Consider the following 57671-nt stretch of genomic DNA (forward strand, 5'->3'; position numbering starts at 1 on the left):
GGCACGTTGCCCAGAAACCACTCCAAGAATTCGCAGGACCGTCCGATCGGCACCTCGACGTCCTGGACCACGCGTTCCCGTGCGGGGCGGCCGTTGCGGGTCTCGATCCGGTCGGACACACCGAAGCGGCGATCCACGGCGACCAGCTTGGAGTAAACGCTGCTGCGTCGGTAGCGGCGCGGCCACCAGCGTCGCAGCCGGGGATTTTGCGCGCCGAATGCCCGTGAGCACCAAAACCAATCGGTGTCCCAGCGCCAGAAGTAGTCGTGCATCGTCAGCCGGTCGTCTTTGGTGTTTTCCCCGCCGGCGTGGTCGTGCTGCATCGACTGGTAGTAGATCTTTTTGCCGGTGTAGTCGCTGACCGGCCCCGATGTGGTGGTGCGTCTGCCCACGCACAAATAACTTTCGTCGGTGCTGAAGACCACGCCGTCGAGATAGTCGACCGGGGTGCCGCCCTGCCCGCCGGTGTCGATGATGCGCTCCATCGCGGCGAACAGCTCGGGCAACGAGTGGAATCGGATGTGCCGCAACGCCACAAACGGGGCAGCGGGTTCCAGCTCGATCCGCAGTCGCGTCGAATAGCCCAGTGTCCCATAGGAATTAGGGAAGGTACGGAACAAGTCGGAGTGCCGGGTACGCGATGCGGTGACCAATTCGCCAGCGCCGGTGAGGATATCCATCTCCAGCACTGACTCGTGTGGCAGACCATTGCGGAACGATGCCGACTCGATGCCCAGCCCACTGACCGCGCCGCCGAGGGTAATGGTCTTGAGCTGTGGCACTACCAGCGGCGACAGGCCATAGGGAAGGGTCGCCGCCACCAGGTCTTCATATGTGCACATGCCGGCGACCTCGGCGGTGTTGGCTCCGGGATCGACGCGCAGCACACCGGTCAGTCCGGAGGTGTCCAGGCCGCGCCCATCGCGTTTGGTGCGGGCGCGGAACAGATTTGACGTCGGTTTGGCGAGCCGCACCGCGGACGTTACGGGGATGGAGCGATAACTCGCCACCAACCGATCGACGCCCGACGTATGAGCCGAGAGTGCAGATCCTGAACCTGGCACCACATATACCCTAGTCTTCGACAACACCCCGTGCATCCGCGTGCGGGCGGCATCACAACAGAGGAGTCGCGCCTGATGGCACAGGTCAGCGCAGCCAGCACCATCTTGCTCAACGTCGATCCCGCGGCCACGCTCGCCGCGGTGGCGGACTACCAGAACGTCCGCCCGAAAATCCTGTCCCCGCAGTACAGCGAATACCAGGTGCTCCAGGGCGGACAGGGCCAGGGCACTGTCGTCAAGTGGAAGTTGCAGGCCACCAAATCACGTAGCCGCAATGTGCAGGCCAACGTCGACGTCGCTGGTCACAGTGTCATCGAGAAGGACGCGAACTCGTCGATGGTCATCAATTGGACAGTGGCCCCGGCGGGCCCCGGCTCCAGCGTGACCATCAAGACCAGCTGGACGGGCGCGGGCGGCGTCAAGGGCTTCTTCGAAAAGACGTTTGCGCCGTTGGGGCTGAAGAAAATTCAGGGCGAGGTGCTGGCCAACCTGAAGAAAGAACTCGAAAGCTAGGCCTCAGCCCGGCGTCACCCTGGTTTCCAGCATCAGCTTGAGTTGTTTGCCGTACGCGCTCAGCGAATCGGCGGTCAACATCTCAAGATGCGTGCTGTCGACCGAGTACGTGACGATCTCCCCGGCGACATAAGGCCGCCAAACCCGTTGCTGGGACCGGGCTGCCCGCCCGGTTCGCTGTCCCCGCCACCGCGACCTTCCTCGGGGGCCGCTGCCGTTCTCGCTTCGCCCTCGGGCCGCGGAGAAGATGACCATGTCGCCGTCGAATACGCCGGGTTGGTGCTCGGCCAGATGCAGCTGGTTCGTCGTGACGCTTTGCGCCATGAACTGCAGCAACTGCTGGGGCGGAAGCGGGAAGACGGCCCCCGGCTGCTGAGCCAGTTCCTCGGCTTGCCGATAGGTGAGGGGCCCGGACCGCTCTGGAATGTCGATACGGTTGGTCCGCAGAATGTGTTCCAGGACTTGGCTTTCGTCGAGCCTATGATTCTTTGCCACCGCCCGGTTGGCACTCAGCTTCGCGATGAACTTGTGAGCGCTGAATACCGGGTCGAGCAGGACCAGGCTTTGGACCACACATCCGCGCCGCTGAAGCTCAACGGCGAGTTCGTGCGCGACGACGCCGCCGAACGACCAGCCGAGAATCTTGTACGGTCCGTCGGGATAGCGGGCTTGGATCCGGTCTGCGTAGGTCGCCGCCATGGTGCGAATCGAGGCAGCCTCGGGTTCGTCGTCTTGCGGGATTTGGTTGATCCCGATAATCGGGCAATCCAGATAGTTACCCAGGGCCCGATACGCCCAGCTCAGTCCGAGGCCGTCGTGAATGCAGCACAGCGGAGCGCCGGTGCCCTCCTGGAAGACCTCGACCGGGACCACCTCCGACGCGCCGTCATGGGCGCCCAACTGCTCGCTCAGGCTGCGGACAGTCGCGGCGTAGAACATGGTGCGCACCGCGAGGCGAACGTCGAGCGCCGCGTTGATCGCCGCGATCACCCGCATCGCGGAGAGCGAATCGCCGCCGAGGTCGAAGAACGAGTCGTCGACCCCGACCCGCTCGATGCCCAGCACCTGTGCGTAGATGCCGGCGATCACCTGCTCGGTCTCGCTTTGCGGGGCCTGGAACGGCGTGGCGGCGAACAGCGGTGCCGGCAGCGCCTTGCTGTCGATCTTGCCGGAGGAGGTCAACGGGAACTCCTCGAGCACCACGATCTGCGCCGGCACCATGTACTCGGGCAATCGCGCGCCCAACTGCTGGCGGACCGCGCTGATCTCCATATTGGTGTTCGGGTTGTTGGCGTGGACCTCGCGGTGGCGCGCTCCGGCGCTGGGCAAGTAGAGGTCGGTCAGCCCGGGGCCGGGCTCGGCGGGGGTGAGGAAGACGGCGTCGAGGGTGCCGGGGGCGGAGCCCCAGGTGACGGCGACGTGGTAACCGGCGTTCTCGCCGAGCCGGTGCAGCTGTTCGGGCGTGACGGTCTCGGGCGCCGCCGCGGGCGGGGTGAGCGCGTCGGCCAGCGGCAGCCCTTCGGCCAGCGCCTGTTCGATGCGGACGTCGGTGGCCAGTCCGGCGCGCGGGATCTCGGTGATGCGTATCGCTGCGGGCCGACGCGAGGCCAAGCGGGCGTGCAGTCCGAGCAGGCCCGCGCACTCCGTCCACGTCCATGTGGGTGCGGTAGCGACGGAACGCACCGACGCGGGGGCTTTGCGGATGACGACGTCGTAGCGGTAGCGGTTGAGTTCGTTGTCGGCCAACCCGCGTTTGACCTGGATGTCGAGTCCGGCCGCGGACCCGTGGCCGGCCGCCCAGGCCGTGAAAAAGTCTGGCGCCAGCATTAATTCGGGTTCGCTGACCACGGCTCGGTGCACCCGTTGTCGGATCTCGGCGGCGTCGGCAGTGGTGGTGCGCGCGAGCGCAACTCCGGTTTGGAAGGCGTCCTGCAGGGTGTGGTTACGGACATCGCCGATGAACAGTGCGCCACCGGGGACCAGCAGCTCCATGGCGCTGTCGATCAGGTCGGCCAGGTATCCGCCGTTGGGGAAGTACTGGACGACCGAGTTCACGATGATCGTGTCGAAGTAGCCCAGCGGCAGTCCCTCGGTGACGTGGGCGGGCCGGGCGAGCAGCTGGACCCGATCACGCCACGAAATCTGCAACCGCTCCAGCGAGCGGGCGAGATTGTCGACGGCCACCGCCGACATGTCGGTCGCGACATAGTGCTCACAGTGCGGGGCGATCTGCGATAGCAGCAGCCCCGAGCCCGCGCCGATCTCCAGCACCCGGATCGGGCCCAGGGCCATGATCCGATCCACCGTGGCCGCGCGCCACTCGAACATCTCCTCTAGCGGGATCGGTTCACCGGTGTAGCTGCTGTTCCAGCCCCGGAAGTCCACACCGAACTGCGGCACCGCGTCGCGGCCGTCGTACAGCTCGTCGTACACGCCTTGCCACTGTCCGACGATTTCGGCGGCGTGGTCGGCTGTGGTCTCGTGCTCGACGGTGATGTAGGCGATCAGGTGGTCGCCGGCGTCGCTGTGGTGCACGGTGGTGACGGCCTGGGTAACCTGCGGGCAGGCTAGCAGGGCGCTTTCGATTTCACCGAGTTCGATGCGGTAGCCGCGGATCTTGACCTGCTCGTCGGCACGCCCGACGTACCGGAGCTGCCCGTCGGCACCCCAGGAGACCAGATCCCCGGTGCGATACATCCTTTGTCCAGGCGCTCCCGCATCGGCGAACGGGCATGCGAGGAACCTCGATGCGGTCAGGTCCGGCCGGCGCACGTAGCCGCCCGCCAGCCCGGCGCCGGCCACATACAACTCGCCGACCACGCCGGTCGGCACCTGGCGCAACCACTTGTCCAGCACGAAGAACGCGAGATGCGCCAGCGGCCCACCGATCGGGCTGACACTGCTGTCGACGTCGCCGTCGACGAGCTCCCGGAACGAGGCGTGCACCGTCGTCTCGGTGATGCCGTACATGTTGATCAGCCGTGGCGATCCCGGATGATTCTGCAGCCAAGTCCGAAGGCGTTGTGGCTCAAGGGCTTCGCCGCCGAACACCACCGTTTGAAGTTTCAGCTCTCGCGCCAGCTCGGGCTGTAGCGCATCGGCGGTTTGCAGCGCGTAAAACGCCGTGGGGGTTCGGCTCAGCACGCCGACGTGTTCGGCGGCGAGCAGCGCGTGGAAGTCCTCGGGCGAGCGGGCCACCGATTCGGGCACCACCACCAGCCGGCCGCCGTACAGCAGCGCCCCCCAGATCTCCCAGACCGAGAAGTCGAACGCCAACGAATGGCACTGTGTCCAAACCTGTTCCATCTGCAGCTCACCATCCAGCGATCCCAGTAGCTGGGTGACGTTGCGGTGCGGGACGGCTACACCCTTGGGAGTGCCGGTGGTGCCCGAGGTGTAGATCAGGTAAGCGATGTCATCGGGGGCCGGTATCGACACTGGGGTGCACGGGTAGCCGGGGATGCGGGGATCGTCGACGGTGATGACCGCCAGGCCGTACCCGTCCAGCCGGTCGGCCAGTGCCGCGGTGGTGATCGCGGCGACCGGCTTGGCGTCGGCCACCATGAATCCGATCCGCGCGTCGGGGTGAGTCGGGTCGATCGCCAGATAGGCCGCCCCGGTTTTCAGCACCGCCAGGATTGCGATGACCGCCTCGGTGGAACGGGTAAACAGCAGGGCCACAGACTGTCCGGGGCTTGCTCCGTGCGCGGCCAGCAGGTGCGCCAACCGGTTCGCGTCGTCCTCGAGTTCCCGGTAGGTCACCGACAGGCCCGCGAAGGTCACGGCCAGAGCCCGCGGGGTAAGGGCGACTTGCTCGGCCCACCGCGCCGGAATCGACGCCGCAGGCAATGCGTTCTGGCTCAACACTTCCCGGTTGCCCCAGCGATCGAGCTGCGCGTACTCGTCGGCATCGAGGAGATCCGTCGACGACAGTCGACGGGTGGGGTTGCTGGTGACGGCGACCAACACCCGGTGCAGCCGCTCGATCAGGGCGCTGATGGTGGCCGCCTCGAACACGTCGGTGCGATATTCGACCGTCCCGCCGATCCCGGCGGGCTCACCGGTGTCGCCCCAATGTTCGGCGAGGTGGAACACCAAATCCATTCGGGCGGTGTTGGTGTCCATCGGCAGCGGGGTGACCTGCACGTCATCCAAGGCCAACCCGGAAGCGGGATCAATTTTGTGTCCCAGGACGCTCTGCCAGGCCAGCATCACCTGGACCAGCGGGTGATGGGTCAGGGAGCGAGCGGGGTTGATCCGCTCGACGAGGACCTCGAAGGGCACGTCCTGGTTTTCGTAGGCGGCGAGACTGCGCTGCCGGACCTGGCCCAGTAGCTCGGCGAAGGTGGGATCCCCGGCCACCTCAACGCGCAGCACCAGGGTGTTGACGAAGAAGCCCACCAGCTCATCGAGTGCGGGGTCGCGCCGCCCAGCGATCGGGAAGCCAACTGCCACATCGGAACTGGCGCTGACCGCTGACAGCAGCACCGCCAGAGCGGCCTGGATCACCATGAAGCTGGTTGCGTTGTGCTCGCGGGCCACCTCGCGGATGCGCTGTTGCAATTCGGCGGGCCACTGAAGCGGCACGTTGTAGCCGCGGTAGTCGGCAACCAACGGGTAAGGCCGATCGGTGGGCAGCTGTAGCCGCTCGGGCATTCCGGCCAGAGCGTGTTCCCAGTAGGCCAGCTGGGCTGCAATCGGGCTGTCGACGTCCGCCAGATCACCGAACTGGGCGCGCTGCCACAGCGTGTAGTCGACATACTGCACCGCCAACGGCGCCTGTTGTGGGTCTTGGCGCTGCCGTCGAATCCGATAGGCCGCACTGATATCGGAGACCATCGGCGCCAGGGACCAACCGTCAAAAGCAATGTGGTGCACCACAATCCCAACGACATGATCCTCGGGACCCACCGAATAGATCTGCGCACGAATCGGAATCTCAGCCGACAAATCGAAGCGGTATTCCGCCAGCGCCACCAGGTCGGGCACCATTTGGTGCGGCGCCAGCGACAGCACCGCGTCGCCGCCGCGCCGCCACAATCCGGGCCCGGCCGGTAGCACTTCCTGGTATGGCACACCGTCGATGTCGACGAAGATCGTGCGCAACGATTCATGGCGGGCGATGACATCGTCGAGGGCCGCGCCCAACGCCTCGGCATCCAGCGCCCCGCTGATCCGGAACGCGGTCGGCATGTTGTAGGTCGCCACCCCACCCTCGAAGCGGTAGAGGAACCATAACCGGGATTGAGCGAAGGACAGCGGAACCAGCGCGGGCCGCGGACCGGCTACCAACGGCTTGCGCCGGCCGGCTTCGTCCGTGCCGATGCGCGGCGCCAGCTGGGCGATTGTGGGTGCGTCGAAGAGGGTGTGCACTTCGAGGTCGGCATCCAGTGCGGAGTTGATGGCGGTGATCAGGCGCATCGCTGAGAGGGAGTCGCCACCGAGGTCGAAGAAGGAGTCGTCGGTACCGACGTGTTCGATACCCAGGACGCGGGCGTAGACCCCGGCCAGGATCTCTTCGACGGCATTGGCGGGGGCGCGGTAGTGGTCGGCGTCGCGATAATCCGGTGCCGGCAGGGCGCGAGTGTCGAGTTTGCCGTTGGTTGTCAACGGCAGGGTCTCGAGCGTCACGATGGCGGCGGGAATCATGTAGGCGGGGAGCTTGTCGGCCAACGCATTTCGTAGCGCGGCGGGGTCGGCGGTTCCGGTGACATATCCGATCACCCGGGTGGTGCCGACCCCGTCTTCGCGGGTGATCACAGCGGCTTGTTCGACGCCGTCCAAACTGGCTAGTGCCGTTTGGATTTCGCCGAGTTCGATGCGGTGGCCGCGGATCTTGACCTGCTCGTCGGCGCGCCCGACATAGTCCAGCTGCCCGTCGGGATGCCAGCGGACCAGGTCGCCGGTGCGGTACATCCGGGCACCACGTTCGCCATAGGGGCAGGCCACAAACCGTGATGCCGTCAATCCCGACCGGCCCAGATACCCGCATGCCACGCCTTCGCCGGCGACGTACAACTCACCTACCACGCCGATGGGCACCGGGCGTAGCCAGCCGTCGAGCACGAACAGCGCTGCGGTCGAAACCGGCGCGCCGATGGGTGCCGCCCCCGACCCTGCGCTCAGCGGCGCGCTCATCGAGGCGTACACGGTGACTTCGGTGGGGCCGTAGGCGTTGATTACCACCCTGCCGTCCGCCCACTGGTCAACGACGTCGGCGGGGCAGGCCTCCCCGCCCAGCAGCACCGTCACCGAATCCAACTTTTGTGGCACCAATGCCGATGCGGCCGATGGAGTTTGGGTCAACACGTTGACGCCTTCGTCGACCAGCAGGTTGTGGAATTCGTCGGGTGAGGCAGTCACCGACTCCGGCACCACCACGAGTCGCCCGCCGCCGAGCAGAGCGGCCCAGATCTCCCACACCGAGAAGTCGAAGCCGTACGAGTGGCATTGCGTCCACACTTGAGCCAGCGGCAGGTGTGCGGGTGTGGAACTGGCCAGGTGGGCCAGGTTGTGATGAGTGACCGCTACACCTTTCGGAATACCGGTGGTGCCCGAGGTGTAAATCAGGTACGCGACGTCGTCGGGCGACGGTGGTGGTGGCGCGGTGGCGGGCTGGGTGTGCACGGCGGGGTCGTTGATGTCGATGACCGCAATGTTGTGTTCGTGCAGCCGTGGGCGCAGGTCGGTGGTGGTGAGCGCGGCGATCGGGGCGGCGTCGGCAAGCATGAAGCCGATCCGCGTGTCGGGCAGGGCCGGGTCGATCGCCAAGTACGCTGCCCCCGTCTTCAACACCGCGAGCATCGCGACGATGGCCTCGGCCGAGCGCGAAAACAACAGTGCCACAGCATGTCCTGTGCCAGCGCCGTGGCCGGCGAGCAGGTGAGCCAACCGGTTGGCGGCCTCATCGAGCTCCCGGTAGCTGTGCGAGCGCCCTTCGAAGCTCACCGCCACCGCGTCCGGGTCGCGCTGCACATGTTCGGCGAACAACTCCGGGATAGACACCGCCGAAGCCGCGCGTCGGGTCAGCACCGCGCGGTTACCCACCACATCCATCAGGGCCTGCTCGTCGGCGTCCAACAGCTGAATCGACGACAACCTGCGGGTGGGGTCGGTGACCATGGCCAGGAGCACGTCCTGCAGCTGATCGAGCAGTGTGTCGATACTGTCGGCGGCGAAGACGTCGGTGCTGTATTCGACCCGCAGGCCGAGCTCACTGCCGGGCATGGCTTGCAGGGTCAGCGGGTAGTGGTTGTACTCGCGGGCGGTCATCTCGCCGATGGCCAACCCGTCGACCCCGACCAGGTTGGCGGCGTCGACGGGGTAGTTCTCGAAAACGAACAGCGTGTCGAAGAGTTGGTCGTGGCCCGTGACACGGTGGATCTCGGATAGCGCCAGATGCTGGTGGTCGAGGGTGTAGTTGTTGGCGCGGTGCAGTTGGTCTAGTAGGTCGGCGGTCGTGGTCAGTGGTGCGCAGTTGGCTCGCACCGGCACGGTGTTGATCAGCAGGCCCACCATCGCATCCGCGCCGGGAACCTCGGTGGGCCGGCCGGAGACCGCAGTGCCGAAGGCGACGTCATGCTGGCCGGTCAGCCACATCAGCAGCTGCGCCCAGCCGACCTGCAACACGGTATTGACGGTGGTGTGGTGTGCGCGAGCCAGCTCGCTGAGCGCCCGCGTTGTCTGCTCGCTGACACGAGATGTTTGCACTGCTCTGCGTCCCAACACAATCCGGGCCGGTGGGCCAACCAGGGTGGGAGTTTCAAAGCCCGCAAACGCGTCTCGCCAAGCCGCGTGGGCGGCATCGAGGTCTCGTTCGGCCAGCCAGCCGATAAATCGGCGATAGGGCGTGGGCGCGGGGAGCCGCTGCCCGAAGTAGCTGGCGAAGATTTCCTGCGCCAGGATCGGCAGCGACCAGCCGTCGAGCACGATGTGGTGGTTGGTCAGCACCAGCCGGTGGCGCTCTTTGGCGGTGCGGAGCAACGCGACCCGGAACGCCGGCGGCTCAGTCAGATCGCAGACCGCTGCACGTTCGTCGGCGGACACCCCCTCGACCCGTTGAGCATCCTCACCGAGCTCGATGTATTGCCATGCCGGCTCGGGATCGGCCGGAATGACCTGGATCGGCTGGTCGAACTGCCGGCAGAATCGGGCGGCCAGGTTGGGATGGCGGCTCACCACGGTGTGCACGGCGCTGCGCAGCCTGTCGGGGTCCAGCGGTCCGGTGATGGTGATGTCCAGCTGCATCGCGTAGACGTCGTCGGTGTTGCCGTGGATTGTGTTGGCGTGGAACAACAGTCCCTGTTGCAGCGGAGTGAGCGGCAGGATATCGGCGATGCGGTCACCCTGGCACAGCTCATCGATCTGCTGCTGGTTCAGCTGGGCCGGCACGATATCCGACGGGGTGAGACCGCCGCCGCCCCGCTGGACGTGAGCGCAGATTCCCGCGAGGGCGTCAAACCACAGTTCGCCGAGCCGGCTGATCGCGGTGCCGTCGATTATCGAGGACGCCCAGGTCCACGTGGCGTGCAGCTGCGGACCGGCGTCGGTTTCCAGTGTGCTGGCGTTGAGTTCGACAGTGTGTCCCAGCGGCATTGGAATCGCGGAGGATTCCGTCGCCAACGCGAGACCGTCCTGGCTGATCTGCCACAGCTCGTCGGAGAGCTCTGCCGCGCCACCGACTCGTCCGAGGTAGTTGAACCCGATCGCCGGGTCGGCCCCGGTCAGATCCACCTCGGGGTTGAGGTAACGCAGCAGCCCGTAGCCGAGGCCGTCGGGCAGCGCGCGCAGTTGCTCTTTGGCGTCTTTCACCGCTGCGCCAAGAGCGGAGTCGCCGGCGACCACCAGGGCCCAGTTCAGTCCGGTAACACTCAGGGCCACCGGGTATTTGGTGGTGAACCACCCCACGGTGCGCGACAGGTCGACGTGGGGAGCCAGCTCGTCATGGCGGCCGTGGCCTTCGACGTCGATGCCGATCGGTGAGCCGGTGCCCAAGAATTCTGCCCAGGCCAATCCGAACGCGATCAACAGAATGTCTTGCACGCCGGCATGAAACGCCGCGGGCACCTCGCCCAGCAGCATCCGGGTGGTTTCGGCGTTCAGCTGCACCGACAGCTGCCCGGCACTGGCGTAAGTGTCGAGATCGGGTTGGGGCGCGGGCAGCGCGCTCGGCACGCACGCCACCTGCCGCCACGCGTCGGCGTCGCCGACGACCTCCGCGGCGCGGGCGTGGTCGGCCAACAGTGACGACCACCGGGCAAACGACGTGCCGCCCGCGGGCAGCGCGACGGGCTGCCCGTTGTGATGCTGACCCCAGGCGATGTTGAGGTCTTCGAACAGGATTCGCCACGAAACCGCGTCGACAGCCAGGTGGTGGATGATCAACATGAGCTGACGGGTGGAGGTAGCCCACACCGCGCTCAGCATCGTCCCGTTCGCCGGGTTCAACCGCGCCCGCGCCTGCTTCAGTGTTTCGTCGGTCAGGTTGTCGACGGTGTTCAGGCACTCGCGGGCATCCGTCGTGCCGACCTCGGGCACCCGTAGCGACCAATCGTCGTCGAGACGCAGCCGCAGCATGGCATGCCGATCCAGCAATGCCTGCAGAACCACCACCACGTCGTCCTCGGTCACACCGAGGGGCGCCTGGACCACCATTGTCTGGTTGAACTGCTCGACCGGGCCCTCGATGTTCTGTAGCCAGCCCATGATCGGGGTGGCTGTGACCGGGCCGATGCCCTCGTCTACAACGTCGATGTCACCCGAGGCGACGGTCACTACCAGAGCCAGCCGGGCCACGGTCTGCTCGACGAAAATGTCACGCGGACGGCACAACACGCCGACCGCCCGCGCTCGGGCCACGACTTGCATCGACAAAATGCTGTCCCCGCCCAAATCGAAGAAGGAGTCGTCGACCCCGACTCGCTCTAGGCCGAGAACGTCGGCGTAGATCCCGGCCAGGATCCCCTCGGCCGCAGTACCCGGGGCGCGGTACCGGTCGACGTCGCGGTATTCGGGCGCGGGCAAGGCACGGGTGTCGAGCTTCCCGTTGACCGTCAGCGGAAGCGCGTCGATCCGCATCACCGTCGACGGAACCATGTACGGGGGCAGCCGGTCGGCCAGCGCCGCGCGTGCCCGTGCGGGATCGGCGGTTCCGGTGATGTAGCCGACCAGGCGAGTAGCGCCGGGGCGGTCCTCGCGGGTGACCACCACGGCTTGATCCACGCCATCCAAACCGGCTAAAGCCGAGCGGATTTCGCCGAGCTCGATGCGGTAGCCGCGAATTTTGACCTGCTCGTCGGCACGTCCGAGGTAGTCGAGTTGCCCGTCGGCCCGCCAGCGCACCAGGTCCCCGGTGCGATACATCCGCGATCCTGGCGCGCCGGCCGGGCAGGCGACAAATCGCGACGCCGTCAGTTCGGCCCGGCCGAGGTATCCGTACGCGACTCCGGCACCGGCGATATACAGCTCACCGACCACGCCGGTGGGCACCGGGCGCAACCACGCATCGAGGACAAACAGCGCCGTGGTCGGCACCGGCGCACCGATCGGCACCACGGCCGTGCCCGGTGTCAACGGTGCGCTCATCGACGCATACACGGTGGCCTCGCTGGGGCCGTAGGCGTTGATCACCACGCGGCCTTGCGCCCATTGCTCCACCACCTCGGCCGGGCAGGGCTCCCCACCGAGCAGCAGCGCGGTCGACTCCAATTGCTGCGGAGCCAATACCGCTACGGCGGTGGGGGTTTGGGTGAGAACGTTGACTTGTTCGGCGACCAGCAGGGCGTGGAAGTCGTCGGGTGAGGTCGCCACCGACTCGGGCACCACCACGAGTCGCCCGCCGCCGAGCAGCGCGGCCCAGATCTCCCACACCGAGAAGTCGAAAGCATACGAGTGGCACTGCGTCCACACCTGCGCGGCCGGCAGCTGTTCGGGCGTCGAGTGCGCCAAGTGGGCAAGATTGCCGTGCGTGACGGCCACGCCCTTGGGTGTGCCGGTGGTACCCGACGTGTAAACGAGGTAGGCGATGTCCTCGGCCGACGGCGCCGGTAGCGACGTGCTGGGCTGGGCGTCGACGGCGGGGTCGTCGATATCGATGACCGCCAGATCGTGTCCGGCTAGCCGGACACGCAGCTCCGTGGTGGTGATCGCGACGACCGGCGCGGCATCGGTGAGCATGAAGCCGATCCGCGCGTCGGGCAGCGCGGGGTCGATGGCGAGGTAGGCCGCCCCCGTCTTCAGCGCCGCCAGCATCGCGACGACAGCTTCGGCCGAGCGCTCCAGCAGTAGTGCCACACAATGGCCCGGTTGCACACCGCGAGCAGTCAGCATGTGCGCCAACCGGTTCGACGCGTCGTCGAGGCCGCGATACGTCAGTGAGTGGCCGTCGAAGGTGATCGCCACCGTCTGGGGCGCCCGGGCCACGTGTTCGGCGAATAGCGCGGGGACCGACACCGCGGCGGGTGTGGGCCGGGTCAAGACAGCGCGGTTACCGATTTCGTCGAGATGCGCCTGCTCATCGGCGTCCAACAGTCGGATCGAGGAAAACCGGCGGGCGGCGTCGGCGGTGATGGCTTCGAGCACCCGCTCGAACCGCTGGACCAGAGTGTGGATGCTGCCGGCATCGAACACGTCGGTGCGGTACTCCACCGTCCCGGAGATTCCCACCGGCTCGCCGGTCCGGGTCCAGCGCTCAATCAGTGAAAACGCCAGGTCCATTCGGGCGGTGTGGGTATCGACCGGCAACGGGTCCACCCGGACATCGCCCAATGCCAACCCGGAGGCGGGGTGCTCGTCGTGCAGGCTCTGCCAGCCCAACATCACTTGGACGAGCGGGTGATGCTTCAGGCTTCGGGCCGGGTTGAGGCGATCGACAAGGACTTCGAAGGGCACGTCTTGGTGTTCGTAGGCGGCGAGGCTGCGCCCGCGGACCTGGGCCAGCAGCTCGGCCACGGTCGGGTCGCCGTCCACCTCGACGCGCAGCACCAGGGTGTTGACGAAGAAGCCCACCAGCTCGTCGAGGGCGGCGTCGCGGCGCCCGGCGATCGGGAAGCCCACGGCTACATCCGAATTCGCGCTGATCGCCGATAGCAGCACGGCCAAAGCGGCCTGGACCACCATGAAGCTCGTCGCATTGTGCTCGCGGGCCAGTTGGTGCACCCGCTGCTGCAATTCAGCCGACCACTGGACCTCGAAAGTGGCGCCGTGCTGATCGGCTACCGGCGGGTAAGGCCGATCGGTGGGAAGCGTTAGGCGCTTCGGCATTCCAGCCAGGGCTTCTTCCCAGTAGGACAGCTGGGCCGCGATCGGGCTGTCCGGGTCGTCGAGACGCCCGAACTGGGCGTGCTGCCACAGTGTGTAGTCGGCGTACTGCACCGGCAACTGTGCCCAACGCGGTGGTTCGCCCACGCGCCGGGCAGCATATGCCTCGCTCAGATCGCGCACCAGCGGGGCGACCGACGAACCGTCGGCGGCAATGTGGTGCACCACGCCGACGAGCACGTGCTCGTCGGCACTAAGACGGAAAAGCGTTGCCCGCAAGGGTATCTCGGCGGTCAGGTCGAACGTGTAGCGCGCCGCGGCTTCGATCGCCTGGTTCCGCTTCGCCGCGCTCCAGCCGCTGGAATCGACGACTCGCCAGCCGAAGTTCGCCCGATCAGCAGCCAGCACCACTTGTTGGGGGATGCCGTCGGGCGCCACGACCAGTGTCCGCAAGCTCTCATGGCGCGCGATCACATCACCGAGCGCGGCATCCAGTGCATCGACATCGAGGCGGCCGAAGAGCCGCAACGCGACCGCCATGTTGTAGACGGGGGACGGCCCCTGCAACTGATCCAGGAACCAGAGCCGCGATTGGGCAAACGACAACGGAACTACCGTCGGTCGCGCCCCGGCCGCCAGCGGTTCCAGCCACCCTCGGCCCGAGCCGATGCGGGGAGCCAACCGGGCGATCGTCGGTGCGTCGAACAGGGTGTGCACTTGCAGACCCGGGTCGAGCCCCGAGTTGATCACGGCGATCAGGCGCATCGCGGAGAGCGAGTCGCCACCGAGGTCGAAGAACGAGTCGTCGACGCCGACCCGGTCGGCACCGAGGACCTGGGCATAGATGCCGGCGAGGATCTCCTCGATAGCGCTGGCCGGGGCGCGGTAATCCGCAGCGACGCCTTGGTATTCGGGCGCGGGCAGCGCGCGGGTGTCGAGCTTCCCGTTAGGTGTCAGCGGCAGTGCCTCCAACAACACCAGCGCGGCCGGCACCATGTAAGACGGCAGGCGCTCGGCCAGCGCGCTGCGCAGTGCGGCCGGGTCCGCGGTCCCGGTGATGTAGCCGACCAGACGTGTGGCACCGGGGCGGTCCTCGCGGCTGACGACGACGGCCTGATCGACACCGTCCAAATCAGCAAGCGCCGTTTGGATTTCGCCGAGCTCGATGCGGTAGCCGCGGATCTTGACTTGCTCATCGGCGCGGCCGAGATAGTCAAGTTGGCCGTCGGGACGCCAGCGCACCAGGTCGCCGGTGCGATACATCCGGGTGCCCGGTTCGCCGTAGGGGCAGGCGACGAACCGCGGTGCGGTGAGTTCGGGGCGGCCGAGGTATCCGCACGCCACTCCCGCGCCGGCCACATACAACTCACCGACCACCCCGGCCGGCACCGGGCGCAGCCAGCCGTCGAGGACAAACAGCGCCGCGGTCGATACCGGCGCGCCGATCGGCACCACGGCCGTGCCCGGCGCCAGCGGCGCACTCATCGATGCGTACACGGTCGCTTCGGTGGGGCCGTAGGCATTGATCACCACGCGTCCCGGCGCCCACTGGTCGACCACTTCGGCGGAACAAGCCTCCCCGCCCAGCAGCACGGCGACCGATTCCAGACCCTGCGCAGTCAATGTGGCCGCGGCCGAGGGTGTTTGGGTCAACACATTGACGCGTTCGGCGACGAGCAGGGCGTGGAAGTCCTGCGGTGAGCTCGCCACCGGTTCGGGGACCACCACCAGGCGGCCGCCGCCGAGTAGCGCGGCCCAGATCTCCCACACCGAGAAGTCGAAGCCATAGGAGTGGCACTGCGTCCACACCTGCGCGACGGGCAGGTCGATGGGTGTTGATGCCGCCAGGTGGGCCAGGTTGCGATGGCTGACCGCAACGCCTTTGGGAACGCCAGTGGTACCCGAGGTGTAAATCAGGTACGCAATATCGTCCGGGCTTGGTGCCGGTGGTGAGTCGGCGGGTTGGCCGCCGATGGCGGGGTCATTGACGTCGATGATCCGTAGGTCGTACCCGTGCAGCCGCGGGCGCAGCTCCGCGGTGGTAAGCGCGACAACCGGCGCGGCATCGGCGAGCGTGAACCCGATCCGAGTGTCGGGGTGGGCCGGGTCGATCGCCAGATAGGCCGCCCCGGACTTGAGCACCGCAAGCATCGCGACGATGGCCTCGGCCGAGCGTGAAAACAGCAGCGCTACCGACTGTCCCGGACCGGCCCCCTGCTCGGCCAACAGATGTGCCATTCGGTTGGCCGCCTCGTCGAGCTGGCGGTAGGTGAGCGACCGGCCCGCAAAGCTCACCGCTACCGCTTCGGGAGCGCGCGCGACTTGCGCGGCGAACAACTCCGGAACCGACACCGCGGCCGGGGCGGGTAGGGTCAGCACCTCCCGGTTCCCGATCTCGTCGAGACGGGCTTGCTCGTCGGCATCCAGTAGCTGGATTGAGGAAAGCCGTTGTGCCGCATCGGTGGCCATGGTTACCAGCACCCGGTGTAGGCGCCCGATCAGCGCCTCAATGGTTTTGGCGTCGAACAGGTCGCTGTCGTATTCGACGCGAAGCCCGAGTTCGTCACCGGGCATGGCCTGCAGCGTGAGCGGGTAGTGGTTGTACTCGCGGGCGGCTATCGCGGTGATGGACAAACCGTCGGTGAGCACGGTGGACGTGTCGATCGGGTAGTTCTCGTAGACGAACAGGGTGTCGAATAGTTGGTCATGTCCGGTGGCGCGGTGGATTTCGGTGAGCGCCAGGTGCTGATGTTCGAAGGTGTGGTTGTTGGCCCGGTGCAGCTGATCGAGTAAGTCGGCGGTCGTCGTGGCTGCGGTGCTGACAGCCCGGACCGGCACGGTATTGATCAACAGGCCCACCATCGAGTCTGCGCCGGCCAGCTCCGCCGGCCGTCCGGAAACCGCGGTGCCGAAAGCGATGTCGTGCTGGCCGGTCAGCCACATCAGCAGCTGCGCCCAGCCGGCCTGCAAGACGGTGTTGACGGTGGTGTGATGTGCGCGCGCCAATTCACCCAGGGCCCGGGTTGTCTGCGCTGACATCGAAGAGGTGGCGACGCCGCGTCGTCCGGGCTCTGCGCGGCCGGGCGGGCCCACCAGGGTGGGGGAGTCAAAGCCGGCCAACGCCTTACGCCAGGCCGTCTCGGCGGCGTCGACGTCTCGTTCGGCCAGCCAGGTGATGAACCTGCGGTAGGACCCGGCCGCGGGTAGTCGCTGCCCGTAGTAGCTGGCGAAGATCTCTTGCGCCAGGATCGGCAGTGACCAGCCGTCCAGCACGATGTGGTGATTCGTCAGCACGCACCGATGCAGGTCTTCGGCGGTGCGGATCAACGCCACCCGGAAGGCCGGCGGGACGGTGAGATCGCAGACCGCGGCGCGTTCGGCCGCGCAAACCTGCTGAATCTGTTCCTCGGAGTCCAATTCGCAATACCGCCAGGGCGCAACGGGATCGGCGAGCATGATCTGAACCGGCTCGTCGAACTGTCGGCAGAACCGCGCGGTCAGGTTGGGATGGCGGATGATCACGGTGTGCACGGCTTCACGCAGCCGGTCTGGATCCAGCGGACCGCTGATGGTGATATCCAGCTGCATCGCGTACAGGTCGTCGGCATTGCCGTTGGCGGTGCTGGCGTGGAACAACAGGCCCTGCTGCAGTGGGGTGAGCGGCAGGATATCGGCGATACGTTGGTGCCGGCACAGCTCGTCAATCTGCCGCTGGTTCAGGCGGGCCGGGAGGATGTCCGACGGAGTCAGACCGCCACCACCACCGCGCACGTGCGCGCAGATCCCGGCCAAAGCCTCAAACCACAGTGTGCTCAGGCGGCTGACCTGCTTATCGTCGAGCGCCGAAGTCGCCCATGTCCACGTCGCCTGTAGGTGTGGGCCGGTCTCGGCGTCGATGGTGCCGGCGTTGAGTTCTACCGTGTGCCCCAATGGCATGGGGATCGCGGAGGCCGCGGCTGCGACCGACACGCCATCCGGGCTGACCCGCCACAGATCGTCGGACAGCGCGGCGGCACCAGCGCCGAGTCGCCCGAGGTAGTTGAAGCCGATCGTGGGGTCGGCCCCGGTCAGGTCCACCTCGGAGTTGAGATAGCGCAGCAGCCCGTAGCTGAGGCCGTCGGGCAGCGCGCGCAGTTGCTCTTTGGCGTCCTTCACCGCCGCGCCCAGCGCAGCCTCACCCCCGAGCACCTGTGCCCAGTTCAGCCCGGTAACGCGCAGCGCCACGGGGTATTTGGTGGTGAACCAGCCCACGGTGCGCGACAGGTCGACGTGGGCAGCCAGCTCGTCATGGCGGCCGTGGCCTTCGACGTCGATGCCGATCGGTGAGCCGGTGCCCAAGAACTCGGCCCACGCCAACCCGAATGCGATCAACAGAATGTCTTGCACCCCAGCGTGAAACGCTGCCGGCACCTCACCCAGCAGCATGCGGGTTGTCTCGACATCCAATTCCGCCGATATCTGTCCCGCACTGGCGTAGGTATCCGTCTCGGGCTGAGGTGCGGGCAGTGCGGCCGGTGCCGCCGCCACTTCACGCCATGCCTCGGCCTGGGCCAGGACTTCCGGGGTGCGGGCGTATTCGTCGAGCAGCGACGACCACCGGGCAAACGAGGTTCCTTGAGCCGGCGGCATCACCGGGTGTCCGCTGCGATGCTGGGCCCAGGCGATATTGAGGTCCTCCAACAGAATTCGCCACGACACCCCGTCGACGGCCAAATGGTGAATGATCAACACCAACCGGGACGTCGAGCTAACCCAGAGCGCGCTCACCATCGCCCCCGCCGCCGGGTTCAACCGGGCGCGGGCTCTCGCAAGCGCCTCGTCGGAGCACACTGCCACGGATTGAAGGCAGCTTTGCGCATCGACCGCCCCGGCCTCGGGCGCCTGCAGCGACCAGGCCCCGGTGCCGTCGATGTCGACACGCAACCGCAGCATGGCGTGCCGATCCAGCAAGGCCTGCAACATGACCGCCACATCAGCCTCGGTCGTCGCGGCTGGTGCTTGCACCACGATCGTCTGGTTGAACTGCTCGATGGGGCCGTCCACGTTCTGCAGCCAGCGCATGATCGGTGTGGCCAGCACCGCTCCGATGCCCTCATCGACCACGTCGCTGTCACCGATGACCACGCTGGCCACGCCGGCCAGTCGGGCGACGGTCTGCTCGACGAAAATATCACGCGGACGGCACAATACGCCGGCCGCTCGCGCTCGCGCGACTACTTGCATCGACAAGATGCTGTCGCCGCCAAGGTCGAAGAATGAGTCGTCGACGCCGACCTGTTCGAGGCCGAGGACCTGGGCGTAGATGCCGGCCAGGATTTCTTCGATGGCATCGGTGGGGGCGCGGTAGTGATCGGCGTCGTGGTAGTCGGGGGCGGGCAAGGCGCGAGTATCGAGTTTCCCGTTGACGGTCAGCGGTAGCTCGTCGAGGACCACCACGGCAGACGGGACCATGTAGGCCGGGAGCTGCTCGGCCAGCCGAGCACGTATCTGAGTGGGGTCGGCGGCGCCGGTGATGTAGGCGACAAGGCGGGTGGCAGCGCGGTCGTCGCGGGTGATGACGACGGCTTGCTCCACGCCATCCAAACCGGCGAGCACTGTTTGGATTTCGCCGAGTTCGATGCGGTAACCACGGATCTTGACTTGTTCGTCGGCACGGCCGAGGTAATCGAGTTGCCCGTCGGGGCGCCAGCGGACCAGATCCCCGCTGCGATACATCCGGGTGCCGGGTTCGCCGTACGGACAGGCGATAAACCGCGACGCGGTCAATTCGGCCTGGCCGAGATATCCGCACGCCACTCCGGCACCTGCGATGTACAACTCACCGACCACCCCCGCCGGTACCGGGCGTAGCCAGGGGTCCAGGACGAACAGGGCCGCGGTGGCCACGGGTGCGCCGATGGGCGCGGCTCCCGACCCCGCTTCCAACGGCAAGCTCATGGAGGCGTACACCGTGCCTTCGGTGGGGCCGTAGGCGTTGACCACCACCCGGCCGGGTGCCCACTGGTCGACCACGTCGGCGAGGCAAGTCTCCCCGCCGAGCAACAACGCGATGGATTCCAATCCGTCCGGCGTCAATGCTGCTGCAGCCGAGGGGGTTTGGGTGAGCACGTTGACGTGTTCGGCGATGAGCAGGGCGTGGAAATCCTCCGGTGAGGTGGTCACCGATTCGGAGACGACGACCAGGCGTCCGCCGCCGAGCAGGGCGGCCCAGATTTCCCACACCGAGAAGTCGAAGCCATAGGAGTGGCACTGTGTCCACACCTGCGTCACCGACAGCTGGGTCGGCGTTGACACCGCCAGGTGGGCCAGGTTGCGGTGGGTGACCGCAACGCCTTTGGGAACGCCAGTGGTGCCCGAGGTGTAAATCAGGTACGCGAGATCGTCGGGTGCCGGCGCCGGGGGTGGGTTCGCGGGCTGGTCGCCGACGGCCGGGTCGTTGATATCGATGACTGCCAGGTCGTACCCGTCCAGTCGCGACCGCAGTTCGGCGGTGGTCAGTGTAGCGATCGGTGCGGCGTCGGCGAGCATGAACTCGATGCGGGCGTCGGGATGGGCCGGGTCAATCGGCAGATACGCCGCACCGGATTTGAGTACCGCCAGCATCGCGGTGATCGCTTCGGATGACCGCGAAAACAGCAGCGCCACTGACTGTCCCGGGCCGGCGCCGCGACCGGCCAACAGATGGGCCAGCCGGTTGGCGGCCTGATCGAGTTCCCGATAGCTCAGCGTGCCGCCCTCGAAAGTCACCGCCACCGCGTCCGGGGTTCGCCGCACGTGCTCGCCGAACAACTCCGGGACCGACACCGCTACCGGAGCGGGCAGCGCCAACATCGCGCGGTTGCTCAGAATATCCAGCCGCGCGATCTCGTCGGCGCCCAACAGTTGGATCGAGGAAAGCCGCAGCGTCGCATCGGTGGTCATGGCCGCCAGTACCCGCTGCAGCCGACCGATCAGTGCCTCGACGGTTCGGGCGTCGAACACATCGGTGCGGTACTCAACCGTCCCGGATATCCCGCCGGGCTGACCGCTTTGGGTCCAGCGTTCGGTCAGCGAGAACGACAGATCCATTCGGGCGGTATGGGTGTCGATCGGTAGTGCGGTGGCTTGTACATCGCCCAAGGCCAGTTCTGTGGGGCCGTCGTTCTGCCAGCCCAACATCACCTGGACCAGGGGGTGATGGGCCAGGGATCGGACGGGGTTGAGGCGTTCGACGAGGACTTCGAAGGGCACGTCTTGGTGTTCGTAGGCGGCGAGGCTGCGCTGGCGGACCTGGGCCAGCAGCTCGGCCACGGTCGGGTCGCCGCCCACGTCGAGGCGCAGTACCAGCGTGTTGACGAAGAAGCCCACCAGTTGATCAAGGGCCGGGTCGCGGCGTCCGGCGATCGGGAAGCCAACGGCCACATCTGAACTCGCGCTGACAGCCGATAGCAGTACCGACAAAGCAGCTTGGACCACCATGAAGCTGGTCGCGTTGTGTTCGCGAGCCACGTCGCGCACCCGCTGCTGCAATTCAGCCGGCCAGTCCACGGCCACCGTTGCCCCGTGTTGGTCGGCCACCGGGGGATAGGGCCGATCGGTCGGCAGCGCCATGCGCTCGGGCATCCCGGCCAGGGCATCCTGCCAGAAGGCCAGCTGCGCTGCGATGGGGCTGTCGGCATCGTTGAGATCACCGAAGTGTGTGTGCTGCCACAGGGCGTAATCGGCGTACTGCACTGGGAGCGCGGTCCGCTCGGGTGCTTGCCCTCTGCATCGGGCGGCGTACGCCTCGCCCAGATCGCGCACCAGTGGCGCGATCGACCAGCCGTCGGCGGCGATGTGGTGCACCACTCCCACCAGCACATGCTCGTCATCGCTGACGCGAAAGAGTGTGGCCCGCAACGGGAGTTCGGCGGTCAAATCGAACGGGCGGCCTACCGCGGCGTCGATTGCCCGGTCGAGTCGGCTTGCGGACCAGCCGCTGGAATCGACGACATGCCAGCCGAATTCGGCCCGATCGGCCGCCACCACTACTTGCTCGGGTATGCCGTCGGGCGCCACGAACAGTGTTCGCAGACTTTCGTGCCGCTCCATCACGTCGCCCAGTGCGGCAGCCAGCGCGTCGGCATCAAGCCGACCGGAGAGCCGCAGCGCCACCGCCATGTTGTAGACGGCGGAAGGCCCCTGTAACTGATCCAGGAACCACAACCGCGATTGGGCAAACGACAACGGCAGCATCGCAGGCCGCTCGAGAGCTGTCAGCGGCTCACGGTGACTCGCCTCCTCGTCGAGTTGGAGTGCCAACTGGGCGACCGTGGGTGCGTCGAAAAGCTTGCCCACCTTGAGATCAGCGTCGAGGAGCGTATTGATCGCAGCGATCACTCGCATCGCCGACAGCGAATCTCCGCCCAAGTCGAAGAAGGAGTCGTCTACTCCGACCCGCTCCGCACTCAGCACCTGGGCATAGATCCCGGCCAGGATCTCCTCCACGGCGGTGGCCGGCGCGCGGTAGTGATCAGCGTCGCGGTAATCCGGTGCGGGCAAGGCTCGGGTGTCGAGTTTGCCATTGACCGTCATCGGCAACGCGTCGATCACCATTACCGCGGCCGGCACCATGTATGGCGGGAGCTGCTCGGCGAGCTGGGCGCGTGCCAGGGCCGGGTCTGCGGTTCCGGTGACATACCCGACGAGGCGCTTGGCGCCGGGGAGGTCCTCGCGGGCGATCACCGCCGCCTGTTCCACACCTTCCAAACTGGTCAAGGCTGCCCGGATTTCGCCCAATTCGATGCGGTAGCCGCGGATTTTGACCTGCTCGTCGGCGCGCCCGACGTACTGCAGCTGCCCGTCGACACCCCACCGCACCAGGTCTCCGGTGCGATACATCCGTTGTCCGGGTGCTCCCGCACCGGCGAACGGACACGCCATGAACCGCGACGCGGTCAACCCCGCCCGGCGCCAATACCCGTGTCCGACGCCCCGGCCGGCCAGATACAACTCGCCAACCACGCCGATGGGCACCGGGCGCAACCAGCCGTCGAGCACAAAGAAGGACGCCCCGGTAACCGGCGAACCGATCGGTATCACATCGGTTTTCGGGGTCAAGGGCGCACTCTTGGATGCCCACATCGTCGTCTCGGTGGGGCCGTAGACATTGATCATCGTCCGCCCGGGCGCCCATCGATCCACCACCTCGGGTGGGCAGGCCTCCGCGCCGATCACCAAAGCCGCCGAGCCCAAACCGTCGGTCGAAAGCGCCGCCACCGCGGACGGCGTTTGGGTGAGCACGGTGACGCCTTCGTTGACGAGTAAGTCGTGGAAGTCCTGCGGGGAGCGGGTCATCGGCTCGGGCACCACCACCAGCCGTCCGCCGTGCAGCAGGGCACCCCAGATCTCCCACACCGAGAAGTCGAACGCATACGAGTGGAATTGCGTCCACACTTGTTCCGCGGTGAGCTCCAATCCGGTTTCCAGCGACTCAAAAAGCTGTGTGACGTTGGAGTGGTTAACCGCAACGCCTTTGGGAACGCCGGTAGTACCCGAGGTGTAGATGATGTGGGCGACATCGTCGGGCGCTGGCATCGGCGGCGCGGTGGCGGGTTGAGCGGTGACGGCGGGGTCGCGGATATCGATGGTCGCCAGGTCGTACCCGTCAAGCCGGGCGCGCAGCTCGGTGGTGGTCAGCGCGGCGATCGGCGCGGCGTCGGTCACCATGAACTCTAGGCGCGCCGCGGGGTGAGCCGGATCGATCGGCACGTAGGCCGCTCCGGTCTTCAATACCGCCAATATCGCGACGATGGCCTCGGCCGAGCGCGAAAACAGCAACGCCACGGACTGTCCCGGACATACTCCACGGTCGGCGAGCAGGTGTGCGACCCGGTTGGCCGCTGTGTCGAGCTCGCGGTATGTCATCGAGGCACCCTCGAATGTGATCGCCACCGCATCGGGGGTACGCGCGGCCTGCGCTGCGAACAACTCCGGAATCGATACACCAATCCTGTTCTTGGCCAACACCTCCCGATTGCCGATCTCGTCGAGGCGGGCGTGTTCGTCGACGTCGAGCAGGTCCATCAACGACAACCGGCGGGTGGGGACGGTGGTCGCGGCCACCAGCACTCGCTGCAATTGCCGGATGAGCCTGTCGATGCTGTCGGCGGTGAAGACGTCGGTGTCGTATTCGACGCGCAGGCCGAGTTCATCGCCGGGCATCGCCTGCAGCGTCAGCGGATAGTGGTTGTTTTCGCGGGCGGTGTACTCGGTGACGGCCAAACCGTTGACGCCGAACAGAGCGGGGTCGACGGGGTAGTTCTCGTAGACGAACAGGGTGTCGAAGAGTTGGTCATGTCCGGCGGCGCGGTGAATCTCGGGCAGTGCCAGGTGTTGATGCTCAAGCGTGTGGTTGTTGGACCGGTGCAGTTGGTCGAGTAGGTCGGAGGTAGTGGTGGCCGTGGTGATGGTGGCTCGCACCGGAACGGTGTTGATCAGTAGGCCCACCATCGAATCCGAGCCGGCCAGCTCGACGGGGCGGCCGGAAACCGCGGTGCCGAAGGCGATGTCGCGTTGACCGGTCAGCCACATCAGCAGCTGCGCCCAACCTGCCTGCAACACCGTATTGATGGTGGTGTGATGCACGCGTGCCAGCTCACCCACGGCTCGCGTCGTCTCCGCGGACACCCGTGATGTGACCACCTCACGCCGGCCGAGCACGATCCGGCCGGGCGGGCCCACCAGTGTGGGGACCTCGAAGCCGGCGAATATTTCACGCCAGGCCGTCTCGGCGCCCGCACGGTCTTGGTCGGTCAGCCAGGTCACGAACCGGCGGTACGGCGGGGGCACAGGGAGCCGCTGCCCGTAGTACGTGGTGAAGATCTCCTGCAACAGGATGGGCAGTGACCAGCCATCGAGCACGATGTGATGGTTCGTCAGCACCAACCGGTGCAGGTCTTTGCCCGTGCGGATCATCGCGACCCGGAACGCGGGCGGGTTGGTCAGGTCGACAACCGCCGCACGCTCGGCGGCACATAGCCGCTGGATCTGTTCCTCGACATCGACACCGTCACCGAGTTCGGTGAATTGCCACGCCAATACGGGATCGGCCGGGATGACCTGGATCGGTTGGTCGAACTCCGGGCAGAATCGGGCGGCCAGGTTGGGGTGGCGGCCGACCACGGTGTCGACCGCTGCCCGCAGCCGGTCGGAGTCCAGCGGGCCGGTGATCGTGATGTCCAGCTGTACCGCATACAGCTCGCTCTTGCCGTGGGTTGTGGCGTGGAAAAGCAGACCCTGCTGCAGGGGAGTCAGCGGCAAGATATCGGCGATCCGGTCTCGGCGGCACAGCTCGTCGATCTGCTGCTGGTTGAGCCGGGCCGGCGTGATATCCGACGGCGTCAAGCCGCCTCCGCCGTCGCGGACGTGCGCGCAGATCCCGGCGAGGGCGGCGAACCACAATTGGTTCAGCCGGCCGACTTGCTCGTCGTCGAGCGCTGAGGTTGCCCAGGTCCAGGTCGCGTGCAAATGCGGGCCGGCGTCCGTGTCGAGAGTGCCGGCGTTGAGTTCCACGCTGTGCCCCAACGGCATTGGGATCGCCGAGGCCACGGCGGCCACCGACACACCGTCTTCGCCGATCAGCCACAAATCGTCGGAAAGGTCGACGGCGCCGGCGCCCAGGCGCCCGAAGTAGTTGAACCCGATCGCCGGGTCGGATCCGGCCAGATCCACGTCCGGGTTGAGGTAGCGCAGCAGCCCGTAGGTCAGGCCGTCGGGCAGCGCGCGCAGTTGCTCTTTGGCGTCCTTGATCAGCGCGCCCAGTGCGGACTCGCCGGCGAGCACCTGTGCCCAACTCAGGCCGCGAACGCTCAGGGCCACCGGATATTTGGTGGTGAACCAGCCCACGGTGCGGGACAAGTCCGCATCGCCGGCCAGATCGTCGTAGCGCCCATGGCCCTCCACATCGATGCCGATCGGCGCATCGCTGGTACCCAAGAATTCGGCGCACGCCAGTCCGAACGCAATCAGCAGAATGTCTTGCACGCCAGCGTGAAACGCCGCGGGCACTTCACCCAGCAGCATCCTGGTGGTCTCGACGTCGAGATCTACCGACAACCGCCCAGCACTGGCGTAGGTATCCAGCTCGGGCTGGGGTGCGGGCAGTGCGGCCGGGGTAGCGGCCACCCGCCGCCACGTCTGCGCCTGAGCTACCACCTCGGGCGTACGAGCATGCTCATCCAGCCACGCCGCCCACCGGGCAAACGAGGTCCCCGGCGCCGGCAAGGCCACCTCTTGCTCGCCGCAATGCTGGGACCAGGAAAGGTTGATGTCTTCCAACAGGATTCGCCACGACACCCCATCGACGGCCAGATGATGAATGATCAACACCAGCTCACCGATCGGCGCCACCCACAATGCGCTCAGCATCTTTCCGGTGGCCGGATTCAACCGGCCCCGTGCCCGGATCAGCGCCTCATCGGACAACTCCTCGACGGTGTTCAGGCAGCCGCGCGCATCGACCGCGCCGGGCTCGGGCACCCACAATGACCAGCCCCCGGCGCCGTCTTCGTCGACGCGCAGCCGCAGCATCGCGTGTCGATCGAGCAACGCCTGCAGCACCACCACCACGTCGGCTTCGGTCGCCGCGACGGGGGCCCGAATGGCCACCGTCTGGTTGAACTGCTCGACTCGACCCGCTACGCCCGCCAGCCAGTGGATGATCGGGGTGGCCACGACCTCGCCCACACCCTCATCGACTACCCCGGCCTCATCCGTTGCGACACTGGCTACTCGGGCCAGCCTGGCCACGGACTGTTCGACGAAGATGTCGCGTGGCCGGCACAGCACCCCGGCCGCGCGCGCCCGGGAAACCACTTGCATCGACAGGATGCTGTCCCCACCCAGGTCGAAGAAGGACTCATCGACCCCGACTCGCTCCAATCCCAAGACGTGGGCATAGATACCGGCCAGGATCTCCTCGATCGCGTCGGTGGGGGCGCGGTAGTGATCGGCGTCGTGATACTCGGGCGCGGGCAAGGCCCGGGTGTCGAGTTTGCCGTTGACCGTCATCGGCAGCGCCTCAATCACCACCACTGCCGACGGCACCATATACGGCGGCAGTCGATCGGCCAGCGCGATGCGTGCCTGGGCGGGGTCGGCTGTTCCGGTGATGTAACCGACCAGGCGTTTGGCGCCGGGGCGGTCCTCGCGGGCGATCACCGCCGCCTGTTCGACACCTGCCAAACTGGCCAGGGCTGACCGGATTTCGCCGAGCTCGATGCGGTAGCCGCGGATCTTGACCTGCTCATCCGCGCGGCCCAGGTAGTCGAGCTGCCCATCGGGGCGCCACCGCACCAAGTCACCGGTGCGATACATTCTTTGTCCAGGGGAGCCGGCCCCCGCGAACGGGCACGCCATGAATCGCGACGCGGTCAGGCCCGCTCGGTTCACGTACCCGCACCCCACCCCGCGGCCGGCCAGATACAACTCGCCGGACACCCCGACGGGCACCGGGCGCAACCGCTCGTCGAGAACAAAGAACGCAGCCCCCGTCACCGGCGAACCGATCGGCGGCACACCCGAACCCGTTGCGAGCGGCGCACTCTTGGATGCCCACATCGTTGTCTCGGTGGGGCCGTAGACGTTGATCATCACCCGTCCGCGCGCCCACCGATCGACCATGTCGGCCGGGCACGGTTCGGCGCCGATCACCAGCGCCGTCGACTCCAACCCCTGCGGGGACAGCATCCCGGCCGCCGACGGCGTCTGGGTGAGAACGGTGACCTGTTCGCCGACGAGCAGGGCGTGGAAGTCTTCCGGTGAGCCGGCCACGGCCTCGTGCACCACCACCAATCGTCCGCCGTGCAGCAGCGCGCCCCAGATCTCCCACACGGAGAAGTCGAAGGCATACGAATGGGACTGTGTCCACACTTGTTCCGGGGAAAGTTCCAGCCCGGCATCCAACGAGTCGAACAGTTGAGTGACGTTGTGATGATTGACCGCAACACCTTTGGGCTCGCCGGTCGTGCCCGAGGTGTAGATGATGTGGGCGATGTCGTCGGGCGACGGCACGGGTGGTGCGGTGTCGGGCTGGGTGTCGATGCGCGGGTCGTCGACATCGATGATCCGAAGGCCGCACTTTTCTAACCGCGACCGCAGTTCGGGAGTGGTGATTGCGGCAATCGGCGCGGCATCGGCCACCATGAACTCGATCCGCGCCTCCGGGTGGGCCGGGTCGATCGGTAGGTATGCCGCGCCGGATTTGAGCACCGCCAAGATCGCGATGATCGCTTCGGCGGATCGCGAAAACAGCAGCGCGACAGACTGGCCGGGGCCAGCACCTTCGGAAGTCAGTAGGTGTGCCAACCGATTGGCGGCCGCATCGACCTCGCGGTAGGTCATCGACCGGCCCTCGAAGGTGACCGCCACCGCCTCCGGGGCGCGGGCTACCTGCGCGGCAAACAGCGCCGGAACAGATGCCCGGGCCGCCGGCTGGGTCAGGACCGCGCGATTGCCGATCTCGTCGAGGCGGGCGTGCTCGTCGAGGCCCAACATCTCGATCGAGGAAAGCCGCTGTGTCACATCAGTGGTCATGGCCACCAACACCCGATGCAGCCGCGCGATCAGCGCTTCGATGGTTCCCGCGTCGAACACGTCGGTCCGGTACTCCACCGTCCCGCGGATCCCGCCGGGCTCACCGGATGCGGTGAAGCGTTCGGTCAAGGAGATAGCCAAATCCGCTCGTGCGGTGTGGGTGTCGATCGGTAGCGGCGTGGCCTGCAGATCGCCCAACGCCAACTCGGCCGGCTCGGCGTTCTGCCAGCCCAACATCACCTGCACCAGCGGGTGATGGGCCAAGGATCGGGTGGGGTTGAGCCGATCGACGAGCACCTCGAACGGCACGTCTTGGTGTTCGTAGGCGGCCAGGCTGCGCTGGCGAACCTGGGCCAGCAATTGCCCGACAGTGGGATCCCCGCCCGTGTCGACGCGCAGCACCAGCGTGTTGACGAAAAAGCCCACCAGCTCGTCGAGAGCGGGGTCGCTGCGTCCGGCGATCGGGAAACCCACGGCCACATCCGAACTCGCGCTGACCGCTGACAACAGCACGGCAAGAGCGGCCTGGACCACCATGAAGCTGGTCGCATTGTGTTCGCGAGCCACCTCGCGTACCCGTTGCTGCAACTCGGCCGGCCACTCCACGGGCACACTGGCGCCACGTTGATCGGCCACCGGCGGGTAAGGCCGATCGGTGGGCAGCCCCAACACCTCCGGCATCCCGGTCAGGGCGTCTTCCCAATAGGCCACCTGCGACGCGATCGGGCTGCCGGGATCGTCGAGATCACCGAATTGCGCGTGCTGCCACAGCGTGTAATCGTGGTATTGCACCGGCAATTCGGCCCAGCTCGGTGCTTCTCCCGCACACCGGGCGGCATACGCCTCACCCAGGTCGCGCACCAGCGGAGCGATAGACCAGCCGTCGGCGGCGATGTGGTGCACTACGCCCACCAGTACGTGCGTGTCTTCGCTGAGTCGGAAAAGTGTTGCGCGCAGGGGAATCTCGGTGGTCAGGTCGAAGGCATAGCTTGCCGCCGCGTCGATAGCCTCGTCCTGCTGGGCCGCGTTCCAGCCATCGGAATCAATGATCTGCCAACCGAACCCGGCGCGATCAGCGGCCAGCACAGTTTGCCGCGGGGTGTCCTCGACCGCCGGGAATACCGTCCGCAGGGTCTCGTGACGGGCGATGACATCGGCCAGCGCGGCCGCCAGTGCGTCGGAATCAAGGTGGCCGGACAGCCGCAACGCCACCGCGATGTTGTAGACCGCGGATGGTCCCTGCAACTGGCTCAGGAACCACAACCGCGATTGGGCGAACGACAAAGGCACCACCGCCGGCCGCTCGAGAGCAACCAACGGCTCCAGCCTGCCCTGGCCGGTAGCGATGCGGGGTGCCAGCTCGGCGATCGTGGGAGCCTCGAACAATGCCCGCACCGAAAGTCCGGCATCGAGTGCGTGATTGATCGCGGCGATCGCCCGCATTGCCGCGAGCGAGTCTCCGCCCAGATCGAAGAAGGACTCCTCGATCCCGACCCGGTCGGCACCCAGGACCTGCGCGTAGATCCCGGCCAGGATCTCCTCGACCGCGGTGGCCGGCGCGAGGTAATGCTCAATGTCGCGGTAGTCCGGTGCCGGCAGGGCCCGCGTGTCGAGTTTGCCGTTGACCGTCAACGGCAACGCGTCGATCACCACCACTGCGACCGGCACCATGTACGCGGGCAATTGCTGGGCCAACGCGCCGCGCAGCACGGCCGGGTCGGCGGTTCCGGTGACATAACCAACCAAGCGCTTGTCACCCGGGCGGTCTTCGCGGGAGACCACCGCGGCCTGCTCCACTCCGTCCAATCCAGCCAGCGCGGCCCGGATTTCGCCGAGTTCGATGCGGTACCCGCGAATCTTGACCTGCTCATCGGCGCGCCCGACATAGTCCAGCTGCCCGTCGGCACCCCAGCGAACCAGGTCGCCGGTGCGATACATCCGCGCGCCGGGCCCGCCGAATGGGCAGGCCACAAACCGTGCTGCGGTCAACGGTGCTCGGCCCAGATAGCCGTATCCCACGCCACGACCGGCCACGTACAGCTCGCCGACCACCCCGGTGGGCACCGTGCGCAACCAGTCGTCGAGCACAAACAGCGCCGCTGTCGACACCGGCGCACCGATCGGCACCGCTGCCCCGGCACCAAGGGGCGCGCTCATCGCGGCATAGATCGTGGTTTCGGTGGGGCCGTAGGCGTTGATCATCACGCGTCCGGGCGCCCACCTGTCGACCACTTCGGCCGGGCACGCCTCGCCGCCGATCAGCAGTGCCGTCGATCCCAAGCCTTCCGGAGACAAGGCCGCCACCGAGGAGGGCGTTTGGGTCAACACGGTGACGCGTTCACTGACGAGCAGGGCGTGGAAGTCGTCCGGCGAGGCGGTCACCGCCTCGGGCACCACCACCAGTCGTCCGCCGTGCAGCAGCGCACCCCAGATCTCCCAGACCGAGAAGTCGAACGCATAGGAGTGGCACTGGGTCCACACCTGTCCCGGTGGCAGGCCGGCGTCCAGTGAGTCGAGCTGCTGGGTGATGTTGAGGTGGGTGATGGCTACGCCCTTGGGCACGCCTGTGGTGCCGGAGGTGTAGATGATGTGAGCGATGTCCGCGGCTGCCGGTGTCGGAAGCGCGGTGGGGGGTTGTGCGTCGACAGCGGGGTCGTGGATATCAATGACCCGCAGGTCGTAGCCGCCCAATCGGTCGGACAATGCGGAAGTGGTCAGCGCGGTCGTCGGCGCGGCATCGGCGAGCATGAACTCGATCCGCGCCGCGGGGTGGGCCGGGTCGATCGGAAGATAGGCCGCGCCGGTCTTCAACACCGCCAAAATCGCGACGATAGCGTCGGCCGAACGCGAAAACAGCAGTGCCACAGACCGTCCCGGAGCTGCTCCCCGGCCGGCGAGTAGGTGCGCCAGCCGGTTGGCAGCTTCGTCGAGTTCGCGATATGTCATCGCGCGGCCGTCGAAGGTGACCGCGACCGCATCGGGGGTGCGCGCGGCTTGTGCGGCGAACAATGCCGGCACCGATACCTCGGTCGCGCGCTGCGTCAACACCGGCCGGTTGCCCAGCCGATCCAGGCCGGCGCGCTCGTCGGCGTCCAACAGATCCATCGACGAAAGCGCCAGCGTGGGGTCGGCGGTCATGGCTGCCAAAACCCGTTGCAAGCGCTGCGTCAGTTCCTCGACATCGAAATCCGCATACGGTTGCCCGGCACCGGCCGTGGTGAGGAACTGTTCGTCACCGGTACCGACGAAGAACAGCCCGAAGTGGCCTATCGGTCCAAAACTGGTGTAGGTCGCCGTCGCCGGGACCCCGGCGAAGTTCAGGGTGAGTCTGGACGGGATGAAATTGACGACTACCCGACTCGCGGCCTGCCCTGCGCCGCCAAGGCCGCGATCGCTCTCAAGGACCTGCACCGGGAATCGTTGATGCCGCAAGGCTTCTCGTGTTTGCGAGTCGACATGCTTGCAGAAGTCGGCGACCGTCGACCCCGGTGATGCCTGCAAGACGAGTGGCACCACCCCGGCGACCATCGCGGGAAGCGTCTTCGACTCGGGATGGACCCGCCTGCTGACCGGGAAGTCGAGCACCACTTCTGAACCGCCGGCGCACCCGCGCACCAACAGTGCACACGCCGCGGTGATGACCGAGGTTCGACGGACCCCCAGCGCTTTGGACAGCTGTTTGATTCGGCCGACGACGGACGGGTCCAGTTGGACCGGCGCGGTGGGCTCAGCCGGATCTCGCCGGCCGGCGGCTTGCGGCAATCGATAGTCCGGTCCGCTTTCCGACGGGAGGTTTGCGGTCCAGTAGGCCAGATCTTCGGAGTAATCGGTTGACGCCTCGTACTCCAGCTCGGCGCGAACCAGGTCCTGCAGCGAGCCGAAGAACGTGGGAGAGGTGGGCGTACCCGAAACAATTGCGGTGTAGGTAGCCGCAATCCGGCGGCCGACCAGCGCAATGCCCAATCCGTCGAGGACTATGTGGTGGCAGCAGGCAGACCAGTAGTATTCGTCGAGTTTCGTTCGGAATAAAGCAAATTTTAGTAGCCGGCCATCCAGCGGCATGGGTGTGCGCTGAATCGATGCCGCAATCTCTCGGGCCTCGCCCACCGCATCGGGCGAGCCTCTGAGGTCATGGAAAGTCAGCTCGAAATCCGGGTAATCGATTGCCTTTTGGAAAACCTGACCGTCTACTTCGAAGAAGGCGGCGCGGCAGGGCTCGGCCTCCTGCAGCGTTTTGCTGATTGCCTGCTTAAGCAAATCAGGCTCGACCGCGCCTTCGATTCTGATGAATAGGCCGAGTTGCCAGTCGGTGCCGGAGCGGCCCGTTTCCTGTGAGAGCCAAATATCTAATTGCCGGCGCGTCAGCGGAAGGGCGCTGGCGTCAAGTTCCATCCGATCGCCCCCTACCCAAAAGGCTTACAAAATAAGGGCCTCATCTGGTGGCGGGTTCCGCAGATTCTCTGGCCGTATTTCGGTGCAATAGCGTGCGACACAGTCGAAAACGGCAGCGCGGGTCGCCACATGGCTAACCGCTTAACCACGGGCAGTGACGTCCGCGTTTGCCCACCCCGGGCGGTGCTGCTGGTCGTCGTTGACCCTGACCTAGAGGTTGTCGTTGTCGTCGTCGACGGAATGTTGCTCACCGGTCCTCCCCACACGCCTAATCGACATGAGTGGAACAAACCCTAGTAGAGGTATACCGGCTTCGACAGGGATATCGGCAAAGTTCCTGGTGTTAGCTGGCTGTTGCCCGCAATTTATCGCGCAGCGAAGTCCGCACTGCGAAACTGCCAGGGCCGCAAGCGATCTGGCTTCCTGGTTATCCCCAGCCAGCGGCCCTGAGTAATCGAGGTTTACGCTACCGGCTGCAGGGCATCGCCGCTACCCGAAATCTCGGGGTAGCGCGCCCTGTGGGTCAGCGCGCCTGACCCTGCGTGGCCAGGAAGCCCGCGACACCGCGGACGAGCGCGTCGGCGTACTTCTGCCGGCCATCTGCAGACTCCATCAGCGCCGAATCGACGGGGTTCTTCATATTGCCGCACTCCACCAGGATCGCCGGGTATTGCGCCAGGTTGAGACCGGTGAGGTCGGAACGTCCGTACAGCCCGTCCTGGCCGATGTAGGTGGCCGGCGGGATGCCGGCGGCCTGCATCTGGTCGCGCATGATCCGCGCGTACTGCACCGACGGGCCGGCCTGCACCTGGTTGAGCGGCGGGGCCGAGTAGTTGACGTGGAACCCGCGGCCGGACGGTGGGCCGCCGTCGGCGTGGATGCTCAGGATCGCGTTGGGCCGCAACGAATTGGCCACGTTGGCGCGCTCATCGATACACGGACCCAGTCCGGTGTCGTTACCGCGGGACAGCGCGGTCCTCACACCCAACGCTGTCAGCGCGGCGCGAACCCGCAGCGCGGTGTCCCAGGTGAACGTGTGTTCCTGGTAACCGCTGTTGGTCGCGGTGCCGCTGGTCTGACAGTCCTTGGTGCCGCCGCGGCCGGTGGTGACCTGCCGGCCGATGGACGCGTCGTTAGCGCCGTTGTGGCCGGGGTCGATGAAAACGACCATGCCGGCGATGTTGGACGGCACCGCGGTCGCGGTCGGAGCGACCGCCGTCGAGGCAGCAATCAGTGCGCCGACCGCCAATTTGATTCCGACACGCCTGCTCAGTCGTAGATCCACGGCGCAAAGGTAGCGCCGCGCGGTCTACGCTGGGTGTTTCGAATCGCCCGACATCCACAGGCGAAACCAACTCGAGACCAAGATGCGAGGGGATTGTCATGCAACCCGGAGGCGATATGTCGGCGCTGCTCGCCCAGGCGCAGCAGATGCAGCAAAAGCTAATGGAGGCTCAGCAACACCTCGCGAACGCCGAGATCCGCGGTCAGGCGGGTGGCGGCTTGGTCGAGGCCACTGTCAAAGGCAGCGGCGAGGTCGTCGCGGTGAAGATCGATCCATCGGTCGTCGACCCCTCGGACATCGAGACCTTGCAGGACCTGATCGTCGGCGCCATGGTCGACGCTTCCAAGCAGGTCGCCCAAATGGCACAGGAGCAGTTGGGGTCACTGACCGCCGGCTTGGGCGGCCCACCGGCCCCGCCTACTCAGATACCGGGGCTCTGACCCACCTAGATGTTTGAGGGACCGGTCCAGGATCTGATCGACGAGCTCGGCAAGCTGCCGGGTATCGGGCCAAAGAGCGCGCAGCGCATCGCCTTTCATCTGTTGTCGGTCGAACCGCCGGACATCGACCGACTCACCGCCGTGCTGTCGAAGGTCCGTGACGGCGTCCGCTTCTGCGCGGTGTGCGGCAACGTTTCCGACGACGAGCGTTGTCGGATCTGTGCCGATCCGCGCCGGGACGGCTCGCAGGTGTGTGTCGTCGAGGAGCCCAAGGACGTCCAGGCCGTCGAGCGCACTCGCGAATTCCGCGGCCGCTACCACGTCCTGGGCGGTGCCCTTGATCCGCTGTCCGGCGTCGGCCCCGATCAGCTGCGGATCCGCGAGCTGCTGAGCCGCATCGGCGAGCGGGTCGACGGTGTGGACATCACCGAGGTGATCATCGCGACCGACCCCAACACCGAGGGGGAGGCGACGGCTACCTACCTGGTCCGGGTGCTGCGCGACATCCCCGGCCTGACCGTCACGCGAATCGCGTCCGGGCTGCCGATGGGCGGCGACTTGGAGTTCGCCGACGAGCTGACACTGGGGCGCGCGCTCACCGGCCGCCGGTCCATGGTCTGACCCGTAGACCCGTAGACCCGTCACGTCGTCACGACGGCGAAGTTATCGCTGGCGGCCCACGCCTCTTCGAACGTCGCGATCCAGACCTGCTCATCGCGGCCCGTGGGCACGCCGCTGTCGTTGAGGTGCACCACACCGGCGCTGGTGTCGATCCCTATGACGACCACGAAGTGGTTTTCCTTGGTGCGGTTGCCCGGTTTGTTCCAGATGACTTTGTCGTTGACCCCGACGATGACCTTGCGTCCCTGATCCAGATCGCGCACCAGCGCGTCGGTGTCGGGGTGGACTACGTCGGCGTGAATGCCGTAGTGCGCCAATAGCGGCGCCAGGTCACGATTGTTCGTTCTGCCGCCGGGGTGGTAGATCGGCCCGGGGTGGGCGGCGCTCGGGAGGTTTTCAGCCGCGGCGGTGATTTCGTCCTCGCTGGGCTCGTGGCCGCTGATCTGGCCGATCACATCGGCCGCCGCCATCTCCCCACAATCGAAATCCTGTTGCTGATAGCGCCAGTAGGGCGCGGCGGCGGCCGGGTCGCCGTGCATCCCGACGCCGGTGTGTGGCGTGGGCGCACTCGGGGTGGCGTCGGCCACACCGGCGAATGCGACCGCCGCGGCCAGGCTCAACGCAGCCGCGAGGGCGCCGAGGTGTGTCGTCCTGGCCATCGTCGGTGGGGTGCTGGTCATGGGGCCTCTTTCTCGAGCCGCCGCACAGCATCGGCGTCGAGAAGAGAGTGGGGTGCGGGCCTAAAAGGAATCTTGTTGCGCTGGCAGCCGAGCCGCAGCGGCGAGCGGGTCGACGGTGTAAACATCACCGAGGTGATCATCGCGACCGACCCCGACATCGTGGGGGACGCCGGGGCGCGCGCTCACCGGCCGCCGGTCCATGGCCTGACGTTCCTCAGGCTTTGCTCAATTGGAAATGCCTCGTAAAGGTCGTGCCCAGCTCTCCACCACACGCGTCTGACGTCGTCGTCTGGCCTTCTCCAGCAAGCGACACGGCATCGAAGCCGTAGTTGACAGTCACCGGGGCCGATGCGCCGTTCGGGCACGGCGCCTGGGCTGTCCCGCGGTGAGTCCATCGTCCATTGGCGAGTTGGAATTCCCAGCTGATGACGAACGTCCCGCCATCTTGCGAGGTCGCCAGGGTGCAGTCCGATCCGCACGGGACGAAGAGCCAGGCGGTCGGCCTGTCGGTGTCCGCGTAGAGCACGTTGTACCGGCCGTTGAGGACTTCCGGGGCCGCGCACGCCGGTGTTGACGACGTGATCAACGCAGCCGCGCCGAGCAGTGCGGCGCTGGCGGCCATTCGCGGGCTGATTTTCGCCATCTCGGCCCGCACGGTTAGCGCGCCGCCAGTCGTTCGCGGCGCAACAGCTCCACCTCGGGCAGCTCCAGCGGTGCCAGCCGGCCCACCACCTTGCTCAGCAGCAGGTCGGCCAGCTCCGGGTTGCGGGCCAGACACGGCCCATGCATGTACGTCGCCACGACGGTGCCCTGAAGCACGCCGTCAAAACCGTCGCCGAGCCGGTTGCCGGCCCCCTTGACGACCGCGCCCAGCGGTGCGGCGGCGGGGCCCAACACGGTGCCGCCGCGGTGGTTTTCAAAGCCGGTGAGCTGCTGGGTCAGCCCGGCCAGCAGCGGCCTGCTCACCAGCTCGCCGATCTTGCGGGCATCCTGCGGGGAGGTTGTCGCATCCAGCATGCCGACACCGTCGACCCGCTCCCCGGAGGACGTCTCGTACCAGTGCCCGAGCACCTGGACGGCGGCACAGATCGCCAGCACGGGTGCGCCGCGCTCCGCCGCGCGCTGCAGGCCCGGGTACCGCTGCAGGTGCCGGGTGGCCAGCCGCTGCGCGTAGTCCTCGGCGCCGCCGAGGGTGTACAGGTCCAAGGACTCGGGTACCGGGTCGGCCAGCGTGATCTCCACGATCTCGGCGGCGATACCGCGTAGCCGGAGCCGTTGGCGCAGCACCACCGCGTTCCCGCCGTCGCCGTAGGTGCCCATCACGTCGGGCAACACCAAACCGATCCGAATTGTCGAGTCAGCCATGCCGTGCCAATGCTCGGTGCAGCTGCAAGAAGGCGGTGTAGTTGGCGACGACCTCGACTCGCCCCGGCGGGCAGGACGCGATGGCCGCCAGGGTGTCGTGCACCAGGGTGTGCTCGACGCCCGCGTACCCCAAGCGCACCGCCAGGTCGGTGCCGCGTTCGCCGGCGGCCACCACCGCGGTTTCTTCGAAGTGCTCGAAACGCACGTCCCACAGCCAGGACAGGTCCTCGCCGTCGGGCACCTGCCCGTTGACCGAGATGACCACCCCGGCTGCGTGCTTGTCGACCATCGACAGCGCTTCCTGCCAGCCGGCCGGGTTCTTGGCCAGCAGAATCCGCGCGTCGTGCCGGCCGATCCGGACGGTCCGATAGCGGCCCGCGACCTCGTCCACCCCCGACACCGCCGCAGCGGCCGCCGTCGGGTCGGCACCCAGCGCGACGGCGGCCGCGACGGCCTGGGCCGCATTGCCGCGATTCACCGCGCCGGGCAGCGCCAGCCGCATCGGCAGGGCCAGCCCGTCGGGCCCATACAGCATGTCCTCGTCGAACCACCACTGCGGACTGGGCCGTTTGAAGTCGGCGCCGGTGGAATACCAGTGGCCCCGGTCGCGGACGATCACCTCGCCGCTGCGCGGGCAGCTGACGGAGTCGTTAGCCCACCCGCCGCCGGCGGCCACCCACACCACATTCGGGCTGTCGTAGGCGGCCGAGGTCATCAGCACGTCGTCGCAGTTGGCAACGACGACCGCGTTCGGGTGGCGGGCCAGTCCGGCCCGCAGCGTGCGTTCGATGACGTTGATCTCGCCGACCCGGTCCAGCTGATCGCGCGACAGATTGAGCAGCACGACGACGCTGGGCTCGACGGCATCGGAAACATGCGGCACGTGCATCTCGTCGACTTCCAGGGCCGCCAGTCCGGCGGTGCGGTCGGCGGCCAGCGCGGCCACCAGGCCGGCGTCCATATTGGCGCCTTCGGCGTTGGTGGCGACCGAGCCCAGCGTGCCTAGAGCGGCCGCGGTCATTCGGGTGGTGGTGGACTTGCCGTTGGTCCCGGTGACGACGACCGTGCGCCGTCCAGCGCCGAGCTGGCGCAGGATCGAGCGGTCCAGCGTCATCGCGACCAGGCCGCCGATCATCGCCCCGGCGCCGCGCCCGGTCAGCCGCGACGCCCACCGCGCGCTCGCCCCTGCGGCGAGGGCTAGACGTGCCCGGGTGGTGACCACCCGCGCAGTTTAAGGGCGATCGCCAGCGCGGCGCTTTTGCCGGGCGTAGCGGGTCGGCCTCGTCAGGTCGAGTGCGATCGCCAGCGCGGCGCTTTTTGCCGTCGCGACTTAAGTGCCGACACGAATGCGCAGCGACCGGGTGATGTCGGTCAGACATGTCATCCTCAGCCTATGAACGGGGTGTTCTGGGGTCGCCCGGCTAGCGAGCCGGACGGGGGTTGGGCCGTCATCGACGTCGAGACATCGGGTTTTCGCCCAGGTCAGGCACGGATCATCAGCCTTGCGGTGCTCGGCCTCGACACCGGCGGTCGCGTCGAACAATCCGTCGTCAGCCTGCTCAACCCCGGCGTCGACCCCGGCCCCACCCACGTGCACGGGCTGACCGCCGCGATGCTCGAGGATCAGCCGCAGTTCGGCGACATCATCGGTGACGTGGTCAAGGTGCTGCGCGGCCGCACGCTGGTGGCGCACAACGTCGCCTTCGACTACGCATTCCTGGCCGCTGAGGCCGAGCTCACAGCCACCGAGCTCCCCGTCGATAGCGTCATGTGCACGGTCGAGCTGGCCCGGCGACTCAATCTCGGCGTCGAGAACCTGCGGCTGGAAACCCTCGCCGCGCACTGGGGAGTGACCCAGGAGCGGCCGCACGACGCGTTCGACGACGCGATGGTGTTGACCGGGGTTCTCGCGTCGGCGCTCGAGCGGGCCCGCGAACGCGACATCTGGCTGCCGGTGCATCCGGTCACCCGGCGCCGCTGGCCCAACGGCCGGGTGACCCACGACGAGCTGCGCCCGCTGAAGGCGCTCGCCTCCCGGATGCCCTGCCCGTATCTCAACCCGGGGCCGTATGTCCGCGGCCGGCCGTTGGTCCAGGGCATGAGGGTGGCGCTGGCCGCCGAGGTACGGCGCACGCACGAGGAGCTCGTCGAGCGGATCCTGCACGCCGGGCTGGCCTACACCGATGTCGTCGACCGCGAGACCTCGCTGGTGGTGTGCAACGCCGACGCGCCCGAGCAGGGCAAGGGCTATCAGGCCCAGCAGCTGGGGGTGCCGGTGGTATCCGACGCGCAGTTCATGGACGGCGTCGGCACCGTGATCGGCGGCACCAACATGGACGAGTTCGTCGACGCCACCTCGGCCGACGACCAGCTCGCGCTGTTCTGATCACCGCCGCGACGCGCGGTTGACCGCCGACACCACGGCGCGCAGCGATGCAGTGGTGATCGACGGGGCGATGCCCACACCCCACACGGTGCGGCCACCCACGGAAGCCTCCACATACGCCGCGGCCTGTGCGTCGTCGCCGGAACTCATCGCATGCTCGGAGTAGTCCAGGACGGCGACGTCGAATCCGACGCCTCCCAGCGCGTGGACGAAAGCCGCGAGCGGGCCGTTGCCGGAGCCGCTGATCTCGGTCTCGGTCCCGTTGATCTTGACAGTCGCGGCGATCCTGGTGGTGCCGCCATCTTCCTCTGAGGCATCGACTCGTTGCTTGATCCGCTCCAGCGGCATGATCGGCGCCAGGTACTCGTCGAAGAACGCGTCCCACATCTCCTTCGGCGACACCTCACCGCCTTCGCCGTCGGCGATCTTCTGAATCACCTGGGAGAACTCGATCTGCAGCCGTCGCGGCAAGGCCAGGCCGTGGTCGGCCTTCATGATGTAGGCGACCCCGCCCTTGCCGGACTGCGAGTTGACCCGGATCACCGCCTCATACGTGCGACCGACATCGCGCGGGTCGATCGGCAGATACGGCACCTGCCAGAGCATGTCCTCGACGTCGCTGTCCGCGGCGTCGGCGTCGGCCTTCATCTGGTCCAGGCCCTTGTTGATGGCGTCCTGGTGGCTGCCCGAGAACGCGGTGTAGACCAGATCGCCGCCGTACGGATGACGCTCGTGCACCGGCAGCTGGTTGCAGTACTCGACCGTCCGGCGGATCTCGTCGATGTTGGAGAAATCGATCTGCGGGTCGACGCCGCGGGAGAACAGGTTCAGCCCCAGCGTCACCAGGCACACGTTTCCGGTGCGCTCCCCGTTGCCGAACAGGCAGCCCTCGATCCGGTCAGCGCCGGCAGAAAAGCCCAATTCGGCTGCGGCGACAGCGGTTCCGCGGTCGTTGTGCGGATGCAGGCTCAGGATCACCGACTCCCGGTTAGCCAAATTGCGGCTCATCCACTCGATCGAGTCGGCATAGACGTTGGGAGTGGCCATCTCCACCGTGGCGGGCAGGTTGAAGATGATCGGGTTGTCCGGCGTCGGCGCGATGATCTCGCCGACGGCGTCGCACACCTGCTTGGCGTACTCCAATTCTGTTCCCGTGTAGGACTCCGGCGAATACTCGAATCGCCATTGCGTGTCCGGGTATTTGGCCGCCTCTTCGACGCACTTGCGGGCGCCCTCGGTCGCGATGGCTTGCACCGCGGCCCGGTCGGCGCGAAATACCACGCGGCGCTGCAGGATTGACGTCGAGTTGTAGAAGTGCACGATCGCCCGGTGTACGCCTCGGCACGCCTGGAAGGTGCGCTCGATCAGCTCCGGCCGGCACTGCGTCAGCACCTGGATCGTGACGTCGTCGGGAATGGCGCCGTCGGTGATGATTTCGCGCACGAAGTCGAAGTCGGTCTGGCTCGCCGACGGGAATCCGACTTCAATCTCCTTATAGCCCATGCCAACCAGCAGGTCGAACATGCGCCGCTTGCGGGCCGGGCTCATCGGGTCGATCAACGCCTGGTTGCCGTCGCGCAGATCCACGGCGCACCACATCGGGGCGCTGCTGATGACACGGTCCGGCCAGGTGCGGTCGGCGAGCTCGACGGATTCGACTTCCTGGGCGAAGGGCCGGTATCGGTTTACCGGCATCGACGAGCCGCGCTGCGGATTCCACGCGGGCTGATCGGGTCGGGGTGGGCCCGCGGGCTTTTGGACGGTGCGGGCCGAGGTGTATGCGTCGGGGTTCGCGGGCGGGGAAAAGTTGTTCACGGTAGTTGCTCCGGGGATGTCATAGGGACTTCAAACCGGCGCATGGTGAACACCCGCGACGGGAGGCCGGTCTGGATCAGACCCCGTCGCGGCGTCCGAGAAGGAGCACCCGCTGCACGGTCTGAACTCTACCGCGATCAGCGCCTGGGCGAAAACTACGTCGAATCGAGACCGTAACCGCAGGCTGTGGCACCCGCCATCGGGTCAAAAAACAAGATGCGCCGCCACGTATTCTGTTGTGAACTTGAACCACGTCCGTAGGGCCGGAAGGGCAGGCAACGAAACAGTGGCGCTCGTCGTACAGAAGTACGGCGGATCCTCGGTGGCCGACGCCGACCGGATCCGTCGTGTCGCGGAACGCATCGTCGAGACCAAAAAGCAGGGCAATGACGTCGTCGTGGTGGTCTCGGCGATGGGCGACACCACCGATGACCTGCTGGATCTGGCCCAGCAGGTGTGCCCGGTGCCGCCGGCCCGCGAACTGGACATGCTGCTGACGGCCGGTGAGCGCATCTCCAACGCGCTGGTGGCCATGGCGGTCGAATCGCTCGGCGCCCGCGCCAGGTCGTTCACCGGCTCGCAAGCCGGTGTCATCACCACCGGCACCCACGGGAACGCGAAGATCATCGACGTCACGCCGACCCGGTTGCAGTCCGCGCTCGACGAGGGCGACGTCGTGTTGGTCGCCGGCTTCCAGGGTGTCAGCCAGGACAGCCGGGACGTCACCACGCTGGGCCGCGGCGGCTCGGACACCACCGCTGTCGCGCTGGCTGCCGCCTTGCATGCCGACGTCTGCGAGATCTACACCGACGTGGACGGCATCTTCAGCGCCGATCCACGGATCGTGCGCACCGCCCGCAAGCTGGACACCGTCACCTTCGAGGAAATGCTCGAGCTGGCGGCCTGCGGAGCCAAGGTGCTGATGCTGCGCTGCGTGGAATACGCCCGCCGCTACAACTTGCCCGTACACGTCCGGTCGTCGTACTCGGACATACCAGGCACCGTCGTCGTCGGATCGATCAAGGACATACCTATGGAAAGCCCCCTGCTGACCGGAGTTGCGCACGACCGCAGCGAAGCCAAGGTGACCGTTGTCGGGATTCCGGACATCCCCGGCTATGCGGCCCGGGTCTTCCGCGCGATCGCCGAGGCCGACGTGAACATCGACATGGTGCTGCAGAACGTCTCCAAGGTCGAGGACGGCAAGACCGACATCACCTTCACCTGCTCGCGCGACAGCGGGCCCACCGCGGTCGCCAAGCTGGACTCGCTGCAGGACGAGATCGGCTTCACTCAGCTGCTGTACGACGACCACATCGGCAAGGTGTCGCTGATCGGTGCGGGCATGCGCAGCCATCCCGGGGTCACCGCGACCTTCTGTGAAGCGCTCGCCGCGGTCGGCGTCAACATCGAGCTGATCTCCACCTCCGAGATCCGGATCTCGGTGCTGTGCCGCGACACCGAACTAGACAAGGCCGTCGTGGCGTTGCACGAGGCGTTCGGGCTCGGCGGCGAGGAGGAGGCCACGGTGTATGCGGGGACGGGTCGGTAAATGGTTGCCATCGGCGTAGTAGGGGCCACCGGTCAGGTGGGCCAGGTAATGCGCAAACTGCTCGATGAGCGCGACTTCCCGGCGACCAGCGTGCGGTTTTTCGCGTCCGCCCGCTCGCAGGGCCGCAAGCTGGAATTCCGCGGCCAGGAGATCGAGGTCGAAGACGCCGCGACGGCAGACCCGACCGGCTTGGACATCGCGCTGTTCTCGGCCGGCAAGACCATGTCGTTGGTGCAGGCGCCGCGGTTCGCGGCCGCCGGGGTGATTGTGATCGACAACTCGTCGGCCTGGCGTAAGGACCCCGAGGTGCCGTTAGTGGTGTCCGAGGTCAACTTCGCTCGCGACGCCGGCAACCGGCCCAAGGGCATCATCGCCAACCCGAACTGCACGACGATGGCCGCGATGCCGGTGCTCAAGCCGTTGCACGACGAAGCCGGGCTGCAGCGCCTGGTGGTGTCGAGCTATCAGGCGGTGTCCGGTAGCGGGTTGGCAGGTGTCGAGGAGCTGGCGACCCAGGCGCGCGCGGTCATCGACGACGCTGAGCAACTGGTGCACGACGGGCGGGCACTGCGGTTCCCGGAGCCGAAGACCTACGTCGCACCCATCGCCTTCAACGTGCTGCCGCTGGCCGGGTCGTTGGTGGACGACGGCTCGGGCGAGACCGACGAGGACCAGAAGCTGCGCTACGAGAGCCGCAAGATCCTGGGCATTCCCGAGCTGCTGGTGAGCGGGACCTGCGTGCGGGTTCCGGTGTTCACCGGGCACTCGCTGTCGATCAATGCCGAGTTCGCCCGGCCGCTTTCGCCGCAGCGGGCCTCCGAACTGCTCGGGGCGGCACCCGGCGTGAAAGTCGTCGACGTGCCGACCGCCCTGGACGCCGCCGGCGTCGACGAATCGTTGGTCGGCCGGATCCGCCGCGACGAAGGGGTACCGGACGGGCGGGGCCTGGCGCTGTTCGTCTCGGGGGACAACCTGCGTAAAGGTGCGGCGCTCAACACCATTCAGATCGCCGAGCTGCTGGCCTCGGAACTACATTCGGCATTGTGATCCGCGGTTGAGGTCCGCTCACACTCGCCTCGGTACGCGGTACTCGCTGTTGGTCGCGTCGGCAGTGTGTGTGGTTATCTCACAATCTGTTTGGGTTGCGCATGCCGATCCGCCGGCGCCGGCCCCTGGGCCGATCGTGGCGCCGCTGGCACCGGGTCAGGTGCTGCGAATCGGCCCGACGGCGGGAACGGGCACGGCCACAAAGGATTACGGTGTCGGCGCCACCGATCTCTGCGAATTCCTGGAGTTTCCCAGCGAATTGCTGCAGGTCTGCGGCGACAGCTTCGCCGGGCAAGGCGTGGGGTTCGGCGGCTGGTACTCACCGGTCGCGTTGCACGTCGACACCGGGTCGGTCGATGATCCCGAAGGGGTGCGCTATACCGGTGTTACCGGGATCAGCAAACCGTTGCTGGCCGATCCCACGCCCTCGGGGGACTCGCAGCTGCCCGCCGGGGTGGTGCAGATCAACCGGCGCAACTACTTGATGGTGACGACGACGAAGGACCTGAAGCCGCAGAGCTCGCGGCTGGTGACGGCCGAAGCGGCGCGCGCGGGCTGGCAGACCGTCCCGGGGTCCAGGCGCGACGGCTCCTATCAGGGCGGCTCGCAGACGCAGATCAGCGGGTACTACGACCCGATCCCCGCCCCCGATTCCCCGAGCGGGTGGGTGTACATCGTGGCCAACAGCTTTACCCGCAGTCAGCCGGTGGTGCTGTATCGGGTTACCCCGCAGAACTTCACCGACCGGTCGCGCTGGCAGGGTTGGGCGGCGGGGCCGGGCGGCGGCTGGAACAAACCGCCGACGCCGTTGTGGGCCGACCAGGTGGGCGAGCTGTGCGTCCGGCAGGTCGAGGGCAAGACGGTGTTGTCCTACTTCAACGCGAGCAACGGCAACATGGAGGTCCGGGTAGCCAACGACCCGACGTCGCTGGGCGACGCTCCGGTGACCACGGTGGTGCAGCATGACGAGTGGCCCGACCCGGCGGAAAGCCTTCCGCCGCCGACCGACAACCGGCTCGCACAACCGTATGGTGGCTACATCTCGCCCGGCTCCACGCTCGACGAGCTACGAATCTTCGTCAGCCAGTGGGACACTCGCGCCCGGGTAGCCGCGCCGTATCGGGTGATCCAGTTCGCGGTCAACCCGTTCAAGCCGGAGTAGGCGGCAGTGATCGGGCCTGGGCGCTAGGGGTGTGGTGTGGGCGGGGCCGGCATCGTGGGCGTTTGCTGCGGACCCAGCATTCCACCTGAACCCATTCCGCCGGGTCCCATCATGCCGCCGGGTCCCATCATTCCGCCTGAACCCATTCCGCCGGGTCCCATCATGCCGCCGGGTCCCATCATCGGGCAGGTACCGTCCCGGCCACCGTAGTGACCCCGTTGCCAGCCATAGTGGGCGCCCACGAGGAGCCCCGAGAAGAAGATCACCGCGACGACGAACACAATGCCGGCGACGATGACCACCCACGCCGCCGCTTGGCCCAGACGACTAGGCGCGCCGTGTCGATCATCATTGCCTGAGTGGCCAGTCACGTTGCTCGGTTCGGCCCTGGATTCAGGAGTTTGCGTCATGCTCCGAACGATGCCATGCGCATACCCGAGGGGGGTAGGGACTATGGACCCTAGAATGCGCGGCGCGTAACTGGTCAGCTTGGCAAAGGCTGCCGCGAGAAGGCGGTGACTCTACGTTTACACGGCGATGTTGTCTCGGAGGGATGCGGCGATGGCGAGGCTGACGCGGCGGGCGGCACTCACCGCGCTCGGTGCGATTGGAGCGGGCAGCGCCCTGGGCCTGGGGTATGTCCTTCGCGGCATCTTTGAACTGCCCTCGACGGCTGTCCGTCTCACCGACGGAAGCGGTTTTATGGGCGCGGATCACATGGACATGAGCCGCTATATGGAGATGTTCATGCGGCACAACGAAATCACGCGCTTTGTTCAGGACATTCCGGGCGGCGTGCGCACCACCACCGAATCGAAGTCCCCGGACCTCATCGCGCAACTACAAGCGCACGTCTCAAGCATGTATGCCCACCTCGATCAGGGGACCGAGATCAGCTGCATGAGCCAAAGCCTGCCTACTCTTTTTCGTCGTGCCGGCGGCTACCGTCGCCAGCTCACGGTTACACCTACGGGTGTGATCGCCGAGGAGACCGCCGACGATCCTGTCCTCACCGACGTCATCCGTGCACACGCGCGGGAGGTCACTGGCTTCGTCCAGGACGGTATGCCCGCGATGATGCGAGGAATGATTGGGCCCGGCGGCATGATGGGGCCCGGCGGCATGATGGGGCCCGGCGGCATGATGGGACCCGGTCACTAAGGCGCCGCGCTGTGGCAGGCAACGACTCATGACTCAGCCCACCCCTTCAAGCCAGAGTCTCTAAGCGGTTTCGCCAGGTGAGGCGGGGTTTTCGGCTCACAGCTGCTACATAAGTAGCGCATAGCCGTAACTATTGTTTACCCCCGCATCATGTGTCTCATGAGTGAAACATCTGAAACCCCCACTGTGCGGTCCTCGACCGCAACTGCACCGGCACCGGCAGAGCCGGTGGTACACAGGCCCGCGAGGGTCTTCCAGGCGGCGGCATGGGTCGCCATTGCCGCCGGGACCGTGTTCGTCATCGCGGTCATCTTCTTCACCGGGTTCTTGCTCGGCAAGTCCTCCGGCCACCACCACCACGGCCACCACCACAAGCACCACGCGATGGTGCATCCCCACCGATTCGGTGGTCCGGGTGGCCCGGGTGGCGGTCCCGGTGGCGGGCCTGGCGTGAACCAGCCTGGTGGGCCTGCGTCCGTGGCGCCCGGCGCCCCGGGGCCCAGCCAGATTCCGTCGTCGGTCGCTCCGTCTCGCACGCCGTAGGCGCAGCGAGGCGACAGACCTCAACCGTTCAGATGCTCACGGGGTAAAAGGAGGATCCCCGGGGGGCCACAATCCAATACCCAGTAGCCCGGCGCTCGTGAGAGCGCCGGGCTACCAGTGGTTCAGCGATAGCGCCACCCAGATCGCGTTTGGATGAATTCACAGCAACTTTGTCGGCGGAAACTGTTGCAGCAGTTGCATTCAGGGGCAGTATCGAGACATGAGTGAAACACCTGAGCGCGCAACAGCCACGGCTCCGCCACCGCAGCGGGTTAAGCCGCCCAAGCTCTACGCGGCCGCAGCGTGGGTGGTGATTGTTGCCGGGATCGTCTTCATCTTGTCGGTCGTCTTCTTTTCCGGCGCCATGATCTTCGGATATCACTACCACCACTGCCACCATCACCACGGCATGATGTTCAAGCCCGGCGGCCCGGGCGGCCCTGGAGGCCCGGGACCGTGGCAGTACGGCGGACCGGGTGGCCCCGGAATGATGCCGCCTTACCCGTACGGCCCGTCGGGATACGTTCCGGGCGCTGGCCCCGGGGCCCCATCCGGAGGCGCTCCTAGCCCGGCTCCTAGCCCCGCCGCCGGCCCGCGTCCGTAACTTCATCCAAGGGCACACGTGCCGCGCGACTTGCAGCCCGGCGCCCCCGACAGGGGTGCCGGGTTGTTTAGCTTTGCGATTGAAAGTGCCTGATACCGATTCGGGTTCACACTGGGTGGGTACACGTCGCACTGCCCTGGGATTCAGCCCAGTTAGCGAGGAGATGGCGAGATGACGGAGCGCTTCACCACGACCGACGCCGGCATCGCTGCACCCAGCGATGACCAGTCATTGACGATCGGACCCGATGGTCCGATCCTGCTGCAGGACCACTACCTGATCGAGCAGATGGCGCAGTTCAACCGGGAACGCATTCCGGAACGCCAGCCGCACGCCAAGGGTGGTGGCGCCTTCGGTCATTTCGAAGTGACCAACGACGTCAGCAAGTACACCAGGGCCGCGGTGTTCCAGCCCGGAACCAAAACCGAGATGCTGGCCAGGTTTTCGACCGTGGCGGGCGAGCGCGGTAGCCCAGACACCTGGCGGGATCCGCGCGGATTCGCGTTGAAGTTCTACACGACCGAGGGCAATTTCGACATGGTCGGCAACAACACGCCTGTCTTCTTCATGCGCGACCCGCTGAAGTTCCAGCACTTCATCCGGTCCCAAAAGCGGATGCAGGCAACGAATTTGCGCGACCACAACATGCAGTGGGATTTCTGGAGCTTGTCGCCCGAGTCGGCGCACCAGGTGACCTGGCTGATGGGCGATCGCGGGATTCCCAAGACCTGGCGCAACATGAACGGCTACAGCAGCCACACCTACAGCTGGATCAACGCCGCCGGCGAAATCTTCTGGGTGAAATACCACTTCATCACCGATCAGGGTGTCGACTTCCTGACCCAAGAGGATGCCGACCAATTGGCGGGCGAGGACGGCGATTACCACCAGCGCGACCTGTACGAGGCGATCGAGCGCGGCGATCACCCGAGTTGGACGCTCAAGATGCAGATCATGCCTTACGAGGAGGCGAAGAATTATCGATTCAACGCGTTCGACCTGACCAAGGTCTGGCCGCACGGCGACTACCCGCTGATCGACGTCGGCAAGATGACGTTGAACCTCAACGTCACCGATTACCACACCGAGATCGAGCAGGCCGCCTTCGAGCCGAACAACACCGTGCCCGGGACCGGGCTGAGCCCGGACAAGATGTTGCAGGCCCGCGGGTTCTCCTACTCCGATGCGCACCGCGCGAGGCTGGGGGCCAATTACCGTCAGATCCCCGTCAACGAACCCAAGGTCGAGGTGCACAGCTACTCCAAAGACGGCGCCATGCGGGTGAAGAACGTCGCTGACCCCGTCTATGCGCCCAACTCCTACGGCGGCCCCCAGGCCGACCCGGCCCGAGCCGCCGAGGTGCGCTGGCACGCCGACGGTGACATGGTCCGCGCCGCGTACACGCTGCACGCCGAGGACGACGACTGGGGGCAGGCCGGCGCCATGGTCCGCGAGGTCCTCGACGACGCAGGCCGAGACCGGTTGGCTCACAACATTATTGGGCATGTCTCCAAGGGCGTCAAAGAGCCGGTGCTGTCGCGGGTCTTCGAGTACTGGCGCAACGTCGACCCTGATCTCGGTAAGAAGGTCGAGGAGGGCGTCCGGGCTCAATAGTTTGGCGTCGAACGTCGAGCTGCTGGGCGGATTCAGCAGCATTCGTCCAAACAACCCGACGTTCGCCGCGGGCTGCCGTCCGGCTAACCACCCTGTTCGCTGCGGGCCGTCGCCCTGGCATGATCAAGATTCATGATGCGGATCTCCGCCGTAGCGGTAAGCGTCGGTCTCAGCTTGGGGGTGGCTGCAGGCGTCCCCGTCGCGGCCGCCCATCCCTCGGATCCCGGAGTGGTGTCCTACGCGGTTCTCGGCAAGGGGTCGGTCGGCAACATCGTCGGCGGCCCGATGGGGTGGGAGTCGGTATTCACCGAGCCGGTCCAGGGCTTCTTCGTCGACCTCGCCGACTGCAACAACTGGGCGGACATCGGGCTACCCGAGGTGTACAACGATTCCGACCTGGCGTCCTTCAACGGGGCCACCGCGCAGACGTCGGCCAACGATCAGACTCATTTCGTCAAGCAGGCGGTCGGCGTATTCGCCACCACCGACGCCGCGGCCCGGGCCTTCCACCGGGTGGTGGACCGCACCGTTGGCTGCTCGGGTCAGACCACCGCCATGCATCTGGATAACGGGCAGACGCAGGTGTGGTCATTTGCTGGCGAGCCGGCAACAGCAACCGATGCGAACTGGACCAAGCAAGAAGCCGTCACCGATCGCCGCTGCTTCAATCAAACCCGGCTGCGTGAAAACGTGTTGCTTCAGGCGAAGGTTTGTCAGGCTGGCAACGCGGGACCCGCGGTCAATGTCCTGGCCGGGGCGATGCAAAACGCGCTGGGGCAGTAGCCGGGTGAATTTGGGTATTCAGGTAAGCCGTGCGTCGAGAACCTGCGGGAACGGGAATATGTCGGGGCCGTCTGGAAGATGAAGTGACGGCGGCTATCGTTCGGATAGCTGCCCAACAAGGCGCTCGGCGCGCGTGGTCGGGCCCGGAGGGATCGTGATATGACGCTCGCCGCTATCACCGCCGCGGCCTCGCAGCTGGACGCCGCCCGCCCGGCCGACACCGAGTTGAGCACTTCCGAAGAAGCCGCGCAGTACATCGCGGATGGTTGTTTGATCGATGGCCCGCTGGGGCGAGTCGGCCTGGAGCTAGAGGCACACTGCTTCGACCCGGTGGATCCCTACCGCAGGCCGAGTTGGGGCGAAATCACCGAGGTCATTGAGCAGCTGCCCCCACTGCCCGCCGGGAGCGCGGTCACCGTTGAACCCGGAGGCGCCATCGAGTTATCCGGCCCGCCCCAGGACGGTGTCATTCCGGCCATCGAAGCGATGAACAACGATCAGGGCGTGCTGCGTAAGGCCTTCGCCGCGGCCGGCCTGAGATTGGTCTTCCTGGGCGCCGACCCGCTGCGGGCACCCAAACGCGTCAACCCGGGAGCGCGTTATCGCGCGATGGAGGAGTTCTTCGCCGCCAGCAACTCCGCGGAGGCGGGTGCGGCGATGATGACGTCGACGGCCTCCGTTCAGGTCAACCTGGACGCGGGGCCGCGGGCCGGATGGGCGGAACGGGTCCGGCTGGCACACGCTCTGGGGCCCACGATGATCGCGATCGCGGCCAACTCACCGATGCTGGGTGGCGAGTTCTCCGGTTGGCAGTCCACCCGGCAGTGGGTATGGGGCCAGATGGACTCGGCGCGCTGCGGGCCGATCCTGGGTGCCAGCGGCGTCGACCCCGGCACCGAGTGGGCACGCTACGCGCTCAAAGCCCCGGTGATGATGGTGCACAACCCCGAGGCCGTCGCGCTCACCCATTACGTGTCCTTCGCCGATTGGACCGACGGCTCGGCGTTGCTTTGCGACCGCCGGCCCACTCTCGCCGATCTCGACTATCACCTGACCACGCTGTTCCCGCCGGTACGCCCCAGGCAGTGGCTGGAAATCCGCTACCTCGACAGCGCACCGGATGAGTACTGGCCCGCAATCGCGTTCATGCTGGTCGCTCTGCTCGATGACCCGGTCGCCGCCGACGCCGCCGCAGCGGCCGTCGAACCGGTGGCCACCGCCTGGGACAACGCCGCCCGGCTCGGCCTCAGTGACCGCCGCCTGCACGATGCCGCCAACTCCTGTGTGGCCATCGCGGCGCAGCAGGCGCCACCCGAGCTCACCGACGCGATGGAGCGGCTGATCCGCACCGTCGAACGGGGCCGATGTCCCGGCGACGACTTCTCCGACCAGGTAATCGACCACGGCATCGCGGCAACGGTGTCGCAGCTGGCGCAAGGGGGCCTGTGACTTTCCGGGAACGGATTGCCGACGACCTGGAGCGGGCGCGCACGCGCACACTGCGGCTGGTCGATTTCGACGACGCCGAACTCCGTCGTCAGTACGACCCGTTGATGAGCCCGCTGGTGTGGGACCTCGCGCACATCGGTCAGCAGGAAGAGCTGTGGCTGCTGCGCGGCGGCGACCCGAACCGCCCGGGCATGCTGGATCCGTCGCTCGAGGGTCTCTACGACGCCTTTGAACACTCCCGTGCCAGTCGCGTCGATTTGCCGCTGATGTCTCCGGAGCAAGCCCGATCTTATTGCCGCACAGTGCGTTCCGCCGCACTGGACGCGCTGGACGCATTGCCCGACGACCCCTTCGGAGATCGTGCGGCTTTCGTCTACGGCATGGTGGTGAGCCACGAGAACCAGCACGACGAAACCATGCTGCAGGCATTGAACCTGCGTACCGGCGCCGCGCTGTTGCGCGACCCCGGCACCTTGCCCGCGGGCCGGGCCGGGCTGGCCGGAACGTCGGTGCTGGTGCCCGGCGGCCCGTTCGTGCTGGGCGTCGACGCGACCAGCGAACCGTTCTCGTTGGACAACGAGCGCCCTGCCCACATCGTCGACTTGCCGGCGTTCCGGATTGGCCGGGTTCCGGTCACCAACGGCGAGTGGCAACAGTTCATCGACGACGGCGGCTACCGCGAGCCGCGCTGGTGGTCGCCACGCGGCTGGGAGCATCGCTGCAGCGCGGGTCTGACCGCTCCGCAATTCTGGGGTTCCGACGGACGCACGCGCACCCGCTTCGGCTACATCGAAGACATACCGGCCGACGAGCCGGTGCAGCACGTCACCCACTTCGAGGCCGAGGCGTATGCGGCCTGGGCCGGCGCCCGGCTGCCCACCGAAGTCGAGTGGGAGAAGGCCTGCGCTTGGGACCCGGCGACCAATACCCGGCGACGTTACCCGTGGGGCTCGCAGGAGCCCTCGGGCGAATTCGCCAACCTGGGCGGCACCGCGCTGCGTCCGGCACCCGTGGGCGCCTACCCGGCCGGCGCCTCGGCCTACGGCGTCGAGCAAATGCTGGGCGACGTCTGGGAGTGGACCAGCTCGCCGCTGCGGCCGTGGCCCGGCTTCGTCCCGATGATTTACGAGCGCTACTCGGAGCCGTTCTTCGACGGCGACTACCGGATCCTGCGCGGCGGATCGTGGGCCGTCGAATCGGCCATCCTGCGACCCAGTTTCCGCAATTGGGATCACCCGATGCGTCGCCAGATCTTCTCCGGCGTCCGCCTGGCCTGGGACGTCCCCGACGCGGAGGGCTCCGCCTGATGTGCCGTCACCTCGGCTGGCTCGGCGCCGACGTCAGCGTCTCCTCCCTGATGCTGGATCCGCCGTTCAGTCTTCGCGTGCAGTCGTATGCCCCGCGCCGCCAGAAGCACGGCCTGATGAACGCCGACGGTTGGGGTGTCGGATTTTTCGACAGATCTGCCGAAGGCCAGGTGCCCAGGCGTTGGCGCAGCTCGGCGCCGTTGTGGGGCGACACGTCGTTCGACTCGGTCGCGCCCGCGTTGCGCAGCCACTGCGTGGTGGCCGCGGTGCGCTCGGCGACCGTCGGCATGCCGATCGAGGGCAGCGCGACCGCCCCCTTCACCGACGGCCACTGGCTGCTCTCGCATAACGGCGTCGTGGATCGCACCGTGCTGCCGTTGACGGCGACGGCCGAATCCGTTTGCGACAGTGCGATGTTGGCGGCCACCATTTTCGCGCTCGGGCCCGACGTGCTGGGCGAGACCGTCGCGCAGATCGGGGCGCTTGACCCCGACGCCCGGCTTAACGTAGTGGCCGCCAATGGTTCTCGTATGCTGGCCACCGCTTGGGGTGACAGCCTGTCGATCCTGCGCCGCGACGACGGTGTGGTACTGGCCAGTGAGCCCTACGACGACGACTCCGAATGGGAGGACGTGCCCGATCACCACCTTGTCGAAGTCACCGCGCAAGGCGTGACGATGACCCCGCTGGACGAGCCGAAAGGATCTTCATGACACTGTCGCTGTCCAACCATCTCGCTGCCGACTCGGCGTACCATGCTTTGCGCCGCGATGTGTACGACGGCCTGCAGCGAACACCGAAGACGTTGCCGCCCAAGTGGTTCTACGATTCGGTGGGCAGTGAACTCTTCGATCAGATCACTCGGTTGCCGGAGTACTATCCAACCCGGGCCGAGGCGGAGATCCTGCGCGCGCGCTCCGTCGAGATCGCATCGGCAAGCAAGGCCGACACCCTGGTCGAACTGGGCAGCGGGACGTCGGAGAAGACCCGGCTGCTGCTGGACGCGTTGCACAGCCGCGGATCGCTGCGCCGGTTTGTGCCTTTCGACGTCGACGCGAGCATCTTGTCGACCGCAGGGGCCGCCATTGCGCAGGAATACGCAGGTATCGAGATCAAGGCTGTCTGCGGCGATTTCGAGGAGCACCTCGGCGAGATCCCCGGCGGCGGACGACGCCTGTTCGTGTTCCTCGGGTCGACGATCGGCAACCTCACTCCCGGGCCGCGCGCCGAATTCCTCAAGTCCCTCTCGGAGGTCATGCAGCCCGATGACACCCTGCTGCTGGGCACCGATCTGGTCAAGGACACCGGTCGGCTGCTACGCGCCTACGACGATGCCGCCGGGGTGACGGCCCAGTTCAATCGCAATGTGCTCGCCGTGGTCAACCGGGAACTCGACGCCGATTTCGACGTGGACGCCTACCGGCATGTGGCGCGCTGGAACGCCGACGAGGAACGCATCGAAATGTGGCTGCGGACCGAGCGGCCGCAGCGGGTCCGCATCGGTGCCCTCGACCTGACCGTCGAGTTCTCGGCGGGAGAGGAAATGCTGACCGAGGTGTCGAGCAAGTTCCACCCGGGTGGGGTGAGCGTGGAATTGGCGGGCGCGGGACTGCGTCGCGTTCGGTGGTGGACTGACGCCGCAGGCGATTTCGGGTTGTCGTTGGCAGTCAAGTGAGCAACGGCGGATCGCTGGCCGATCGATGGCGGGCGGCCCGCCCACCCGCCGCGGGTTTACACCTGGACAGTGCGGCCTGCTCGCGGCAGAGTTACGCGGCCATTGACGCCGCCGCGCAGCATGCTCGCCACGAGGCCGAGGTCGGCGCATACGTGGCGGCCGAGGCCGCAGCCCCCGCGCTCGACGCCGGGCGCGCCGCGTTCGCCGCGCTGACCGGGATGATCGACGCCGACGTGGTGTACACCACGGGTTCGCTGAACGCCTTGGATCTGCTGCTCGGCAGCTGGCCCGCCGAACGCCGGACACTGGCCTGCCTGCCGGGCGAATACGGTCCCAACCTGGCCGTGATGGACGCCCACGGATTCGAGTATCAGCTGTTGCCGGCCCTCGAGGATGGCCGGCTGGCGCTCGACGACGCGGCATTCGCGCTGGAGGCTGACCCGCCTGATTTCGTCCACCTGACCCCAGTGGCCAGCCATAGCGGTGTCGTGCAACCGATTTCGATGTTCGCACAACTGTGCCGCGAATTGGGGTTGCCGTTGGTCGTCGACGCCGCCCAAGCGCTGGGCCAGGTTGACTGCGCGGTTGGCGCCGACGTCACTTATTCGTCGTCGCGCAAGTGGATCGCGGGTCCGCGCGGGGTGGGCTTTCTGGCGGTTCGACCGGAGTTGACGGAGCGGCTGCATCCGCGGCTGGCGGCACCGCAGTGGTCCCAGTCGTTCTCGGTGGCCCAGCAGCTCGAATTCGGTGAAGCTAATGTTGCTGCGCGAGTGGGTGTTTCGGTCGCTCTTGGCGAGTATCTCGCGTTCGGGCCCGAGGCGGTGCGTGCGCGCCTGGCCGAACTCGGCAGCATCAGCCGAACGACGCTGGCCGACGTACCGGGCTGGGCTGTGGTCGAAGAGGCCGAAGAGCCAAGCGCGATCACCACTTTGGCCTCGGTCGACGGTGCCGACTCGCAGGCGGTACGAGAATGGCTGCTCGCCGAACGGCGGATCCTGACCACCTACGCCGGCGTGCATCGGGCGCCGCTGGAGATGACCGCGCCGAGGTTGCGGATCTCGCCGCACGCCGACACCACCGCCGACGATCTGGAAAGCTTCGCCGAAGCTCTGATCGCCGCCACCGCGGCGACCGCGACGTAACCCCAACCGGCGTGGCCGCCTTGACTTGGCTCGGCGTACCCGGCGACGAACATGCCTGGACCGCAATGGGATTCGCTGTCGAAGACCGCACCATCCGCATCGGTCGGGTTCGTTGTGCGCTGACCGACGACCGTGGCTGGGGATTCGACGAAATCTACGCGCAGCCCGATGTTCTCGGCGTACCGACGGCGGTCCACCCGCCGGTCACCGGGGCGGTGCACCCCTGCGGTGTCACCCATGTCGACCACGTGGTCTACACGGTGGGCGAATTGGACTCGGCCATCGCCGCTCTCAGTGCGGTGTTGGGCGCCCCGCCGCGTCGACGCTTTCATCCGCGTGGTCCGGAGGGACCCGAGATGGCGTTTTACCGTGCCGGGGAAGGCTTCATCGAGGTGGTCGCCGCCGGCGTCGAGCCGGCGCTGATCGGGCTTGCGTTGTGGTCCCCCGACCTGGACGCCACCGTCGCGGCGATCCGTGCCGCCGATGGTCCAATCGGCGACCCTAGACCCGCGGTGCAGGGCGGGCGCATCGCGAGTGTGTGGCAGGGCCACCTGGACTGGGGCCTGGCCATTATGGGGTCGTGAGCTAGCCTCAGGCCTTGTGTGCGGCGAGTAGATAGGCGGGCATCTTCACCCGGCCCTTCTCGTCGCGCTCGTGCGGCGGGAATTCGAATGGCGCGTTAGGGATCTGGACGGCATTCGACAGGATGTAGGCGGGCCGAATTTCGTCGATCTCCCAGTACTTGCTCACCGCGACGCGAAGTTCGTCCTCGTCGACCTCGTTGGGCTTCGGCTCCATCTCGGCGGGGAACGCGCCCTTCGCGAATACCAGCACGAAGTAGCTGGCGCCGGGAGCTGCCGCCTGGTGCACCGCGCGCAGGTAGCCGTCGCGACCTTCGACCGGCAGCGAATGAAACAGCGTGCTGTCAACCACGGTCGAGAACCGTCCGTCATAGCCACCGAATGCTGTGATGTCGGCTTGGACGAAACTGGCCGAGGTCAGACCGCGCTCTTGGGCAGCTTTGGTGGCCGCCGCGACAGCGGTGGGCGTGAGGTCGACGCCGACCACGGTATAGCCCTGGTCGGCCAACGACAGTGAGAGCTCGGCGACGCCGCAGCCGGCATCGAGCACATCGCTTCGAAACTTCCCTGCCGCTACGAGCGCGGCCAGTTCGGGTTGCGGCTCACCGATATTCCACGGCGGCGGGCCCTCGAAGTGGGCCTGCTCCCGATACGCGCTGTCCCAGTCCATTACCTCGTCGGGTGTCATGGATCCAACCTACCTTCGGCTAGCAGGGCCAGGTATGTACCGGTTCGTTGGCGTGCATGTGGTCGCAGTACCGGCGCAGCATTTCGGCCAGTGCCGCGGGCCGTGTCATGCCGCCGTCCTGCAGGGCGCGGACCGTGGCCACCTGCCAGGTCGCGCCGTTGCGGCCGGTCTTGGCGCGGCCCTCGATGACACCGAGGAAACGATCGCGCACTTCCGCGTCGACACCCCATCGGCGCAGTCCTTCGTGGGCTATCGGCAGCAACGTGTCGAGCACCAACTCGGCCGCCGACACCTCACCCAAATCGGGCCAGTGCAGCCGGGCGTCGATGCCATGGCGAGCGGCCAAGAGGAAATTGTTATGCGCCGCAGCGAAACTCATTCGCGTCCATAGCGGGTGCTCTTCCTCCGACAAGGTGCGCAGCGTGCCGTAGTAGAACGCGGAGTTGGCCAGCATGTCGATGACGCTGGGCCCGGCCGGCAACACCCGATTTTCCAGCCGCAGGTGCGGACGCCCGTCGACAACGTCGTATACCGGCCGGTTCCAGCGGTAGACGGTGCCGTTGTGCAGGCGTAGTTCGGAAAGGTGCGGAATGCGTCCGGCTGTCAGCTCGGCGACGGGATCCTCGTCGGACAACTCGGGCAGCAGGGACGGAAAGTAGCGGATGTTCTCTTTGAACAGGTCGAGGATCGAGCTGATCCAACGTTCGCCGAACCACACCCGGGGCCGCACGCCTTGGGTTTTGAGCTCCTCGGGCCGGGTGTCGGTGGACTGTGCGAACACTTCGATACGGGTTTCCGACCACAGCTGATGGCCGAAGAAGTAGGGCGAGTTGGCGCCCAGCGCCAGCTGCGGGCCGGCCATCACCTGCGCCGCATTCCAGTTGGGGGCGAAGTCGTCCGGAGCTACCTGTAAGTGCAATTGCATACTGGTGCAAGCGGATTCGGGAGCGATGGTGACCGCCTGCCAGCTCAGCGGCTCCGGTCCGGAGAT

At 66.8% G+C, this 57671-nt stretch carries 29 protein-coding genes (2 of these 29 cut by a window edge); 18 read left to right on the plus strand and 11 right to left on the minus strand.

What is annotated here, in order from left to right; all coding sequences use genetic code 11:
- Positions 1-1100, minus strand: partial view of an FAD-binding protein gene (locus ACZY0B_RS00570; RefSeq protein ID WP_463761988.1) — the 5' portion only. 325 nt of this gene lie to the left of the window's left edge; the window shows 1100 of its 1425 coding nt (coding positions 1-1100); the start codon lies at positions 1098-1100; its stop codon lies off the left edge, out of view.
- 39 nt (positions 1101-1139) lie between these two features.
- On the opposite strand from ACZY0B_RS00570, the gene ACZY0B_RS00575 reads away from it, so the two are divergent.
- The gene (locus ACZY0B_RS00575; protein ID WP_463761989.1) at positions 1140-1577 is read left to right on the plus strand and encodes an SRPBCC family protein; all 438 of its coding nucleotides are present in this window, start codon (positions 1140-1142) and stop codon (positions 1575-1577) included.
- A 3-nt stretch (positions 1578-1580) separates the two neighbouring features.
- On the opposite strand, the gene ACZY0B_RS00580 is transcribed toward ACZY0B_RS00575, so the two are convergent.
- On the minus strand, positions 1581-32780 hold the full coding sequence (locus tag ACZY0B_RS00580) for a non-ribosomal peptide synthase/polyketide synthase (protein WP_463761990.1): 31200 nt from the start codon (positions 32778-32780) through the stop codon (positions 1581-1583).
- A gap of 523 nt (positions 32781-33303) precedes the next feature.
- Positions 33304-34065 (minus strand): Rv3717 family N-acetylmuramoyl-L-alanine amidase, encoded by a 762-nt coding sequence (locus ACZY0B_RS00585; RefSeq protein WP_463761991.1) that lies wholly within the window; start codon positions 34063-34065, stop codon positions 33304-33306.
- A 98-nt stretch (positions 34066-34163) separates the two neighbouring features.
- On the opposite strand from ACZY0B_RS00585, the gene ACZY0B_RS00590 reads away from it, so the two are divergent.
- Together ACZY0B_RS00590 and recR are read left to right on the plus strand one after the other, a co-directional pair.
- Positions 34164-34505, plus strand: a complete 342-nt coding sequence (locus ACZY0B_RS00590; protein WP_463761992.1) for a YbaB/EbfC family nucleoid-associated protein — start codon at positions 34164-34166, stop codon at positions 34503-34505.
- 9 nt (positions 34506-34514) lie between these two features.
- Complete coding sequence (gene recR, locus ACZY0B_RS00595) at positions 34515-35126, plus strand: recombination mediator RecR (protein WP_463761993.1); 612 nt, start codon at positions 34515-34517, stop codon at positions 35124-35126.
- 20 nt (positions 35127-35146) lie between these two features.
- Here recR and ACZY0B_RS00600 read toward each other — a convergent pair whose 3' ends face one another.
- From ACZY0B_RS00600 to ACZY0B_RS00615, 4 genes are all read right to left on the minus strand, one after another.
- On the minus strand, positions 35147-35806 hold the full coding sequence (locus ACZY0B_RS00600; RefSeq protein ID WP_463761994.1) for a C39 family peptidase: 660 nt from the start codon (positions 35804-35806) through the stop codon (positions 35147-35149).
- A gap of 214 nt (positions 35807-36020) precedes the next feature.
- The gene (locus tag ACZY0B_RS00605) at positions 36021-36449 is read right to left on the minus strand and encodes a hypothetical protein (protein ID WP_463761995.1); all 429 of its coding nucleotides are present in this window, start codon (positions 36447-36449) and stop codon (positions 36021-36023) included.
- A gap of 14 nt (positions 36450-36463) precedes the next feature.
- Complete coding sequence (locus ACZY0B_RS00610; RefSeq protein WP_463761996.1) at positions 36464-37171, minus strand: type 1 glutamine amidotransferase; 708 nt, start codon at positions 37169-37171, stop codon at positions 36464-36466.
- Positions 37164-38393, minus strand: coding sequence for a MurT ligase domain-containing protein (locus tag ACZY0B_RS00615; RefSeq protein WP_463761997.1), 1230 nt, complete (start codon positions 38391-38393; stop codon positions 37164-37166). The genes ACZY0B_RS00610 and ACZY0B_RS00615 overlap by 8 nt, the downstream gene beginning before the upstream one ends.
- A 171-nt stretch (positions 38394-38564) precedes the next feature.
- On the opposite strand from ACZY0B_RS00615, the gene ACZY0B_RS00620 reads away from it, so the two are divergent.
- The gene (locus ACZY0B_RS00620) at positions 38565-39557 is read left to right on the plus strand and encodes a DEDDh family exonuclease (RefSeq protein WP_463761998.1); all 993 of its coding nucleotides are present in this window, start codon (positions 38565-38567) and stop codon (positions 39555-39557) included.
- Here ACZY0B_RS00620 and leuA read toward each other — a convergent pair whose 3' ends face one another.
- A complete protein-coding gene (gene leuA, locus ACZY0B_RS00625) occupies positions 39558-41372 on the minus strand; it encodes a 2-isopropylmalate synthase (RefSeq protein ID WP_463761999.1) in 1815 nt (604 codons plus the stop codon). It abuts the gene before it with no gap.
- Between the two features lie 286 nt (positions 41373-41658).
- Here leuA and ACZY0B_RS00630 point away from each other — a divergent pair, with 286 nt between their 5' ends.
- Genes ACZY0B_RS00630 through ACZY0B_RS00640 form a run of 3 tightly spaced genes read left to right on the plus strand, consistent with a single transcriptional unit; the run spans position 41659 to position 45133 of the window.
- Positions 41659-42924, plus strand: a complete 1266-nt coding sequence (locus ACZY0B_RS00630) for an aspartate kinase (RefSeq protein ID WP_463762000.1) — start codon at positions 41659-41661, stop codon at positions 42922-42924.
- Complete coding sequence (locus ACZY0B_RS00635) at positions 42925-43971, plus strand: aspartate-semialdehyde dehydrogenase (protein WP_463762001.1); 1047 nt, start codon at positions 42925-42927, stop codon at positions 43969-43971. It begins immediately after the preceding gene.
- Positions 43972-43978: 7 nt separating this feature from the next.
- Positions 43979-45133, plus strand: coding sequence for a DUF4185 domain-containing protein (locus ACZY0B_RS00640; RefSeq protein ID WP_463762002.1), 1155 nt, complete (start codon positions 43979-43981; stop codon positions 45131-45133).
- Between the two features lie 23 nt (positions 45134-45156).
- Here the strand turns inward: ACZY0B_RS00640 and ACZY0B_RS00645 are convergent, their stop codons facing one another.
- Positions 45157-45543 (minus strand): hypothetical protein, encoded by a 387-nt coding sequence (locus tag ACZY0B_RS00645; protein WP_463762003.1) that lies wholly within the window; start codon positions 45541-45543, stop codon positions 45157-45159.
- 151 nt (positions 45544-45694) lie between these two features.
- Here ACZY0B_RS00645 and ACZY0B_RS00650 point away from each other — a divergent pair, with 151 nt between their 5' ends.
- From ACZY0B_RS00650 to ACZY0B_RS00700, 11 genes are all read left to right on the plus strand, one after another.
- A complete protein-coding gene (locus ACZY0B_RS00650) occupies positions 45695-46294 on the plus strand; it encodes a hypothetical protein (RefSeq protein ID WP_463762004.1) in 600 nt (199 codons plus the stop codon).
- 159 nt (positions 46295-46453) lie between these two features.
- Positions 46454-46837: a hypothetical protein gene (locus ACZY0B_RS00655; RefSeq protein WP_463762005.1), complete on the plus strand. Its 384-nt coding sequence runs from the start codon at positions 46454-46456 to the stop codon at positions 46835-46837.
- A 220-nt stretch (positions 46838-47057) separates the two neighbouring features.
- Entirely contained in the window at positions 47058-47441 is a 384-nt protein-coding gene (locus ACZY0B_RS00660; RefSeq protein WP_463762006.1) for a hypothetical protein, read from the plus strand.
- 171 nt (positions 47442-47612) lie between these two features.
- Entirely contained in the window at positions 47613-49055 is a 1443-nt protein-coding gene (locus ACZY0B_RS00665; RefSeq protein ID WP_463762007.1) for a catalase, read from the plus strand.
- Positions 49056-49190: 135 nt separating this feature from the next.
- Positions 49191-49838, plus strand: coding sequence for a sensor domain-containing protein (locus tag ACZY0B_RS00670; protein WP_463762362.1), 648 nt, complete (start codon positions 49191-49193; stop codon positions 49836-49838).
- A gap of 159 nt (positions 49839-49997) precedes the next feature.
- Positions 49998-51287: an ergothioneine biosynthesis glutamate--cysteine ligase EgtA gene (gene egtA, locus ACZY0B_RS00675; RefSeq protein ID WP_463762008.1), complete on the plus strand. Its 1290-nt coding sequence runs from the start codon at positions 49998-50000 to the stop codon at positions 51285-51287.
- The gene (egtB, locus tag ACZY0B_RS00680; RefSeq protein WP_463762009.1) at positions 51284-52594 is read left to right on the plus strand and encodes an ergothioneine biosynthesis protein EgtB; all 1311 of its coding nucleotides are present in this window, start codon (positions 51284-51286) and stop codon (positions 52592-52594) included. Before egtA ends, egtB begins: the two co-directional genes overlap by 4 nt.
- Positions 52594-53307 carry an ergothioneine biosynthesis protein EgtC gene (egtC, locus tag ACZY0B_RS00685; RefSeq protein WP_463762010.1) on the plus strand — a complete coding sequence of 238 codons (714 nt, stop codon included), beginning with the start codon at positions 52594-52596 and terminating at the stop codon, positions 53305-53307. Before egtB ends, egtC begins: the two co-directional genes overlap by 1 nt.
- Entirely contained in the window at positions 53304-54269 is a 966-nt protein-coding gene (gene egtD / locus ACZY0B_RS00690) for an L-histidine N(alpha)-methyltransferase (RefSeq protein WP_463762011.1), read from the plus strand. Before egtC ends, egtD begins: the two co-directional genes overlap by 4 nt.
- Positions 54266-55411, plus strand: coding sequence for an ergothioneine biosynthesis PLP-dependent enzyme EgtE (gene egtE, locus ACZY0B_RS00695; protein ID WP_463762012.1), 1146 nt, complete (start codon positions 54266-54268; stop codon positions 55409-55411). The genes egtD and egtE overlap by 4 nt, the downstream gene beginning before the upstream one ends.
- Positions 55412-55422: 11 nt before the next feature.
- Positions 55423-55995: a VOC family protein gene (locus ACZY0B_RS00700; protein ID WP_463762013.1), complete on the plus strand. Its 573-nt coding sequence runs from the start codon at positions 55423-55425 to the stop codon at positions 55993-55995.
- Positions 55996-56002: 7 nt separating this feature from the next.
- Here the strand turns inward: ACZY0B_RS00700 and ACZY0B_RS00705 are convergent, their stop codons facing one another.
- Together ACZY0B_RS00705 and ACZY0B_RS00710 are read right to left on the minus strand one after the other, a co-directional pair.
- Positions 56003-56680 carry a class I SAM-dependent methyltransferase gene (locus ACZY0B_RS00705; protein ID WP_463762014.1) on the minus strand — a complete coding sequence of 226 codons (678 nt, stop codon included), beginning with the start codon at positions 56678-56680 and terminating at the stop codon, positions 56003-56005.
- 19 nt (positions 56681-56699) lie between these two features.
- Positions 56700-57671, minus strand: partial view of a glutamate-cysteine ligase family protein gene (locus ACZY0B_RS00710; RefSeq protein WP_463762015.1) — the 3' portion only. 504 nt of this gene lie beyond the right edge of the window; only the last 972 of its 1476 coding nucleotides appear in the window; its start codon lies off the right edge, out of view — the gene reads right to left on this strand; the stop codon is at positions 56700-56702.

The organism is Mycobacterium sp. IDUB_19 (assembly GCF_055419445.1).

Coding starts and splice junctions, on each gene's coding strand:
- ACZY0B_RS00650 (WP_463762004.1), top strand. CDS start 45,695: ATGGCGAGGCTGACGCGGCGGGCGGCACTCACCGCGCTCGGTGCGATT.
- ACZY0B_RS00705 (WP_463762014.1), bottom strand. CDS start 56,680: ATGACACCCGACGAGGTAATGGACTGGGACAGCGCGTATCGGGAGCAG.
- ACZY0B_RS00620 (WP_463761998.1), top strand. CDS start 38,565: ATGAACGGGGTGTTCTGGGGTCGCCCGGCTAGCGAGCCGGACGGGGGT.
- ACZY0B_RS00635 (WP_463762001.1), top strand. CDS start 42,925: ATGGTTGCCATCGGCGTAGTAGGGGCCACCGGTCAGGTGGGCCAGGTA.
- egtD (WP_463762011.1), top strand. CDS start 53,304: ATGACACTGTCGCTGTCCAACCATCTCGCTGCCGACTCGGCGTACCAT.
- ACZY0B_RS00660 (WP_463762006.1), top strand. CDS start 47,058: ATGAGTGAAACACCTGAGCGCGCAACAGCCACGGCTCCGCCACCGCAG.
- ACZY0B_RS00580 (WP_463761990.1), bottom strand. CDS start 32,780: ATGGAACTTGACGCCAGCGCCCTTCCGCTGACGCGCCGGCAATTAGAT.
- ACZY0B_RS00575 (WP_463761989.1), top strand. CDS start 1,140: ATGGCACAGGTCAGCGCAGCCAGCACCATCTTGCTCAACGTCGATCCC.
- ACZY0B_RS00665 (WP_463762007.1), top strand. CDS start 47,613: ATGACGGAGCGCTTCACCACGACCGACGCCGGCATCGCTGCACCCAGC.
- ACZY0B_RS00590 (WP_463761992.1), top strand. CDS start 34,164: ATGCAACCCGGAGGCGATATGTCGGCGCTGCTCGCCCAGGCGCAGCAG.
- egtC (WP_463762010.1), top strand. CDS start 52,594: ATGTGCCGTCACCTCGGCTGGCTCGGCGCCGACGTCAGCGTCTCCTCC.
- ACZY0B_RS00610 (WP_463761996.1), bottom strand. CDS start 37,171: ATGGCTGACTCGACAATTCGGATCGGTTTGGTGTTGCCCGACGTGATG.
- ACZY0B_RS00670 (WP_463762362.1), top strand. CDS start 49,191: ATGCGGATCTCCGCCGTAGCGGTAAGCGTCGGTCTCAGCTTGGGGGTG.
- ACZY0B_RS00600 (WP_463761994.1), bottom strand. CDS start 35,806: ATGACCAGCACCCCACCGACGATGGCCAGGACGACACACCTCGGCGCC.
- egtA (WP_463762008.1), top strand. CDS start 49,998: ATGACGCTCGCCGCTATCACCGCCGCGGCCTCGCAGCTGGACGCCGCC.
- ACZY0B_RS00605 (WP_463761995.1), bottom strand. CDS start 36,449: ATGGCGAAAATCAGCCCGCGAATGGCCGCCAGCGCCGCACTGCTCGGC.
- ACZY0B_RS00645 (WP_463762003.1), bottom strand. CDS start 45,543: ATGACGCAAACTCCTGAATCCAGGGCCGAACCGAGCAACGTGACTGGC.
- recR (WP_463761993.1), top strand. CDS start 34,515: ATGTTTGAGGGACCGGTCCAGGATCTGATCGACGAGCTCGGCAAGCTG.
- ACZY0B_RS00655 (WP_463762005.1), top strand. CDS start 46,454: ATGAGTGAAACATCTGAAACCCCCACTGTGCGGTCCTCGACCGCAACT.